The sequence below is a fragment of the Pectinatus frisingensis genome (assembly GCF_014076555.1).
GTDB classification, from domain to species: Bacteria; Bacillota; Negativicutes; order Selenomonadales; family Selenomonadaceae; genus Pectinatus; species Pectinatus frisingensis.
In genome coordinates, this window is the sequence record NZ_CP045424.1 from 1722672 (window position 1) to 1780342 (window position 57671).

The following is a 57671-nucleotide window of genomic DNA, read 5'->3' on the forward strand; positions in this document are numbered from 1 at the left end:
TCAATAATAGGTCTATCGGCAAAGTGCTTATAAGCTTCAGTGGTATAGACAGCGCGCTCCGCGCAAATATACGGTTTGGCATTAACAAGATCTCCTCTGAATTTATCCATACGTGCTGTAAGACAGCCAAAATACTTATTTATTTTCATATAAATCCTCCTAAAAAAATTATTTTATTTTATTATTTTATATTGATTTTTATTGTTATTTATTGCTATAATAACATTGAAAGTTAACCTTGTCAAACAATTTTGTCAATATAAAACAGAGGTAGTTATATGTTAGCAAATATATTTAATATACAAAAATTCAGTATTCACGATGGTCCTGGAATAAGGACGGTAGTATTCTTTAAGGGCTGCCCCTTGACCTGCCTTTGGTGCAGCAATCCGGAATCGCAGCAACAATACCGGCAGCTTCTTTGGGATAAAGACAAATGTTATCACTGCCGCACCTGCGAAATGCTCTGCCCGCAAAAAAACATTCACTTTGACGAAAATCTATCATTCAGCTATAAGTCCAAACTTTGTCAGACCTGTACCGCATGTGCTGATAATTGTCCTCATGGTGCATTATCAACGGTCGGACAGTTTAAATCCATAGATTCCATAATGGCAGAAGTATTACAAGATAAACCCTTTTATGAAGAATCCGGTGGTGGACTGACTCTTTCCGGTGGTGAAGTTTTAATGCAACCCGAAGCTGCGGCCGCTTTATTAAAATCTGCTAAAGAGAACAATCTGCACACTGCTTTAGAAACCACTGGTTACGCCAGCAAAACAGTATTTAAACAAACAATCATCAATGCAGATTTACTATTGTTTGACATAAAACATTATGACCGTCAAAAACACAAAAAATATACCGGTGTATATAACGATATCATATTATTAAATCTAGCCTATGCAATAACCCTGCAAAAAGAAATAATAATCCGTATTCCCGTCATACCAAGTGTAAATAATAAAATAGCTGATGCTGTTAAATTTTCTCATTTACTGGCTTCACTGGATATAAAAGATATTAATCTATTACCTTTTCACCAATTCGGCCAAAAAAAATATGAACAGTTAAATCGTCCCTACAGTTTTAAAAATACTAAGGAACTGTATAGTGAAAATCTTACACAGTATGCCAAAGTCTTTCAACAAAACGGATTCAACGTCACATTATAATAAATGAAAAGCCTGAGAGAAAATAAATCTCTCAGGCTTTTTATTCCCATACTTTCATTTTAAATCACAGATTGATATATCACCAAATGTTTCCTGCCAATCTGCATCAAAATCGTCAACTGCTTTTTGTATTGATGGCACAGCAAAAGCTGCCAGCAGGATATCCGGTGCCACTGTAGCTATTTGAGCACCGCATTTAAAAGCAGTATTAACTTGTGCAATATTCTTGAAACTAGCCGCCAGTATCTGTGTTTCATAACCGTAAACAGCAATCATTTCAGCAAAATCGGCAATTGTATCAGCTGCATCGATATCAAGATTTTCCATACGGTTAAAATAGGGTGCTATATAATCAGCCCCTGCCTCCATCGCCATAAGTCCTTGTGTTTTAGTATAAACAGCTGTCGCCGTAACACCAATATTTTCTTGCTTCAGTAGACGTATAGCCTTTAGTCCCTGTGGTGTAGCAGGTACCTTTATAAATACATTTTTATCAACATTTTCTAATATAGTATGGGCTTCCTTTATTATACCCTCACTATCCTGCGCTAAAATCTGCATATGCAGGGTTTTAGCACTGCCAATAATCTGGCGTATTTTTTTAAAATGATTAAAAAAATCAATTTTGCCTTCTTTTTTTATAATGCTGGGATTACTGGTTACACCGGCAATAGGTAATAAATCGTTACATTTTTCAATCATTCCAATATTGGCTGTGTCAATTAAATATTTCATCGAAACATTTCTCTCCTTTATATATAGATACTAACTTCATTATAACAGATTTTAAATCAATCCATACGTGAAATATTCCCACTTACATTACTTCAATATTATATTTTTCTAATTGTTTTAACAGCTGTATCGGCAATTTTTTTTCTGTTATTAATACATCAAAATCAGAAATAGCTGCATAAAGGAAATTACCACTTCTGTTAAATTTCTCGGTTTCTGCTAATACATAGGTTTTATCGGCTGCATCAACTGCCTTACGTTTAGTAAAACCATCTTCCGGTTTATAAATATATACAGCCTTTCGATGAATATCAATACCTACCGTTCCCATAAAAGCCATATCAAAATGAAGCTTATCTATAATATTTCCAGCCAAGGCTCCGATAAATCCATCGCCGCTTGAATCCAGTGTTCCCCCAATAAACGTCATGTCTATTGTCCTTGCAGTCTGCAAAATATTCATTATATCAATCATATTAGTAATAATGCTGATCTTCAATCCTTGTTGTATTATCAATTTTACTAATTCGATATTAATCGTAGAAATATCTAAAAATACAACATCACCGTTGTTTATAAGTTTGATTGCCTTTTCGGCAATTATTTTCTTTTCGGCAATATTTACTCTGCGCTGAGCGGCTTTTAATTGGTGAGTATTTTTTCGTTCTGTCACAGCACCACCATAAGCACGTTTTAATAGTCCTTTTTTCTCCAGAAAGGCTAAATCCTTACGGATACAGTCATCAGTCACCTTAAAGTAATCACTTAAATCCTTGACCAAAACCTTACCGCTGGCTTCCAATAGCGTTATAATTTTTTCCCGTCGTTCCTGTACAAACATTTTATCTTCCTTTGCGGCAAATAATTGCCATTATTATGTAAATATATTTAATATCATAATGCAATCTAAACAAGGATATTATATCATAATATCATCTGAATATTAAAAACTTTTGTAAAAAAACAGTAAAAAATTTAGGATAAGCTTAAATTATACTTATCCTAAATTTCATAACCGGTATTTTAATTTATTATGTTATTATATCCAGTTCCCTGAGCCGTAAAAAGTCAATGAAAGTCTTCGTCCGAGGATTTTTTCGCAAATAATATTGATGTTTTTTTTCTGCCGGATAAAAATTACGCAATGGCACTGCTTCCGCATAGCATTTATATACAGCTTTATTATCTGAACAAGGATCGTTTACCGTGACATTAGCTGCCGTAACAGCAGGTGCCTTATATCTCATTCTTAAAAAATTCATATAAAACTCGATTATCACTTCATCCTCTTTATCACAATAATAAACACCGCTTCTATACATATTTCCCCGTTCATCGCGACAATAGGGATTTATGACAGCAAATAATATATCCAGTAATGTCGATAAATCTATTTCCTTTGGATTATAAGAAATTTCAATTCCCATTGCAGCACCAGTCATATCTCCTGCCACTTTTTCATAAGACGGAGCAACAGCATCTGAGTTTATATATCCGGCAGTTGCCGACAGTACGCCCCTTATCCGTGAAAAAACCTCCTGAAGTTCATGAAAATTTCCGCCGGCAAAGTAAATTTTCTTAGCGTACATTCTTCCATCCCCAGTCTTTATTAATCAGTTATACAGCCTGACCTTAAAATTATCCAATAAATCGACTATTATTCATGGATATCAAATAATCCGGTATGACGACATGCTGCACGTTCAATATCGAACATTTTTATCAGCTCTGCTACAGCCTGAGTAGGTGATATTTTTCCCGACAATACAGCATTTCGAACTTCCGGTATACGGCCCGTTATTACCGGATCGTCAAAAAACAAATTGTGCAAATGTTCATCTATCATGCTATGCACCCAGTCAAGCAACTGATGTTCCCGTCGTTTTTGAAACGAGCCCTTTTTTTTTGTCATCTGAGTAAATATTTCTATCACTTGCCACAATTCTTTTAATCCCGTCTTTTTAAGTGCCGAACAAAGGTAAGCATGTGTTTGCCAACCGTCGGTAGCTGGGCGTATATATTCAATCATTCGCTCATATTCACCGCGTGATACCTTGGCTTTCAATAAATTATCTCCATCAGCCTTATTTATAACTACTGCATCAGCCAATTCCATTATGCCTTTTTTTATTCCCTGCAGCTCGTCACCGGCGCCGGTCAGCACCACCAGCATAAAAAAATCTACCATAGAACGTACTGTTGTTTCTGACTGTCCAACTCCCACTGTTTCGATGATGATTATATCATAACCTGCAGCTTCGCACATCAACATTGTTTCGCGGCTTTTTCGCGCCACCCCTCCCAATGTTCCTCCAGCCGGTGATGGCCTGATAAAAGCTTTTTCATTTCTTGATAACGTTCCCATACGTGTTTTATCACCTAAAATTGATCCTCTTGTAACTGAACTTGTCGGATCAACAGTAAGTACTGCCACTTTGTGCCCCATATTACACAGCATATTACCAAAAGCTTCTATCATAGTACTTTTACCGGCACCCGGCACTCCGGTTATGCCAATACGCAGCGCTTTTCCTGTGCGTGGCAAAAGTCTTTGCAGGACTTGCTGAGCCTTGGCAAAATGCTGTGGATTATTACTTTCGATAAGAGTAATTGCCCGTGAAAGAATAGTGCGGCTTCCCTCAGACACACCACTAACATAATCATCAACATTCAAAAGCATCTTCCGCTTCGTTTTTCTCTTTCCATTCAACAGCATCGGATTGAGATTCCCCACAGTAGTATCTTTTACTCCATTAATTCCATCCATCACACTGCAGGCAAAAGCCTCATTTTTTTCTTTTGGTGCCCAATCGGGTTTAAAACGTTTATATTCAGCCATAATTTATCCTTCGGCCATTTCTTCTTTGGCCTCATTAATCAAAAGTGTCAGCAGCTTTACACCTGCTTCCGGTATATTAGTTCCTGGAGCGAATATTGCAACTGCACCATGTTTATACAAAAAATCATAATCTTGTACTGGTATTACACCGCCTATGGCGACCATTATATCTTCCCGTCCAAGTTTCTTCAACTCTTCAACCAATTGTGGTAAAAGAGTATTATGACCGGCTGCCAGTGAACTGAAACCTACCATATGGACATCGTTATCAACAGCATCCTGGGCCGTTTCTGCCGGTGTCTGGAACAAAGGCCCGACATCGACATCCCATCCCATATCAGCAAATGACGATGCAATTACTTTTTGACCGCGATCATGTCCATCCTGTCCCATTTTTGCAACAAAAATACGCGGCCGGCGACCGGTCAGTTTTTCGAATGTATCAGCCATACCGCGGGCTTTATCGAGTTCAGTTTTATCCGTAAATTCAGATGAATATACCCCTGAAATAGTATGAATGACAGCATTAAAACGTCCCGATACTTTTTCGACAGCATCGGAAATTTCTCCCAAGGAAGCATGCGCCCTGGCTGCATTTACTGCAAGTTCCAGCAGATTACCATTATCGCGAGATTCAGCGGCCTTAGTAAGTGCTTCCAGACAACTTCTGACTTCATCAGCATTCCTTTCTGCCCGTAATTTTTTCAAACGTTCTATCTGAGAATTGCGGACGGCAGTGTTGTCTATAGCCAATATTTGCAATGGATCTTCCTTTTCCAAACGATACTTATTCAGTCCGACAATAGTTTCGTTTCCTGAATCGATCTGTGCCTGACGGCGAGCTGAAGCTTCTTCGATACGCATCTTCGGCAGACCTGTGGATATTGCCTTAGCCATGCCGCCCAATGCTTCAACCTCTTGAATATGTGCCCATGCCCGCCTTATTATTTCATTAGTCAGAGCTTCTACATAATAAGAACCGCCCCAAGGATCAATTATCTTGCATACACGTGTTTCATCCTGAATATAAAGCTGCGTGTTACGGGCAATACGAGCAGAAAAATCAGTTGGCAGTGCAATAGCTTCATCAAGAGCATTTGTATGCAATGATTGTGTATGCCCTAAAGCCGCCCCCATCGCTTCCATACAGGTACGGGCGATATTATTAAACGGATCTTGTGCCGTCAGCGACCAGCCTGAAGTCTGGCAATGCGTACGAAGTGCCATAGATTTATTATTCTCCGCGCCAAAAGATTTCACTATCTTAGCCCAAAGAACACGTGCCGCACGCATCTTTGCCACTTCCATAAAATAATTTTTCCCTATTGCCCAGAAGAACGATAAACGTTTGGCAAAAGCATCTATTGGTAACCCTGCTCCTACACCGGTACGAATATACTCAAGTCCGTCAGCCAATGTATAGCCAAGTTCTATATCCGCTGTTGCCCCAGCTTCCTGCATGTGATAACCGGAAATTGATATACTATTAAATTTAGGCATATATTTTGTCGTATATTCAAAAATATCACCTATTATACGCATTGACATTTCTGGTGGATATATATAAGTATTACGTACCATAAATTCTTTTAAAATATCATTTTGAATAGTACCGGCCATAACACTTTTATCTACTCCCTGTTCTTCACCGGACAATATATAAAATGCCATTATCGGCAATACAGCACCATTCATTGTCATTGATACAGACATCTGATCAAGCGGTATACCGCTAAACAAAATACGCATATCCAAGATAGAATCAATCGCAACACCGGCTTTACCAACATCACCTAATACACGTGGATTATCAGAATCGTACCCGCGATGTGTCGGTAAATCAAATGCTATTGACAAGCCTTTTTGTCCTGCAGCCAAATTACGGCGATAAAAAGCATTGGATTCTTCTGCCGTAGAAAATCCTGCATATTGACGTACCGTCCAAGGACGAAATACATACATCGTGGAATAAGGACCACGCAGGCAAGGCGGTATACCACTGGCAAAATCCAAATGGTTCATATGTTCATATTCATCAAAATTATAAATTGGTTTTATTGGAATATGTTCCATTGTCCGGCCGGTGATTTTATCATAATCCATACCGACTTCCTGTTCTATCCTTTTCATCCATTCCTGTTTTGAATGTGTCGGTGCATCGCCTAGGCCCATTTTGCTAAAATCAGGATTTATGAAAGCCATTAATCAATCATTCCTTTCTTTCTTTGCAAAAATTGCAAAATTTTATAGCAATTAGCCTTGACTGAAATGAAATCATCAACTCCGGCTTCGTGATAAACAGTTTCCAAATCTTTCGGAGCTGCTCCTGCCAGGTAAATTACTGCTTTCGGCAGAGCTTTTCTTAATTTTGGTGCCAATTCCGGTACAATATCCGGATAAGTCTTATCAGTTGAACAAATTACAACTGCATCCGCACCGGATTTTTGTGCAGCCTCAACAGATTCATCGATTGTCTTGAAGCCATTATTGCTTAATACTTCGAATCCTCCTACTTGCAAAAAGCTAGTGGAAAATTCTGCTCTGGCCTTATGCTGTGGTATAGGCCCCATATTAGCAAGAAATATTTTTGCATTATCATTTTTTTCTGCGACATATTTTTCAGTAATCATACGCAAAGCTTCATAATGTTCACTCCAGCGATGCGGCAGTATCGCTTCAACTGTGGATCTAACAGCACTGTTTTTCTGTTGCCGTGTATTTAATGTTTTGCGTATTTCTCCAATTGTTGCTCCGGTTTTTATCGCCTCAATCACCGTTTCCGTCAATTCATTCCAATCTGCTGTGGTAATTTTACTGATGCATTCCTGTTCAAATATTCCATCTATGTCACTTAAATAAGCTCCAATATCATTCATACGCTGTTTTTTCAGTTCATCGGCATCCTCACTGCGTTTATCGATCAGTTCTTCCGTCAAATTAGGATACATATTATTACCGACTATGCGATCTTTTCTATACTCAGAATTTTTAAATCTGGCCTGCAATATTTTGCCAATTTCTTCCTGAAGATAACCTACCTGTGCAGCCTTGAGGAATCCGCCTTTTTCTTCCACGGCCTGAAATTCATGCCAGATTTTTTCTTTTATTTCTTTCGTAAGACTTTCTACTGCCCACGACCCACCTGCCGGATCAATCGGCTTTAACATACCAAATTCTTCCTGCAAAATAATCTGCACGTTACGGGCAATACGACGGGAAAATTCGTCTCCCTTTCTTATTGGTTCATCAAACGGCGCATTTTCATATGAGTCAACCCCGCCAACCACTCCGGAAAAAATTTCAGTAGTATTTCTCAGCATATTTACATAAGGATCATAAACTGTCTTGAAAAACAATGCAGGGCGAGCATGAATATGCATTCTTTGATCAATTTCATCACCACCGAAAGCCTTTACTATTCTGGCCCAAATGGGACGAACTGCCCGGAGTTTTGCTATCTGCATAAAAAAGTTTGCTCCCATTGAAAAACCAAAGAACAACTGTCCCGAAGCTTGTTTTATAGTCAAACCACGTTCCAATAATGCCCGCAGATAAGAAACCGCCATAGACAATGTATATGCTATTTCCTGCACGTCATTAGCACCGCCGCGACTAAACACATCGCTGCGCACCATGATAGTTCTCAGCTGCGGTGTATTTTTCCCCGCCCATACAGCACATGCATACATTTCATCATATAACTCGTCTAATGAGGTATAGAGTTCTCCCGACTCAAGCAACTGTCCTAAAGGATTTGCTCCGATAAAACCTTTTAACATCTTTACCGGTCTGCCAGCTGCCTTAAGTGCCGCTGCCGTCATTGACAGCATTGGTAGCGATGAAGCTCCCGCATAAATATACAAACCATATTTTTTCAAATCAAGTCCGTCTAATAGCTGATACATATCATCAATCGTTGTGATACTACAGCCTTCATCCCCAACTTTTGCGGCATGCTGGGCATCTTGATTTAAAATAGTGGCGTTATCAAGATGTATATTATAAATAGTTGAACCTCGATCTACTTCATGTTTTAATAATTTATTATTCTCCCTAGGCAGACTCTCATCACAAGACTGAGCTATGCCCCATGGTTGATTTATATAACCATTTACCCGAGCTCCACGCATAAAATCGTCCATTCCCGGAAAAGATGCCTTTGGCAAAATATTTTCCGTCATAGCTCTCGTATACATTGGTTCAAAAGTTATACCCTCATATGTTTTTGTATACATTTTTTTATCAAAGGGTGCACCTTTCAGTAATGTAATACATGCTTGCTTCCATTCTTCATACGTAGGTGGAACAAACTCATCGAGTGGAACAGTAGGAAACTGTGTTTGCTGGTCAGATTTTTTCAATATGGCCTGCAAATCAAGATTACTGTCTTCAGACTGATTTTTTTCTTCCTCGTTCATTAGAAACCTCCCTCTTTACTGACAAACAAAAAATCTGCCCGCAAGAGGCGGACAGACAAAATATCTGTTTCAATAAAGTCTTTCTGGAAAATAAAAAACCGGCCTATAACAAAGCCGGAGAAAATTACCATGCAACTCATATTCACAGTATCAAATCTCCCTTCCTATCTCTCGCAGGTATAAGCATCGACTAAACGACGACACTAACGGTGATGTTAAAACAGGCAGTTCTCCTGGCTCAGAATCATTGTTTTTCAAGCCTTCCCAAAGACCAGCTTCAGTGACATATTTTGAAAAACTCTTCTATACAGTGGCGGGACCGCTTCGGCTTTATACCGAATTCCCTATTAAGTCATTCCTGACACCTGTTTCCAGCTATATTCTATTTTCATGTTAATATTAACTTTATTTATTCGATTTGTCAATCAAATTCTACTCGCAGTGAAAAGTATCTTCTACGTTCAATGAAGAAACAGCAAACCAGCAACAGCGGATGCGATCAAGATAAAATTGGCAGGTACTCTTTTGGTTGCGGCAAGTACGGCACTTATAACTACGATGGAAAATAAAAAAATATTGGGAATACTATTAAAAAATATATTTGCCAGCACAATGACACTAAAAGTAGAAACTACAAGCACCATTCCGTCGAGAACTCCCTGTGTGGCAGAATAAAATTTTATGCGGGTATAAAATTTTCTGACAATAAGAATACAAAATGGCGGTAATATCAATGCAACCGTCCCTAAAACAGCACCAATCATTCCGCCTGATAAATTGGCAAGACTGACGACCCACAGTCCATTTGGACCGGGAGCAATTTGCCCAATAGCAATAGCCTCGGCAAATTGTTGCTCATTTGCCCAGCCATTAATGAGAAAATCAGTATGAAGAGAAGGCAATGGACCAAAACCACCAGTCGAAAATAACACTGCTTTTAATATAGTAAAAAAAAATAAATTCCAATGTATCATTTAGGCAGCCTCGGTTTCTTCTTAATGATAAGAGTGTAAATAACAACTCCTGCCATACTTCCTATAAAATAAAGAAAAATAACGGAAAAGGCAAAACATTGATAAAGTATAACAGTTCCAATAATAATCAACAAAAAAGATAACAACGGTAGCGCTCCCTCTTTGCTGCCGCGACACAAAATAGGTTTTATATTACGCCAATTGGTGACTATAGACACACCAAAAATAGATGCGAATACCGATTTCAAGGCATCTTGAACAAATGCGTATCGGCTTACACTCAAATATACCGCAGATAAAACAAGTGTTATTGCCGTGCTGGGAATAATAAGCCCTAAAACTGATACAATGCTGCCGCGCCAACCGGCAAGTTTTCTGCCAATTAAAATAGTATAAGCCAAAATATTAATACCTGGAGTAATTTGGCCTATACCAACGATTGTAGTGTACTCATCTTCAGTTAACCATCGATATTTATAAATAAATTTGTCCTGTATTAAAAATTGTGTAACAGCACCCCCTCCGAATGAAGTAACACCTATACCGCACCAAATAAAAAAAAGTTTTCTCATGGAAAAAGTAAAATTATTAATATTTTTCATATAAACATCCTTTACAGTTATATCTCAAAAAATCTTTTATAATCTGCCAGACTAAATGATAAAATTTTTTTTCTATACCATTTCAAACAAAATGATAGAACTGCTGCAGGAACAGATTAATCTCATAAAGACACCTCAATGTGATCTTCTTACTTCTGCGAACTGGCAAAATACTTATCTATGAATAAAAATAATTGCGTGCAACAGCCATGATTTTAAATAATCTCCACTTCACCAGCAGACATATCCACCTCATTGCGCAGTATACCGGTTAATTATAATGCATAAACATATACGCGTAAAGATTTTATAAAGATTATTATCATCCCCATTGCTGCTATATACTAACTGATAAAACATGTATGATTATCAGTGTGACAAAAATCGAAACGTCAGCGCATATGCATATATTTTACTAAAAAATAACCAAATCTTAAACTAATGTATAGGAATGTATTGTATCATGGAAAAAGCTTAGCATTACCAGTATGGTTTTTTATTATTTTGTACATAATTAAGTATAAACAGGAATGGTTTATCTTTAGGAGGGATTTCATTAATGCTAATTAAAAAATCAAAAAAGTCCAATCTATTTACTCAATTTTTTCTGCTCAGTTCACTAATAGCTGCCGGAAGTGTATCAATCCAACCGCCTGTTTTAGCGGCACCCCGCAATATCACCCCTATTAAATATGTAGTTGTTATTTTTGATGAAAATGAATCATTTGATCACTACTTTGGAACATATCCTTTTGCTGAAAATACATCGAATGAACCATTATTTTTTGCATCACCGGATACTCCTGCAATTAATGGATTGACTCCGGCATTATTAACGCACAACCCCAATCAGGCAAATCCGAAACGCTTTAGCCGTTTACAAGCCCACACCCAAGATTTCGACCATGGTTATACCGCTGAACAAAAATCTTTCAACGGTGGTTTAATGGACAAATTCATTCAATATGATGGACACGGAAATGCTGATGTCATGAATTATTATGACGGCAATACTGTCACCGCTTTGTGGAATTTAGCACAACATTTTACAATGAATGACAACTATTTTGGTGCCAATTTAGGTCCGTCAACTCCGGGAGCTATCAATGTCATTTCTGGTAATAACCATGGCGCCACTGTTTATAGTGCCAATAAAGCCCAAAATGGTGTAGAAATCTCTCCCGACGACAAAAATTTTCCTCAAAAAGCAGTTACTAAAACTGGCACACTATATGGAGATATCGATCCATATTATGACTATGCCTCGAAAAAAGAAACGGTTTCCATGTCTGGTACCAATATCGGTGATTTATTAAATAAAAAAGATTTAACCTGGGGATGTTTTTTTGGCGGATACGATGATCCCACCGCTACACACAAAAATATTGCCGGTGAAAATATTGTTGATTATATTCCCCATCACGAACCATTCCAGTATTACGATCCTACTTCCAACTTGCAGCATGAACGCCCCACATCAGTCGCCATGATTGGACATACTGACCGTGCCAACCACCAGTATGATATGACTGATTTTTGGGCAGCAGCAAAATCAGGTAATCTGCCTAATTATTCATTTTTAAAAGCACCTGCATATCAAGACGGCCACCCTTCTTATTCAGATCCAATCGGTGAACAACGCTGGCTGGCAGAAACTATCAACAAATTGGAATCCCTGCCGACATGGAAAAACACCGCTATCTTTGTCACTTATGATGATTCCGATGGTTGGTATGACCATGTTATGCCGCCCATCATAAATCATTCCCAAGATCCAGATATTGATACTGTCAATGCAGGGACTAATCCCCCATTAAATAATTATCAGGGACGTTTAGGCTACGGGCCGCGTATGCCAATGTTATTAATCTCCCCATATGCTAAACACAACGCCGTCATCCACACTATCGCTGACCAATCTTCAGTTTTAAGATTTGTTGAAGATAATTGGAACCTAGGCCGTATTGGAAATGGTTCTTTTGACACATTTGCCAGCTCACTTGACGATATGTTTGATTTTTCACCTGATTATTATAACCCGCCAGTATACCTCGATCCTGACAGTGGTGAACCTGTGGCACAAAACCAGCCTTTTAAAAAAGGAAATCAAATATATATGACTTTACAAGACTTAACACAAAGTCTCAACACAGTTCCCCACCACGATAAAGATAATACCTGGTTCATCTACAATAATCACTTAATCAGCGTTTCCAACAAAGAAAATGAAATAAAAGTTGATGAACAATTAATTACTAAAGATTCCCCTATCATAAGTAAAGACAATATCCAGTGGCTGCCAATAACTGATTTGTCTAAAACCCTTGGTATCAAACCAATAGAATATAAACCTAATGAAATATTATTTAAACAAATATCTCCTGTCAAGTCTTCAAACACCGCAGTTATTAAAAATGAAACTATAATACCAACAACAGCCGCTCACAAATCAATAGTTTTGGAAGCAAATAATGAAAGATCTGCTTTATCAGTAGGTGAACCTTTCAATGTTCCCACTCCCGCTGACAATAATACTCTTATAAACCAAATTATCAACGGTGCACAAACCGGTAAAACTTACAGTTTAAAGATAGCGGCACCGGAGATGAAAAATACCACTGTTTATGTAAGTTTTATTAATGGAACTGTCGATACCAAAGGTACATTAACAGCAGGCAATACCGCCATACATTCAGATCCTGTTGCCATTTCTCTCGATAATAGTGGAGAAGCCAATCTTAATTATACTGTAGATACAGCTCCGACAAACTGGGATGCTTATGATAATGACAATATTATTATTACCAATTCACCCAGTAAGGCCGCTGCAACATATAAAAATGAAATAAGTGTTTTTAGTTGAACAAAAAAATATAATCAGCAACACGGTCATCGCTGATTATATTTCTCCTGATATTTTTTTTCAGTCATAGCATGTTTATTACGTTTATTTTATGGTGTTACTGTTTTAATCTCATAAAGAGGCTGCCGCACGTGACCATATTTGCTCATAAGTATGCAATATTTTTCTCTCTTTTCCCGCTCTTAGAATGGTGGGAAACCACATAGCTGAGATAGGTTGCACCTTTATGAAGTCAATGCCGTTCATGCGACAGCCTCTCTTTTTTAGTGTAATACTATTTCAAATCACAAATAGAAACATCACCGAATGTTTGTTTCCAATCAGCAGCAAAATCATCAACCGCTTTTTTTATCGATGGTACGGCAAACGCTGCCATTAAAACATCAGGTGCCACGGTGATTGTCTGCGCTCCACATTTAAGGGCAGTATTAACCTGAGCAATATTTTTAAAGCTTGCTGCCAAAATCTTTGTTTGATAACCATATGCCGCAATCATATCAGCAAAAACAGCAATAGTATCTGCTGCATCAATATCAAGATTTTCCATGCGATTAAAATATGGTGCTATGTAATCTGCACCCGCTTCCATTGCCATAAATCCCTGTGTCTTAGTATAAATAGCTGTTGCTGTCACGCCGACATTTTCTTTTTTCAGCAGTTTCATAGCTTTAAGTCCCTGTAGTGTAGTTGGTACTTTTATGAACACATTTTTATCAATATTTTCCAGTATAACATGTGCTTCCTTCAATATATTACTGCTGTCTTCAGCCAGTATTTGAACATGCAGTGTTTTATCGATACCAATGATTTGACGTATTTTATTCAGATGTGCAAAAAAATCAATTTTGCCTTCTTTCTTTATAATACTGGGATTGCTGGTAACACCAGCAATTGGCAGCAAATCATTGCATTTTTTAATCATTTCCAAATTAGCGGTATCAATCAAATATTTCATCGAAACAGACTCTCCTCTTATTGATAAATTTCCAGACAACATTGTAATGGATTCCTTTCTTCATTAAAGCAGTCCATACTCCTTAATTTACTTAATAACATTAACAATACCAGCATCTTCTATTATCTTATAAAAATCTTCCATTTGCTGCATTGTATAAAGCGGTGGATTGTCTGCAAAGCAATAGTCATAATCCATATGATCATACTTGGCCTTAGCAAGAGGATTATAATTTAGCAACTCATAACGCACACCAGGATACCATTCACTTATTTCTTTTGCTATTTTTCTCAGATTATCAGCATTTGCTGTGTGCATAGGTATAAGAGGCGTCCTGATAACGACATTGTCACGGTATAATGATTGCAGCACCATTTTTATATTTTCCCTTATAATTTTGTTTGATACACCAGTAAAATTTTTATGCTGTGTATCATTATATATCTTAAAATCAGCAAACAGTGTGTCAATAAATGGCAGTGCTGCTTTTATTGTTTTACTGTCAGTAAACAAGGAACTTTCTACTGCCGTATTGATCTTAATTTTTTTAAGCCGTTTCAGTATACTAATAGTAAATTTAGCCTGATAAAACGGCTCCCCACCTGAAAAAGTTACACCACCGCCATGTTTAAAAAACGGCATATCTCTCTTTAATATTTCTGTCAGTTCATCCGGCTCATACCATTTGCTGTCCATGCGCAATGCACCTGACGGACAAATATACTCATAATCACCGGTATTTTTTACCCTTGAACTATCTAATATAAGTTTATCATTTTCAATATGGACAGCACCGTCTTTTATTTGTGTACAGCAACCGCATAATATACAAGAATTGGCAAAATATACCAGCTTAGTCTGCGGTGCTATCCCCTCCGGATTCTGGCACCATACACAGTGCAGCGGACAACCCTTAAAAAATACGGTTGTCCTGATGCCTACCCCATCATGTGTTGAAAACCGCCTTATATCAAAAACCAATGCTTTATTTTTCATACTGCGCCATATTCTGTTCTGGCAATTATTTCATCCTGTAATTTCCCATCCAATTCTGTGAAATAAGCCGTATATCCTGCGACACGAACAGTCAAGCTGCGATATTTTTCCGGATTTCTTTTAGCTTCAAGCAGATCTTCACGATGCAACACATTAAACTGCACATGGGGAATCTTCAAATCAACAAATGTTCGCAAAAACATTGCAAATTTTTTTATTCCTTCTTGTGTCGCAAAAAACTCCGGCAGAAATTTCATATTCAATAAACCACCATTAGATGTAAGTACATTATCCAGTCTACTCACCGATTGCAAAACAGCCGTTGGTCCATTTTCGTCACGTCCATATACCGGTGACATACCGCCATCAGCTAAAGGCTGATATGCCAGCCGTCCATCCGGTGAAGCGCCAACATTTTCCCCCATCGGCACATGTGCCGACACAGTGTACATACCTGTATGGTATAAGCCGCCGCGGTAATTTTTATAATGCGTAAGTTTATCTTTAAAATAATGTGCCCATTTGACGGCTATATTATCCACCCATTCGACATCATTACCATATTTAGGTACTTTATTCTCTGCCATTGCTTTTATTATTTCAAAACCAACAAAATTATTCTGCAAAGCTTTGAGCATATCACTGCCATTTATGCGCTTTTCCGTATATATCAGCTGCCATACGGCTGCCAGACTGTCAGCCACATTGGCTGCCTGTATCATCTGTATACCTGACAAATTATATTTTGCACCGCCTGCTGTAACATCAATTCCTTTTTGGAGACAATTATCAATCACAGCGGACAAAAACGGTGATGGCAGTAAATCAATATGCCCTTGTTCTACCTTTTCACATGCTTTTATCATTTTTTCAGTAAAATAATCGATCTGTCCAGCAAATGCATGTTCCAGTGCTTCATATGAAGTATACGTATCAAGACCGCCCAAATCAGGTCCTATCTGCCTGCCTGTCAATAAGCACCTGCCGTGATTCATTGCCAGTTCCAGAGCTTTGTTCAGATTAAACATGGCCGCGTCGCTCCAGCCCAGATTATTCCCCTGAGTCGTCAATTCCACACAGCCCACGATAGCATAATCAAGCGCATCCTGTTTTTCTATTCCCAAATCATTTATCATTGTACCTATTACTGCTTCATCATTAAAAAACTGAGGCATTCCACTTCCTTTTGCTACTACCCTGACAGCATATTCCAGCAAGTTTTCCGATATTCCCTTGCTTAAACGGACTGATAAATTTGGCTGCGGCAGTCCAAGATCTTCCTGCGCTCTCAAAAATAAGTATGACAATTCATTTTCTGCCGCTTTTCCATTTTCATCGACTCCTCCGACAGCTATATTGAAACCAATAGGAAATCCTGCAAAATATTTAGCACTTTGCTCATTGCGCATATATACTATCTGATTGAATTTTAACCATAGACATTCTATTATTTCCAGCGCTTCATTATTGGTTATCACATTATTCTCAATATCTTTCTTGTAAAATGGATACATATATCTATCCATACGTCCAGGTGAAAATGAAGAAGCATTGGACTCCATCTGCAATATAACAAATAAAAACCATAATGACTGGACTGCTTCATAGAATGACTGAGGCTGCCGTTCAGCAACATTGCTGCAAACATTAGCTGCTTTCTCTAAAGCTGGATTGAAATCACCATTTATCTTTGCTGTTTGTTTTAAAAGGACACTGTATCGACGTATAAAATTCTGTGCACCGATCATAGTTAAAACAACAGCCTGATAAAAATCCTGCTGCTTTCGATTCATGCCTTTTTTGTCAAGCATTTTCTGTGCTTCTTTTTTTATACCATCAGGTCCTTTTTCCAACCAAAGTGTACAGTCAGGACAAATATGTCCCTGAGAATGATCAGTTTGATTTATCTTAGCCACTTTACTTATCGCCGAAAATTCGCTGCCAAATTTTTCTGCTAACACATCTTCAAGTGATTTACCATGCCAATATGGTTTAATCGTTTCACGATAGATTTTTATGTCTTCATCCCTGACATTAAACCTATCCTGAGGCCTTGTCGGCAATGTTTCCAGCTCTTTGTCCACCCATGACCCGCCGCTTTCCGGCGATACAACACCAAAGCGCACTCCTTTAGTCCTATTACCGACTATCAATTCTTCCGGTTCAACAGCTATTTCTATGTTCTCTAAAGCTGCTTTTAATGCCAACGCTCTTTTTATAATCACAGGCTTATCATCATTTTTTTTATAAATATCTGTTGTAATAAGAGCTTGCTCTATAGACATATAACGTTTTTGTGACAACATTTTATTTCTAAGTGTTTCTATCCTGTCTGACATTTTCAGTAATTTTAAATCCACGATCTGCTCCTCCTTTTCTATTATTTATTATTATTATATATTTATTATTTGCCTATTTCAATAATTAATAATAAACAATAATATTTTTTTTAATGCCTTTTATTATTTTAAACCATCATTATTTATTTTCTAAATGTTTTTCTACCTTTATAATTATAGCGGCTGCTTTCTTAACCGCATCGCTGATAGCTACACGCACTACCAGATGGTTTTTAAACCGTGCTTCATTTTTTATTGGCATATCCTTGGTCAATATTATAACATCTGCACATTTCACATCATTTTCTGTTATCGCATTCTCAATACCTATTGACCCCTGCGTTTCAACCTTTATTATATGATGTCTTTCTTCTGCAGCTTTTTTCAATGCTTCAGCTGCCATATACGTATGTGCCACACCCGATGGACATGCCGTCACTGCTAATATATTCATAATTTATTTTCTCTCCCCTTTAAGGCCGTATTATCAATCTTCAAACAAAATGTCCACATCAGTGTCATCAGTGTCCGTTTTTTTATTCACATAACTTTTCTTCAAAAAGTTTACCAGTATAGTTCCTATAATAGATCCAATCAAGACAGATATTATAAAGCCGCCTATGTTTTCAGTAACCGGCAGAGCAATAAATCCACCCCAGGCTACATGTGTCTGCACATTAAAAATATACGCCGCTGCGCAGCCAATAGAGGTTCCTATCATCAAGGATGGAATAACTCTAATAGGATCATTTGCTGCAAATGGAATTGCTCCCTCAGTAATACCAACAAGGCTCATAAAAAATGCACTTTTACCCGCATCTCTCTCTTCTTCCGAATACTTTTTAGGCATAATAAATGAAGCTATAGCCATAGCCATCGGTGGTATCATTATAGCTACAGCACAAGGACCGGCATAAGAAAATATTCCTGATCCCACAGTAGCAACCATCAAACTATATGCCACCTTATTTATCGGTCCACCCATATCAAAAGCAATCATAGCACCGACAATAAGTCCCAAAATAATCTTGTTGGCATCTGTCATTGATGTCAGGAATTGATTAGCGGCACTCATCGCTATTGCAACATATGTGCCTATCCCCCATAATAATATACCTGATGTAATTAATGTTCCCAATATAGGAATAATAATTATCGGACCCAATGACCGAACATAGGGATGAAGTGGTATTTTTTTTAAATAATAGCATACTACACCGGCAATTATCCCGGAGACCAATCCCCCCAGGAAACCAGCACCGATATTTGAAGCTACAAGTCCACTTATCAGTCCCGGGGCAATACCCGCTCTATCAGCTATTGATGCTGCAATATATGCAGACAATACCGGTACCATAAGCCCAATTCCTGTCACACCTATTTTCCATATGTCTGCGGCCAATCCTTTTTCCGGAACACCTGCCTGTCCATACATTATAAGTGCAACAGCCATCAATACTCCTCCTGCTACAACTACAGGTATCATATAGGATACACCATTCATCAAATGTTCCCTTAGATTTTTAAATATATTGATAAATTCATTCATTTATATCTCTCCATTACATATTTTCTATAATATCCACAAGTTCATGCGCATTTTGTATAGTCATTAATTTTTTTCTAAAATCTTCATGCATAAGATGCCGCGAAAGTGCTGCCAAAATCTTGAGATGTTCATCGTCACTATTTTCACTGGGAACAGCTATCATAAAAATATACTTTACATTTTCTTCTTCGGACCATTTTACCATTTCATTCAATCTCAAGAATGCTAATGACGATGTTTTGACTGCATCCGATTTACCATGCGGTATAGCTACACAAAACCCCATTGATGTAGGAAAATCTGCTTCTCTTTTCTTTACTGCTTCAATATATTTACAAATATCATTTAATCTTCCAACATTATTTATTTTTTGCGCTAAAGTACGAATGACTTCATCCTTTGTTTTCAAAGATTGGTCTAACATTATCATTTTATCTGTAATCAAATTATTCATTTATATCTCCATTATTTAAAATGTTTACGATTTTTTTCTTATCTATTTCGTTATGCAATATAGCAACTCTATTTTTATCAGATAATATTGAATAAAAATTTTTAAAAAATTGTACCGCATTACCAGTTTTTGCAAAAGACAAGCATAATAGCAATATTATATGCACATGATTTGAACGATGCTGAACAGGATTCTTTAGACGTATAAAAACAATTTTTGATTTATTTACAAAAGACGACTTTGCATGTGGAATTGCAATACCACAGCCAATATAAGTTGAACTTATATTTTCACGCTTTATAACATCTTGTGTAAAACCGTTTTTAGCAAAACCGTTTTTTTCCATAATACTGCCATACTTTATTATTATTTGTTCAAATGATAATATTTCTTCATCTACATAACAATATTTACAGTCAAAAACATTCAAAGGTACATTAAGTGTCATATTATCTTCCTTAATCGGTACTATCCTGTTTTCTTTTTTTACTCTCACTTTTCGCAAAACCTGATTAATATTTTCTTTATCTGTCTCAGTTAACAACACAGAAATATAAACAATATTTTCTCCCTGCAATATTTTTATGGTTGAAATTATAACATCTGCCTGTTCTCTGATTTTATCAGTCAAATCAGTGTATGGCAGCGTCATAACTATCTCCATATCAGGAAAATTTTGTTCTAGTCTATTAGTAATAAACTGTGATGTGCCTATACCACTGGCACATACAACAACTGCCTTATACTTAGGCTTATATTTAGATATGCCTGCTATCAGATGCATTGCTATATAGGCCGCTTCATTTTCATTAAGAGGCACTCCTACAATATTTTCAAAAACATCATTGCATGCCCATGCAGCGGCATAAATCGCAGGATACTCTCGTTTTATCTGCAGCAAAAGTGGATTAATAAGACTCAGTCCTTGTTTCATTCTTATAATCGTAGGACGTAAATGCTGAATAAGCTGCATAAAAAGCTGCTTATCACCAGCTAGTTCTGTTTGAAGTATTTTAGACGATATAGAAAGTATTGCCTTTGCAAGATTTATTTCTGATTCATCATAATTGGATAAGAATGAGTCTATTGTATTTTTATCATCATTGATCTGAATTTTCGAACCTAAAATGTGGACTGCTGCATAATCTATTTCTGAAACAGGAAAATTCAAGTTCATCTTACTGCCCAAAGCCATTATCATTCCACTGGCAGCTGCATATTCAGGTGTCATTTTTAATCTGGGAGAAAGCGAAAATTCCCTGACGAATTTATTTTCTCTGATACGTTTTACCGCTATTGCCAAATGAATAACCAGGTTTTGAAACGCCTGCTCTGTAAATAAAAAATTAAGCTGTTTTTCAATTTTCTGTACTATTTTTTGAATAAAAAGAATATCAATTCCTTTTAAAATAGCACATATTCTTTTATAATTAGCTATGTTTATACGATAATCAAGATCCAATTTACAAGATAGCTGCGGTTCCTGCCTGGTATTATAAAATAAATTAAGCTCATCCAATAGTTTTTTGAAACCCAAACGCAAATCTTTTTCCTCACCCTTGAGCCATATTCCTTGGTTCTGACGCCTGCACAATGTAATATTTCTGTTTGACAGCCATTTTTCGATCTGAACCAGATCCTGCATAATACAACTTTTGCTACAAAATAACTCATCAGCAAATAACTGTATAGTATAGGTATTCCGTTCTAGAAACAATACTTTTAATATATATTCCTGCCTTTGCCTCTGAACCAATGATGAACTGTTCTCTATTGGCAATTGATTATATGAGCTTAAATATTTCTCTTTTAAATTCTCATCAATATCTAAAAATACACCCTGATTATTGCTTACTAAATTAAATTCACTTTTTTCTTTTTGTATTTCTTTCAAATAATTTCTGACAGTACGTTGGTTTCTATTTATTATTTGAGCCAAATTATTTATTGATACCGGTCCAACATTTGAAAGCAGTATTTTAACAATACAAATTTTACCATCAAATTTTTTCATTTGTCCCACCTTAACTTATTGTTAATAACGTCAGCCCCCTTTAAACGTTGCGCAACTAACTTTATTTATTAACTAAACTATAACATTGAAAAATATGTCTTGTAAATATGTGAATAATCTAAAAATTTTCTCAGCAACAGAAAATATTACATTAATTCTTATATATTGCTCTTTCCGGTTGGTAAAATACACTAAATAAATGTTATTTCTCGTAACTAAAGCAAATTCTATGCTGATAAATCATTACTAGCTATAAAATAAATGATTTAGACAATGTTTATAAATTATTATTGTCAGGAATTATAACATAAACAATTTTTTGCAAAAAAAGAAGCCATCGCACTTTTAACATGCGACAGCCCCTTATTATTCAGTACAACAGTAAAATTATTTTACTTCTACAGTTGCGCCGGCACCTTCCAATTTTGCCTTAACAGCTTCGGCTTCATCTTTAGCTACCTTTTCTTTTACAGGAGCAGGAGCACCATCAACTAAAGCTTTAGCTTCTTTCAATCCAAGTCCGGTGATTTCACGAACAACTTTGATAACATTGATCTTGCTCGCACCAATAGAAACAAGAATTACATCAAATTCAGTTTTTTCTTCTGCAGCACCGGCAGCAGGAGCAGCAGCAGCCACGGCTACAGGAGCAGCAGCGCTAACACCGAATTTTTCTTCCATAGCTTTTACAAGTTCAGATAATTCAAGAACAGTCATTTCTTCAATGGCCTGCATTATTTCTTCTTTAGTCATTTTAATATTCCTCCAAAATTAAATATCGTTTTATTTTATAAATATATGGCTTATGCTGATTCCTTTTGTTTACGAATAGCTTCAAGCACATAAACAGCATTGCGAATTGTACCTTGAAGTACATTGACCATACCGGAAACAGGAGCCTGCATACTGCTGAGCATCTTTGCAATAAGCACTTCGCGAGATGGGAGAGCAGCCAATTCTTTCACACCTGCCGCATCGATGACTTTACCATCAACAACACCGGCCTTAACGGTCAAAGTTTCTAACTTAGCTAAATTATTTTCTTTGATAAAGGTTTCAATTACTTTTGCCGGAGCAATAGCATCTTCCGTCGAATAAGCTACTGCTGTTGTCCCTTCTAAATAAGAAACCAATTCATCATAACCAAGGTCCTGCATTGCAAACCGAAGCATTGTATTCTTTACAACACGATACGTAACACCATTTTCACGCATTTTAGCACGAAGTTTTGTATCCTGAGCAACGGTCAATCCTTTGTAACCAGTTAGAACTATCGCTTTTGCCTGAGAAAAGCTTTCTTTTAACTCTGCTACAATCGCCTGTTTTTCTGGACGTACTGCCATAAAAACACCTCCCCTCAAATAAAAATTATCTTTATAAAAACAAACAGCCCGCGATTTCTGCCGCAGGCTGTCTTTAAGATTCAATGGTCATCGACCATATATATCAAAAATCCATTTAACCTCGGCAGGCAATCACACATTATACCATTTATGGCACCTGCTGTCTTAAGTTTATAAGATTGTATTATTCAGCTTTAGAAATTTTTATAAGCGGATTAATATGAATACCAGGCCCCATTGTAGCACTTATAGTTACAGATTTCATATACTGTCCTTTTGCAGCTGCCGGTCTTACCTTCAGCAATGTATCAATCAATATCTGCAAATTTTCCAGTAATTTTGCACTGTCAAAAGAAGCTTTTCCAATAGGTACGTGAATATTACCCGCTTTATCAGTACGATATTCAATCTTACCAGCTTTTATTTCATTTATAGCCTTTGTAAGATCCATAGTAACAGTTCCCAATTTAGGATTTGGCATTAAACCACGTGGTCCAAGGATTTTCCCAAGACGCCCAACTACGCCCATCATATCAGGAGTAGCAACTGTTACGTCAAAATCGCACCAACCGCCCTGAATTTTCGTTACCAATTCATCAGAGCCGACAAAATCAGCACCTGCTGCTTCTGCCTCATTAACTTTATCCCCTTTTGCAAAAACGAGGACTTTTTTAGTCTTACCAGTGCCATGCGGTAAAACCAAGGCACCGCGAACCTGCTGATCAGCATATTTAGGATCAACTCCTAAATGTACAGAGGCTTCTACAGTTTCATCAAATTTAGCCGTTGCTGTTTTTTTGACTAATTCAACAGCTTCAGGAGCATCATAAAGCTTATCTTCAATAAGTTTCGCAGCATCCTGATATTTTTTTCCAACTTTAGACATATAAATTTCTCCCTTCGTGGTTATAACGGTCTTGCCTCCCACATATGAAATCAATCTACGATTTCAATACCCATGCTGCGCGCTGTACCTTCTACCATACGAGTAGCAGCTTCAACATCAGCAGCATTCAAATCCGGCATCTTGGTCTGTGCTATTTCTATAGCTTTAGCACGTGGCAGCTTAGCGACCTTCTTTTTATTAGGTTCTCCAGAAGCCTTGTCAATTCCAGCAGCCTTCTTAAGCAATACAGCAGCCGGCGGTGTTTTAGTAATGAAAGTAAATGAGCGATCTTCAAAAACACTGATTTCTACAGGAATTATAAGTCCTGCCTGACTTGCAGTACGTTCATTGAATTCTTTAACAAACGCCATGATATTAACACCAGCCTGACCCAATGCAGGTCCAACCGGAGGAGCAGGAGTAGCCTTACCTGCAGCTACTTGCAATTTTACCATTTTTACAACTTTTTTCGGCATATCTAACACCTCCTTAACCTAAATTTAAATCTTTTCTATCTGGTCAAAGCCGACTTCCACAGTCGTTTCCCTGCCAAACATATCAACAATAACCTTTACTTTTGATTTATTATAATCAATTTCAGTGACAGTTGCAGCAAAATTTTCAAACGCGCCGGAATTAATATGAACATTTTCACCAACTTCAACGTCAATATGAACCGGAGCCGCTGCCGCATCATTGCCAGTTCCCAATATCTTCTTCACTTCAGTATCAGTGAGTGGTATTGGTTTAGTGCCTGAACCAACAAATCCCGTCACACCAGGTGTATTTCTGACAACATACCATGAGCGATCGCTTACAATCATCTCTACCAGAACATAACCAGGAAAGACCTTATGACTTACTACTTTTTCCTTACCGTTTTTCTTTTCGATTTCGTCTTCCAACGGAACAACGATTTCAAAAATTTCGCTTTCCATTCCCATGGAATGTACCTTGCGTTCCAAGTTTGCCTTTACCTTATTTTCATAACCGGAATAAGTATGAATGACATACCATCTTTTTTCGTTTGCTGTATCAATGGACATTCATTACACCTCCCCGGCACTAGCGTAAAATTATTTCTAAGAGTCTGGCAAAAATAGTATCGCATATCCAGATGAGAGCACATACAAATATAACTGCGATGAATACAACGACCGTATAAGAAGACAATTCCTTACGAGTTGGCCAAACCACTTTTTTCATTTCAGTTTTGACACCGATCAAAAATTCTTTAAGGTTGAAACTGCCGCCCTTTTTATTTTCAGTTGCCATTTTCCCATCAGCCAATTCATTCACATCCTAAAAGGTAAATACGAAACAAAGCTCCCCATCATTTGATACTTATAACAAATCCATTCACTGATTTCAGAAGCTAAATAAACAAATTATATTATAGTTTATTTAGCTTCTCTATGCAGTGTATGTTTATGACAGAATTTGCAGTATTTATTCATTTCTAATCTGTCTGGATCGTTCTTTTTGTTTTTATTGGTCTGATAATTGCGTTGTTTGCAAACTGTGCAGGCCAAAGTAACTGCATTACGCATCCTTCATGCACTCCTTACCGAATATAGATTCATCTCAAACTTTTTAATCTCCCGGTCATCTGGCATACATTGCCGCATTCCCGATTAAACTTTACCATAACCAAGTGTTGACTGTCAATGAAAAAACTATTAAGAATTTCTCATTTACATAAATAAAACCCCCGTGATAAGGGGTTATACTTGATTGTGTTGGTGGCGGCGCACGGATTTGAACCGCGGACACTGCGGGTATGAACCGCATGCTCTAGCCAACTGAGCTACGCCGCCACAATTCTATGGAGCTGATGACCAGGATTGAACTGGTGACCTTATCCTTACCAAGGATACGCTCTGCCGACTGAGCTACATCAGCATATTGGTTGCGGGGAGAGGACTTGAACCTCTGACCTTCGGGTTATGAGCCCGACGAGCTACCGACTGCTCCACCCCGCGATGTAATTTTTGGAGCTGACGAGAGGACTTGAACCTCCAACCTGCTGATTACAAATCAGCTGCTCTGCCAATTGAGCTACATCAGCATATTATCAGTTCTAGTTTCGATCAGTCACTGATATCACATGTTATCACATCTCAAACAATTTGTAAAGCTTTTTTTATTATTCTAAAAAAACTTATGTGATATAAATGAATGGTCGGGATGACAGGATTCGAACCTGCGACCTCATCGTCCCGAACGATGCGCGCTACCAAACTGTGCTACATCCCGTTGAAAACAAGATATATTATACTGCCTTTTTATCATCTTTGCAAGCTTTATTTAAAAAAATATCATTTTTTAATAAAATCCGCATTTATGCACTTATTATCTTTGACTGCTGCTTGCACTGAACCAATACTATTTCTTTTAAAATTTAAATATGATACTATAAAAAGCAGCTTTATCAATTAATTATCCTTTTGCCTTCTTAATAGGTTATATAAATTATCAGATAGGAGTTCTGTTATGCTGGAATTAAAACATTTATCCTTTACTGTAAATGAAGGAAAAAACACCAAACATATCCTCAGCGATATAAATCTATCCATAAACGATAAGAAAACAGTTGTAATAACCGGTCCAAACGGTGGTGGTAAATCGACACTGGCTAAAATAATTATGGGTATAGAAAAACCATCTTCCGGAGAAATATTTTTTAACAATAAAAATATTACTGATTGGAGTATTACCCAACGTGCCAATTATGGTATCAGTTTTGCTTTTCAACAGCCTGTTCGTTTCAAGGGAATTGGTGTAAAAGAACTATTATCCTTGGCCGCTGGTAATGAATTATCCACCAAAGGAGCCTGTGAATACTTAGCAGAAGTCGGATTATGTGCCGCCGACTATGTAGGCCGTGATGTCGACACTTCACTTTCCGGAGGTGAAATCAAACGTATTGAAATTGCTACCATACTGGCACGAAAAAATACTCAACTGGCCATTTTTGACGAACCGGAAGCCGGTATCGATTTATGGAGTTTCCAAAAACTTATCCAGGTATTTGAAAAAATGCATGAAATGCACCATACAATCCTCATAATTTCTCATCAGGAAAGAATATTAAACATCGCCGACGAAATAATTCTCATCGCCAACGGACAGATACAGCAGGTCGGCAAAAAAGATGTCATTATCCCACAGCTTGTATCAATAGCCGGCAGCTGTAATATTTATAAAGGAGTTAAAGATCAATGAAACAGGAATTAAATCACAGCGAACAAAAATTGCTGAAAATTATTTCAGGATTAACTTCATTACCAAACGGTGCTTATAATATACGCTTTAACGGAACAGCGCTGGCCCGTTCTTCAAGCAAAAATATTATAATTACAAAAAAATCTGATGGCAAGGACGGCATTGACATTCATATTCGTCCCGATACAAAAAACGAAACGGTATATATCCCTGTGATTATGGATAAATCCGGCCATACAGAACTCGTTTATAATGATTTTTACATTGGTGAAAACTCCGCCGTAACTATCATAGCGGGCTGTGGTATCGACAATTGCGGTAATCAAGATTCCCAGCATGACGGTATACATACTTTTCATATTGGAAAAAATTCCCGTGTCAAATATTTAGAAAAACATTTTGGTGAAGGCAGCGGCTCCGGCGAACGAATCATGAATCCCACAACCATTGTTAATATTGCTGAAAATGGCTATATGGAAATGGAGACGACACAAATTCGTGGTATTAATTCCACAAAACGCATAACTAATGCCCGTGTTGCGGCCAAAGGAACATTCATCGTAAAAGAAAAACTACTCACTCATGCGGCACAATATGCAGAAACAGCCTTTCAGGTTGACCTCGATGGCTGCGATTCCAGTACCAATGTTATTTCACGTGCCGTCGCGCAAGATAAGTCACGCCAATTATTTACAGCAAAAATTTATGGAAATAACAAATGCCACGGTCATTCTGAATGTGATGCAATCATAATGAATAATGCACATATAACAGCTGTTCCTGTAATAAAGGCCAATGATCCCAATGCTACACTTGTTCATGAAGCTGCCATCGGTAAAATAGCCAATGAACAGCTAATCAAATTAATGTCGCTGGGACTCACCGAAAAAGAAGCTGAAAATCATATAATAACAGGTTTTTTAAAATAATTTATTTAATTTTTTTATTATCGGTTATTGTTTCATTTATATTAAACATCTTATCCGAAAAATATACGCTGTATAGATGTATATTATAATTATTTTTGTATTATTTCGCATATTATTATTTAATTTAAATTGTAATGTTGCAAAGATTAAATTATTTAGTTATAATGAAATTTATCGACCAAAAATCGACTATTCGTATAATTGAAAGTAGGAACATTATAATGGAAAAAGTGAACAATACCCACAAATCCGCTCTCACCCCCGAACAAATCGTTGAACGGACTTCTATCGCTGATGTATATCAGGCGGCTAAACAGTTAGATGGTATCACGCAGCATACCGATTTAGTCCACAGTGAATATTTCTCTGCTATTTCATCTAATGATGTATACATAAAACCAGAAAATCTGCAAAAAACCGGTTCTTTCAAAATACGCGGTGCTTATAACTGCATCAGTCAACTCTCTGACGAGGAAAAATTGCATGGCGTTATCGCCGCTTCTGCCGGTAATCATGCCCAGGGAGTAGCTTATGCTGCACAAAAACTAGGTATCAAGGCCGTCATTGTTATGCCGGCAACTACACCTATTTTAAAAGTAGAAGCCACTCGCGCTTATGGTGCTGAAGTAGTCCTGTACGGCGACAGTTATGATGATGCCTGTTCCAAAGCTTATGCATTAAAAAAACAACATGGCTATGTATTTATTCATCCTTTTGATAATTTAAAAGTACTGCTTGGACAAGGTACAACCGCACTAGAGATAATTGACAGCCTAAAAGATGTTGATGCCATCCTTGTTCCCATCGGTGGCGGTGGATTTGCCAGTGGTGTAGCCTTAGCCAGCAAACTTGTAAACCCTCATGTAAAAGTCATCGGTGTTGAACCGGAGGGTGCCGCCTGTATGAAAGCTTCCTTAGCCGCCGGAAAAGTTATTTCGCTTTCTTCTGTAGAAACAGTTGCTGAGGGAACCGCAGTAAAGACTCCCGGTAACCTTACTTTTGCTTTCATAAAAAAATATGTAGACGAAATCATAACCGTATCAGAATTTGAAATAATGTCCGCCTTACTTTCCCTTATTGAAAAACATAAACTCATTGCTGAGGGTGCCGGAGTGCTATCGCTGGCAGCATTACAAAAACTCCCATTTAAAAATAAAAAAATAGTTGCCATTGTCAGCGGCGGTAACATAGATATTTCTACTATCTCTGCACTTATTGATAAAGCACTGATTGCCCGTGGGCGGGTTTTCTGTTTTAGCGTTCAGTTACCTGATAAACCTGGTCAATTATTGGCCATCTCACAAATATTGGCCAGGCTTGATGCCAACGTCATTCACTTGGATCATAATCAGGCTAAAGTCACCGATAGTTTCCAAAAAGTTTTATTGGAAGTTACTGTTGAAACCCATAACAGTGCCCATATCACAAAAATTACCGATGAATTAAAAAAACACGGTTTTTTAATCACCAAAGTTTATTGATTCCTATATAGATAAAAAACAAGCAGCGGAATAAAATCCTATTCCGCTGCTTGTTTTTTATCTATATGTCCATGGCAAAGTACTTAAATGCAGTCTCTGCCCTTTAACCGATAATTTATAATCGGTTATTAGTTCAGCATTTCCCTGACGATATCATTTACAAGTTTACCGTCAGCTTTCCCTTTTACTTCAGGCATGAGTGCCTTCATGACTTTACCCATATCCTTCGGTGTTGATGCACCAGTTTTTTCAATGGCGCTTTTCACTAAAGTGCATATTTCGTCTTTTGAGAGTTGTTTTGGCAGGTACGGCATTATAACTGCTATTTCAGCTTCAGTTTTTTCAACTAAATCGGCTCTGCCGCCCTTTTCAAATTCTCTAAGTGAGTCTTGCCGCATCTTAAGCTCTTTGCTTATTATGCCAATGACTCCATTATCGTCAAGATCGACTTTTCCGTCTATCTCCGCTTGACGAATCGCCGAGCGCATTGAACGAATGACTGTCAGACGATCTGACTGCCTGGCTTTCATGGCTTCTTTCATATCTGCCACAAGCTTGTCCTTAATCGACATTTCTTAGACCTCCACGTAATTAAGCTTTATATCTGCGTTTACGGGCAGCTTCAGATTTCTTCTTGCGCTTTACGCTAGGCTTTTCATAATGTTCACGTTTTCTAACTTCAGCGAGGGTGCCTGCTTTCTGGCAAGTGCGTTTAAAACGACGAAGCGCACTGTCAATGGTTTCATTTTTTCCAACTTTAACTTCTGACATATATCTTCCCTCCCCTCCACACGCTATGGGAGTGTATTTGTTCGCTACACCAAACTATTATAACTGACAATTAATACGATTGTCAATCAAATATTAGCCTGGCGGCCATTGCATCGACCTGCCGCCAATAAGATGAAAATGGAGATGGGCTACAGTCTGCCCCCCTTCAACACCAGTATTTATCACAGTGCGAAACCCATTGTCAACTATCTTAAACTCTTTGGCCAATTCAGGAATCACGTCAACCATTATATGTGATATGGTCTCCTTGTCTTCTGGTGTAGTATCGGTAAGACTTTTTATATGTTTTTTTGGTACAATCAAAACATGTACAGGTGCCTGTGGTTCCAAATCTTTAAATGCCAGCGCAACATCATCCTCATATACTATACTGGCTGGTATCTCTTTAGAAACTATTTTACAAAAAACACAATCCGACATAATAGCACCCCCATTCGAGGAAGATTCCTAATATTAGTTAATTCGGTTTTTGTTTTATATTCCCTGCAATATTGCTAAAATAAATTCTCTCCCCACAGACCATCTCTATACAATTTGGTCAACTTCACCCGACGGATTTCCCCCCGCCGTGCAACTTTATCAGTATATACTTTTATATAATTTCCCGTATGTCCATCAGCAATCCCATCAGACATCGTCTGTTCAAATAACACTGCCATAACAGTACCAATAAAATTCTGACAAAATTGCCGTGCCTTTTCATTGCTCAACTGTTGCAATCTATGAACCCGTGACTTTTTTTCTGCTTCGTCCACTTGATCCGGCATAACAGCTGCCGGAGTCCCTTTGCGTCTGGAATAAGGGAAAGCATGAATACGACAAATCGGCAGTGTTTTTATAAATTCCAGACTTTCGGCAAATTGTCTGGCTGTTTCACCAGGAAATCCAGCTATTATATCAGTTGATATGGCAATATCCGGTATTTTCCCAACTATTTTTTGCAATAAAGCCGCAAATTCAGCTGTAGTATAATGCCGGTTCATTGCTTTTAATACATTATCATGTCCTGACTGCAGCGGTAAATGCAAATGATGGGCAAAATGTTCATTTTTTACCAATAAATCTAGTAACTCATCTGAGACTTCTATTGATTCCAATGAACCAAGCCTGAGACGCTTTAAACCGTCAATGTTTAGTACGGCAGCTACAGCGTCTGCCAATGTTTTTCCACTATTCGTATCACGCCCATAGGCACCAAGATGAATGCCGCCTAAAACAATTTCATGAAAACCATTTTTTACCAGTTTATAAGACTCCTGTACAATACTGTCAATAGTCCGTGAACGCAATGGCCCTCTGGCATAAGGTATTATACAATAAGAACAGAAATTAGTGCAGCCATCTTGAATTTTTAAAAAAGCTCTGGTCCGCGACTGCATGCCAAACATTGGAATGTCTTCAAATTCATGTTCCTGCATAACATTTCTCACATCACCGACAAATTCTTTTCCCTCGGCCGCATATTCTACCACATCAACAATATGCTTTCGTTCATTAGTGCCGATTACAGCATTTACTCCTTCAATATCTTTTATTTCTTCAGGCGCCAGCTGTGCATAACAACCGGTTACTGCAATTATCGCTGTACTATTAAGATGTACGGCCCGGCGAATCAGCTGACGTGATTTTCGCTCTCCTAAATGTGTCACCGAACAAGTATTTATTATATAAAAATCAGCTTTTTCCGTAAAATCAACTATTTCATAACCTCTTTGCCTAAATAAACCTGCCATCGTTTCTGTTTCAAATTGATTGACTTTGCAGCCAAGTGTAGTAAGTGCAACTTTTGGCATAAAATCCCCTTCATTCACAATTTAGTACCATTAATTATTTTTGCTGTGCCTGATTGCCCAAATCACCTTTCTCATACTGAACTATTGTCACTGCAGCTAACGCCGCTGTTTCGGTGCGCAAAATTCTATTACCCAATGAAATACTGTTTATCCCCCGTATTTTACATTGTGCCGCCTCATCCAAAGTGAAACCACCCTCCGGGCCAATAAACAACATATAATTCATCCCATCATGATTTTTTAAATATTCATTAAGAGACATGTGTTTTTCATTTTCATAACAAATACAGGCATTATAGCCTTCAGCCATATCCAGACACGTTGATAAATCAGTTATTGCTGCAATCTGCGGTACTGATCCCCTGCCACATTGCTTAGATGCCTCCTCAGCAATTTTTTGCCATTTTTGCTGTCGTTTTTCTCTTTTTTCTAAATCATATCTCACTACACAATTGCAGCTCATCACCGGTACAATTTTATTCACGCCAAGTTCAGCCGCCTTTTGTACGATATAATCCATTTTGTCACCTTTTGGCAAGCATTGCACCAATACGATCTCAATATCTGACTCGTTTTTCTGATCACTTAATTTATGTAGCAGATGCAAAAATACCCTTTGCACTTCACACTTTATTATCTCAGTTTCGGCAATTATCCCTTTTTTATCAGCCACTACTATGCGTTGTCCCGGTTTTACCCGCATAGCATACAGCAAATGTCTGGCATCGTCACCTTCAATGATCATATACTCTGTTAATGTCCCATCAATAAATAACCGCCGCATTACTCAGCCGCCTTAAATCTTATTATCAACGCCACCCAGCCAGCTTTTTTCTGCATATCGGTAATATAGAGGCCATGCTCTAACGCCGCTGTTTCAACGTCCTGCAAACGATCCTCAATTATTCCGCTGGCCAGCAAAATACCATTTGTCGCTAATTTTTTCGGCAGTTCATCAAACAATCGAATAATTATGTCAGCAATTATATTGGCGCAGATAAAATCCGCCTTACCCAAAAATCTTTTTAATAAGTCACTTTGGAAACACTTAATAGTATCAACCTGATTATTAGCGATATTGTCTTTTGCTGTTTTTACCGCCACAGTGTCATAGTCTCCTGCCTGCACAGATTTTACTCCCAGCTTGGCAGCGGTAATTGCCAATATACCTGAACCTGTTCCCACATCAAACAAATTCATTTGCGGTGATAAATATTGTTCCATAAAATTAACACACATTGATGTCGTTGGATGCATTCCTGTGCCAAAAGCACAGCCGGGATCAAGTTCTACAATAATTTCTCCACTTTGTGGTAAATAATTCTCCCACGATGGTTTTACAACAATTCTCTGCCCAATTTTAACAGGATGAAAATATTTCTTCCAATTATTAGCCCAATCTTCATCTTTAATATTACCAACCATTATTTCAGCCGGTGCAGTATTAAGCGTCAATGACAATTTTTTTAAACGTTCATGCAGCTCACCCAACCGTCCATCCAGCTCAGTATCACGTAGCAACCATGCATTTACAGTGACTACTTCAGTATCTTTTTGTAATGGTATATCTGTATAATCCCATAAATCAGAATTTATATATTCATTTATAATGGCCGGATCATCCATGGATACACCATTTGCTCCCAAATCAGTAAAAATTTCAGCTATTACATCCATAGCTTCATGTGAAGTGCGTACAGAAATCTGTGCCCAATCCATAAAATCTCTCCCCAATAATATTGAATTCACAGCAAACTCATTATAGCTGATTTTATCAGACTTGTCATTTTCCCCGACACTTGCTCTTACAAACAAAAGATTCCGAGGCATCTCGGAATCTTTTGTCAGTTATTCTATTTCATACATATTTTTACTCTCATCGATAATTTTATCACGCGTCTGCTTTGCTGTGGAAAAATAATCATACAATGCCTCCCGATCCTTATTATTGACCGCAGCAATGACATCATCGATTATCATCTGCAATGTCTGCAGATCATTAATTATCGGTATAGGATTTGATATGCATATATCAGCCCACATATCTGCATTGGATGATGCTATCCGCGTCGTATCCTTAAATCCTCCTCCGGCTAATTTAATACATTCCTCAAGATCATTATAATTGCGATTTAACAAATTTACCAAGGCAGCTGCCGTTATATGCGGAACATGGCTTATCAAGGACGCACAACGATCATGTTTGACTAAATCAAGCTCAGTTACATGAGCACCTGTCAGTACGATCAATGTGCGTATTTTTTCGACAGCTTCCGCCGGAGTGAACATTTTTGGATCTTTTATTATCACATAGCTTTTATTCTTAAACAAATCTTTGCTTGCAGCTGTTATACCGCTTTGTTCCCTGCCGGCCATAGGATGTGCCGGTACATAATAAATCCCTTCCGGCAATATTCTCTGCAAGCTGGCAGCTATATACTGTTTTGTACTGCCGGCATCGGTTATTATCGTTCCTTTTTTCAAACAAGGAAGTATCTGCTGCACTATTGGCACCATCTGCAATACCGGTGTGCTTAAATACACTACATCTGCATCTTTCACTGCTGCGGTATTATCTATATATCCTTTATCAACGGCACCCATCATTTCAGCCTTTTTACAAGATTTTTCAGTACGCGTTGTTCCTGTTATATAAATTTTATCATGCAGCTTATCCTTAAGCGCTAATCCAAAAGATCCACCAATCAGCCCGACACCCAAAATAGCTAATTTCAATTTGGTCATCGTCATTTTTTTCCCATCATTGCTGCAATTTTCCTCACTTCTACCATCGTGGATTCAAAATTCTGCGGCGTCAAAGACTGATCCCCGTCACTCAGAGCACTTTCGGGATGTGGATGCACTTCAATAATGAGACCATCAGCACCCGCCGCAATTGCAGCTCTTGCCATCGGACGTACCATCTGCCATCTTCCCGTACCATGGCTTGGATCAACAATAACCGGCAGATGTGACAACTCTTTGACTGCGGCCACTGCCCCCAGATCCAGCGTATTTCTAGTAAAAGTTTCATATGTTCTAATGCCGCGTTCACATAGTATTATATTATAATTGCCCTCATTTGCAATGTACTCGGCAGCATTAAGCCATTCACTTATTGTAGCTGCCAATCCACGTTTTAAAAGTACCGGTTTATGTGTCTTCCCAACTTCTTTTAATAATTGAAAATTTTGCATGTTGCGGGCACCTATTTGTAAAACATCTGCATAATTACTGATCATTTCTATATCATTTTGATTAACTACTTCTGTGACTACCCTTAAACCAAATTTTTCCCCGGCATCTTTCAGCATTGCTAATCCTTCTTCTGCCAAGCCCTGAAAATCGTATGGAGAAGTACGCGGTTTAAAAGCACCACCGCGCAAAAAATTAGCTCCGCCTTTTTTTACACATTCGGCAGCTTCCATAAGCTGTTCCCGGCTTTCTACTGCACAAGGCCCTGCCATGATAGCTAAATGTGGTCCTCCGACCTTTACTCCGCCAACATCAACAATCGTGTCTTCATGGCGAAACTCCCTGCTGACCAATTTATATTTTTCAGTAATCCGAATAGCTTTTTCCACTCCTTTAAACGCATTCATCTGCAGACCCGAAATAATCTTCTTATCACCGATAACACCGACTATAGTTCGCACAGCCCCTTTTGATAAGTGAAATGACAGACCTTCTGCTTTAATTTTTTCCTCTACTTTTGCCAAGTCTTCTTGCGTCGCCTCAGGACTCATTACAATAATCATTCTTACTCCTCCTAAATCATCCAGTTATTATTTCGCGATGAATGCAAACAAAAAAACCCGTCCCTCAAAAGGGACGAGCAATTTACCCGTGGTACCACCCTACTTGCCTTTAGCAAGCCACTTTTTCAGATACTAACATATCCTAGCCCAAGATAACGGAGGCAATCCGGCACAGCCTACTATCAATTCAGCCTGCTGCTCACAAGTGTATTTCCATTGCCGCACTTACTGCGTTGCACCAATCCACAGCTCTCTGTAAAATGTCGGCCAATGTACTTTTCCTGTTCACTGCATTTCATCTTGTATAGGAATATACCAGTATTTTATATTTTTGTCAAGCCGCTTTTCCCTAAATTTGTTATTTTGTAAACTTTGCTGTGTTTGTCAATTCATCAAATTGAATTTTTTCAATCAAAAAGCGGACAGATTATATATCCGCCCGCTTCAGCAACATATCAATATTCTTAACACAAATTAATGGCTTGGTTCTATCAGCCCGTAATTTCCATCTTTACGGCGATATACAACATTTACTTCATCGGACTTGGCGTCACGAAATACAAAAAATTCATGGTTTATAAGATTCATTTGCATGATAGCTTCTTGAACATCCATTGGCTTAACTGCAAAACGTTTTGTTTTTACTACAGGATATTCCTCACTATTATCAGCGTCATTAGGGCTGGACGGGATAGCTTCCATTTTAAAATTACCGGTACGAAAACGACGTGCCAATTTAGTCTTATGTTTACGTATTTGACGTTCCAGCTTTTCTATAACCAAATCTATCGACGTATACATGTCCATGGTTGATTCTTCACCACGTAACAATATACCTTCCACCGGCACAGTTACTTCTACAATATGGCGTCCTTTTGTCACCGTCAGCAATACGGTAATTTCACCCACAGTATCAAAATACTTAGTCACCCTGCCAACCTTTTTTTCCACGTAATCGTGTAAAGCTGGAGTAATTTCAATGTTTTTTCCTCTAATAGTGAATGTTGCCATAATATCTTCAACACCTTTCTAAGTAGTTCGTGGATCTGTATCTATACTATATCAATTCGTCATATAAAATAAAACCCCTTTTAAATTTAATCTTTTTACTTTATTTATTATATTTCAAAGTTACCGACAGATTGACGCCCCTCAAAAAACACCATATAATGTTATATATATTTGAATTTTTATATTAATTGCCAGCATATACAATACACGCATTGCTGACTGACAACTATACACCCCACATTTATAAAGAGGTGCTAAATGCTGCCAAATTTTCATGCAAAGCTTCCCAATAAGCTAAAAATAAAAAATTTATTATTACAAGCCAGATATTTTATTATTATTCGAAAGAAAATATTTTTAATTTTCGTATTATTATTATTTTGCAGTACTATTTTAATTATTCATTTTATCGGTATATCTTTTTCCAATAACTCGACGAAGCATCCTGCTCCGTCACTAAAAAAATCTTTATCAAACCTTGAGTATTCCACCGTTCCCATCCATCAATCAAGCACACTGCACAATCCTTTTACACCCGAACACGCTGTTAATGAATCCGTCTCAACAAACGATACTGAAACAAACAATATTATAGAATCTGCCGAACAAAAAAATCTGCCCGCTGTCAATATAAAACCTCAACCGGACAACTCTTTGCAATTGACAGGTATTATCATTTCAGATAATCATAAAGCTATAATCAAAACCCAAAACACTTACTATACTGTATCGGCAGGTGATAATTTTATCTCATATTTTGTTTTAGCCATTGATGACGACAGTGTTCAACTAAGAAATGAAACTGGAGAAATATCAGTCTATTATTTAGACAGTTTCAGTATAAAGGATGGAAACAGTTATGCACCTTAAGTACATGATAATCACAGCATTTTTACTTTGGTTACTGCCCTGCCCCTCCTTTGCGATGTCTCTACGTGTATCTGACGCTGACATAAGATATATATTCACTGCATTGGCTGCAGATGGTAATATAAATATCATTCTAAATGATGATGTGTCCGGTATTGTCTCTGCTAACCTTACCGATATTACCGCACTTGATGCCATAAAATTAATTGCTAAAAGCAATGGTTTTTCCGTTGAGCAGACCAACAATACCCTTTTTATCGGTAAAAATCATGTACTTAACAATACCCTTGGCAGCTTACACATATTTAAATTACAACATATATCACCTGTCTTTTTAACCAATACCCTAAAAATATTCAGCCATACTGCCAATAACTCCTCAACTGACAACAATAAACCTGATAAAACAACAAATTTCGGACCAGCCATTATCCCGACCAATAATACTTGGATTGATTCAGACAATAATACTGTAATTTTTTATGGAACAGATAGTGACGCAGCCGAAATTGCCGCATTTATCAAACGTCTTGATGTACCAGTAAAGCAAGTTATGTTGGAAGCTAAAGTCATTGCCATACAAAAAGATGCCTCAAAAAAACTCGGCATTGAATGGAATTGGTCGCAACTACCACAAACTCCTGACATTGAAACATCATATACTGCCATCAAACACAGCGTTATAAATCCTGACGGGAGCCGTTCGACAGTTACCGAAGACATCCCTTCAACTAAAACAACCCGCCATTATAACAGCAGCATCCCCGGTATAATTCAATTTGGCAAAGGTCCGGAAAACATTCCTTTTGAATTTTATTACGGAGCAACCATAAATGCTTTAATCACTGATGGCAAAGCCAATATTTTAGCAAAACCTAATATAATGACATTAAACAATCACGAAGCCGTCATTGCAATTGGCGGCAGTATCCCTATTCCTAAAGTCAGTGTGACTGATTCCACTACTACGACATCCTATGAATATCATGATACCGGTATAATTTTACGTTATACCCCATTTATAAATGATAACGGCGATATTACCGCCGCAGTCCATACGGAAGTCAGCAGTCCTTTATATGTTGAAGACTTAAAGGCCTATCGTTTTCAAAAACGTTCAGCAGATACTACAGTGCGTCTTAAAGATGGTGAAACAATGATCATCGGTGGTCTTATCGGTAGCGAAGAAACAAAAAGCATCAGTAAAATTCCTTTTTTAGGTGATTTACCCATTTTAGGAAATTTTTTCCGTAGTACTAAAAACAGCAAATCAGAAAGTGAAATCATAATTTTTCTAACGGCCCATATACAAAAAAATCAATAAAATAACATATTATAAAATTTAGCGGTTGCATTACTGCAATAATCCGAATGTGCCATATTTACACAAATTCACCTTGCTTTTGAACTACATATAGAATAATATAATCTTAATAAAAGTAATGCCAATTGATATTATATAATATTACTAATAACTCAACATAACTAAAGGAGGACTACTCAATGAATATCATTGTCGACTTACCCGCATTGAAGATTCTTCTGATAGCGATAATATTTTTATCCATATTGATTGAAATAAAAACTGGCGGAACTGGTATTGGTGCTCTATTAGGCATGATAGCTGCAGCAATTTTCTGGGGCAGCAGCTACATAAACGGATTAGTCAATATTTATCATATTGCCCTGTTTCTCGGCGGTATTTTATTTATTGTCATTGAGGCTGTAACCCCTGTAACCGGTGTCTTTGCTGCATTAGGCATTGTAATGATGCTCTATAGTGTTATATTGGCCTTGGGTGGTAACTTAAATGCTATTTATATGCTGTTAGGCGCATTGGTTATCGCTGTGGCCGTTTTTGCACTGATAGTGAAATATCTTCCCGCAAGTCAATTATGGCAAAAAATGATATTAAAGGACATGTCAACTAAAGAACGCGGTTACATCAGCAGCATTGATCATTCATCATTGCTGAATAAGACCGGTATTGTATTGACAAAATTACGCCCTTCAGGCACAATTATAGTTGCCGGTACTCCTATAGATGCCGTATCGGAAGGTGCTTACATCGATGAAGGTCAAACTGTCCGTGTTATAAAAATAGAAGGCAGCCGTATTATCGTAAGAAAAATATAACCATATAAATTTTTATCAGGAGGTCACCACATATGGAGTTGTTACTTGGTTCTGGATTCTTATTAGTTATTGCCGTTGTTGTCATTATGGCATTTTTATACTTTGTGCCATTAGGATTGTGGATTTCAGCTCTCGCTGCCAACGTTCCTGTTGGTATTTTTACTTTGGTCGGCATGCGCATGCGGCGTGTAGTACCACAGAAAATAATTTTACCGCTTATCAAGGCTAACAAAGCCGGCCTTACAATTAATTCCAACCAACTGGAAGCGCATTATCTGGCCGGTGGAAATGTTGATAAAGTAATTGACGCCCTTATTGCTGCCCATCGTGCTCAAATTCCACTTCCTTTTGAACGTTCAGCGGCAATTGACCTTGCCGGCCGTGATGTTTTAGAAGCTGTACAAATGAGTGTCAACCCTAAAGTGATAGAGACACCAATCGTATCAGCAGTGGCCAAAAATGGTATCGAATTAAAAATAAAAGCACGCGTGACGGTGCGGGCAAACATTGACCGGCTGGTAGGTGGTGCTGGAGAACCAACAATCATTGCCCGTGTTGGTGAAGGAATAGTGACTACTGTTGGCTCTTCTGAAAACCACTCCGATGTTTTATCTAACCCTGACGATATTTCTAAAACGGTCCTGGGTAAGGGACTTGATGCCGGAACTGCTTTCGAAATATTATCTATTGATATTGCTGATGTGGACGTAGGAAGAAATATAGGCGCACAATTACAAACCGACCAAGCTGAAGCAGATAAACGTATCGCCCAGGCTAAAGCAGAAGAAAGAAGAGCAATGGCCGTAGCCAAGGAACAAGAAATGAAAGCTTATACCCAGGAAATGCAGGCTCGCGTCGTCGAAGCCCAATCAGATGTTCCTCACGCACTCGCCACGGCCCTGCGTGAAGGCAAACTTGGTGTGATGGACTATTACAACCTGAACAACATCAATGCCGATACCAAAATGCGTGAAACTATCAGTAAAAGCAGCGATGAGGAACTTCCAACAACTCCCCCACCGGTGAAATGACATGGATATTTTTATAATATTGGCCGTTATAGTTATATTTTTTTTATTATCTGATGTCGGCAGGAAAAATACCAAACCAGCCAAATATCCTTTTCCACCAATAAAAAAACCATTGCCTCCGCCGGAAAAAACAGCGAAACGATCATTAGATTACATGATGCATAAGCCCCAAAAGAAGACTGCCGCTGAAACTGCTGTCGGGCATCCTCCCCTAAAAAGGGAACCATCCTTGCCAGAACTAAAATCAACGCCCGTAAATATTGCCTTTCCTAAAGCACCTTCGACATCATCCCAACAAAATTCTTCACCTATTTTTACGGCAGGTAATATACCAAGACCGGTCACTACAAGTCAATACAATATTGACATCAGTAAAACTACACTGACAAAGGCTATCATTTACGCAGAAATTCTAAAAGCACCAAAATCATTAGAATATATGCAACGGTATGGAATACGGCGTTTTCCCAAGAAATAATTTTCAAAACTTTAGTCAAAATTATTATCCTATGACAATGATTTCATTTTACACAAAGATTTAACATATATTATAAGCAGCAAACATCATAACTATTTTGATTAATCAAGGGTGACACAAACATTATGATTATACTACCTACAGCTAAACTGCGTCCGGGAATGACAACCTGCCAAAATATTTTTGATAACAGCGGCCTTTTCCTTCTGCGTCGCGGTACAAAATTAACAGATTTTTACATTACAAAGTTAAAGCTGCTCGGTGTTAAAGAAATAGCTGTCGCATCAACAGATACCCATAACAATTTTTCAATGCCTAATGAAGCCGTATCTGAATCAACACGTGCCGCTGCAATAAAAAGTTTGACGACAGCATTCTCAGATCTTGACAAAAGAGGCATCTTTATTATTGAGAATCTGCATCGCTCTGTTGTCGCAATAATCCAAGATGTAATCCATAATAAACATGTCCTCGTCCAAATGAATGATATTCGAACCTATGATAACTATACCTTGGTCCATTCCATTGATGTATCAATATTAGCTGCTATTATAGGCTCTCTCCATTCATTATCATATGAAATGTTACACGACCTTACTTTAGGTGCTATGCTTCATGACTTAGGAAAGACGGCTATTCCCATTGAAATACTAAACAAAACTTCACCATTATCCAACGATGAGTTTTCTATTATCAGAAAGCATCCAATTTTTTCTGTACATAAACTGCATGATGCTGGCTGTTTTAATAGTAATATAATTGACATTGCGGAACAGCATCATGAAAAAATCGATGGCAGTGGTTACCCCAGGGGACTTCCGGATAAACGAATTAATTTTCTTGCTAAAATTGTTGCTATTGCTGATGTATATGATGCCCTAACCAGCCTGCGGCCTTATAAAAAAGCTTACAAACCGCATATTGCCTTTGATATCATGATGCATCATTCACCAGGACAATTTGATATCAACATATTAAGGACTTTTTTTGATAATGTTGCTATTTATCCCAATGGTACTATTATTAAAACAAATCTCGGTTCGGCGATTGTAAAATCTTCTTCATTTGGTAAAACTCTTTTTCCGATTATATATATATTCACTGATAAATACAATCGCTTACATAAGCCTATATTAACGGATTTATCTTTAAATCCTGTTTGTTTTATTGAAAATGTATATGATGATTATGAAGCCATCAATCTCATTAATGCAATCCAATTTGATCCATCTTCTCTTTTAGAAGACAGTGCTAATAATACTTAACTTAAAAGGGCAATAAAAAATCTGTATGACGGTATTACTGCTGTCATACAGATTTTTTATTGCCCTTAGACTATTTTTTCACCATTATATTTTTCACCGGCAGCACCGGGCAATATACCATAGCCCTCAGTCCAAGCTGTTTTATATTTAACTGCCTGTGCATGAATACTTTTAGCAGACTCCACACTCATAGATTTAACGACTTTGGCCGGTACACCAAGTACTAATGAATGCGGTGGAACAATAGTATTCTTAGTAACCAAAGCACCAGCACCAACGATAGATCCCTCACCGATTACCGCTCCATCCAATACAGTAGCATGCATCCCTATTAAACAATTATTTTCCACTGTGCATGCATGCAGGACAGCACTATGCCCTATAGTTACAAAATCACCAACTATACAGGGAAGATCATCAGCCACATGCAGTACTGCATTATCCTGTACATTGGTATACCTGCCAATTTTTACCGGAGCTATATCACCACGAACTGTAGCATTAAACCAAACACTGCTGTATTCGTCCATCTCTACCATTCCTATAACACAGCCTTCATTAAAAACATATGCCTTACTGTCAACAGCCGGTGTCTTACCATCAAAGTCTCTTATCAAAATAACTCCCTCTTTCTCAAATTGGTCTTTCTTATAATCTTATCATATATTCAAAGTCTATCCTATCCCCATCTTCATTCAATATATTTTTCTCTTAACATAGCAATTTCTCCGGCATACCCGTCATGATCATTAGGTGTTTCCAAAATAAAAGGCAAATGTCGAAGTTTTGGATGATTGATTACTCCGGTTAATGCTTTAAGTCCGATATTGCCCGCACCAATCTTTTCATGGCGATCTTTATGTGATCCCATGCTATTTTTACTGTCATTTAAATGTATCGCCTTAAGACGATGCAAACCAATAATGTTATCAAACTGCTGAACAACACCATCAAGATCATTGACAATATCGTATCCACCGTCAAAAACATGACAGGTGTCCAAGCATACCCCAATTTTATCTTGTAATAGTACTTTATCAATGATAGCACGTATCTCTTCAAAGCTGCGACCGATTTCTGTTCCCTTGCCAGCCATTGTTTCCAGCAGCACCGTCGTTCTCTGTTCCGGTAATAATATTACATTAAGGCACTCAGCAATTTGCCTTATACCTATTTGTACTCCTTGCCCAACATGACTGCCCGGGTGAAAATTATAATAATTATCCGGTACATATTCCATACGCTTCAAATCATCAGCCATAGTTTCTTTAGCAAATTGCCTTATATTCTCCCTACCCGAACAGGCATTAAGTGTATACGGAGCATGTGCCACTAATTTAATAATATTGTTTTCCCGACAAAATGCGTTAAATTTTGTAATATCCTCTTCATCTATTTTTTTTGCTCGGCCGCCGCGTGGATTGCGAGTAAAAAAAGCAAATACATTTGCATCGAGACTAACGGCCTCTTTGCCCATCGCCAAAAAACCGCCTGCTGCTGATATATGATTTCCTATATTTAACAATCACTTTACCTCTTTAAATTTCTATTTATAAATATTATATAGCAAAAATAAAAATGCAACAATAAAAATGCAACAATATATTAATATACTATGTAATATTTAGTATACATATATGCTAAATATTTATTTTTTTAAATAACAGCAGTGTTTAACAAACAAACTAAAATGTTTTATTATAATAAACGAATACTTAAAGAATTGTTCTTAAATTTGGAGGAATACATTATGGATTTTGATACACAAATTTCGCAATTAGCTGAAAGTTTAAAAAAAATACAATAAAATGCCGGCGTGATCTGCATCGCCACCCAGAATCGGGTTGGACAGAATTCCGCACAGCCTGTATTGTTATCAAACAGCTACTATCATTTGGTTATGATGTAAAATTTGGTGAAGATGTTTTAGTCAACGAAGAATGCATGGGAATACCCAATGATAACATCTTAAAAGAAAATATGCAGCGTGCCGTATCACAAGGTGCCGATCCTCATCTGGTAGAAAATTTGCGTAATTATTACCAGTGTTATTTTAATACCGCGGAATAAAAGACAGATCAACTGCCAATGGAAACAGGACCAATGATACTTCAATTGTTTGGTATATATGCTAAAAGTGATATGGACGCATACACCGCTTATCTTGGTGATGACCAAAGCAAAGCTTATGATATGACAATAAAATACAAAAATGCCAGTCCCGCACAAGCAGGTTCTTGGGATATTTACGCCAGCTATCGCTATTTGGGACAATTTGCTACAATTTCACCAACTTATCATATCAGTGGACGTGACACCAAAGGTTTAGAAATCGGTGCTGATTATGTTCCAGACAAAAATATATTAACAATGCTGGAATATTACAAAGGAAAAAGATTATCCGCTGATTATGGTCATAATCCTGCTGATTATAATGGAATATACTCCCGTATTGAATTCTTTTTTTAATTTATAACTTCTAAAACAAAAATTTTATAAAACTATCATCTATAAAAATTTCCCCTATGCTGAATATTAAAATTCTAATCAGGGGAAATTTTATGTTCAATAAATTTTTATGGTAATCATCAGATAAAATGAACTATATTATGATTATGCAAAATAATAGTTGCACAAAAGTAAAATGATTAGTAAGCTTTTATATATAAATATAATCCGATAAGGGAGACAATATATGTTTAAAATAGGTGTAATAAGCGCATCAACAGAATCAGCTCAACATATGATAGAATTAGCTGAAAGCATTTTAAAAAAAGATTCTTATAAATATATACCGTATATATATAATAGTTTTACTGCATTAAAAAATATTATGATACAACATTCCAATCAAGTCGACGGCTTGCTTTTTACTGGACCAAATCCCTACTATTTTGCAAAAAAATATATCAATAATGAACAACTCACTACTGTTTGCAGTGTAATTTCAGGATATGAAATATATAAATATATACTTGAGTATTTATATAAAAACATGAATAACTCATTAAGGATATCCATGGATTGTCCCATTCAGGAGATTGAAATCTTTAAAGAATCCTTAAACATGTTAAAAATTCCCCATAAAGATTTCTTCTTGCAACAGTATAATATTCCCTGTATCTTTGATGATGTAATAAAAAAGCACCGTCAATTATGGCAATCCCATAAAATTGATATCATATTTACTACATTACACGCTGTCCAGATGGAGCTTGAAAAATTAAATATTCCCTGCAAACGCATAGAAGTAGGCATAAATTCCTGGCGCCAGGCAATACAATTACTAGATGAAAAACTCACTGGGCTTCATTTTCGTAACAGCCAGTTAGGTATTATCTGCATAAAAATTAAAAATTATGATGAATTCATCGGACACTATGGTAACTATTACAAATTACAAAAATTGGAACTGTTATTGAAAAATAATATATTATCACTATGCCAAACAGTCAATGGGTATCTCATCGAAAAAAATGATGGTTATTATGAAATTTTTTCATCAAGAGGTTCCATAGAAAACCATTCTACAGAAATTAGTTCTTTTATTACTGAAATCCAATTAAACTGCCATGTTGATATTCTATGCGGCATTGGTCTTGCCCCAACAGTTTTCGGCGCGCAGGTAAACGCCCATAAAGCACTTGCCAATGGGCATGAAAACACTCAAAATTCCATTTATATTATTGACGGTGAAAAATAACTGAACATTTCGGCACAAAAAATGAACTACATTACGAAGCAGGTACTAATAAACCTCTGCTTACGGCAAAATTAAAAACAGCTGGCGTAAGTATTCAAACCTATAATCGCATTATCTTTATACTGCAAAAAATGTCATTAGTTAGTTTCTCTGCAACTCAGCTTGCCCAATATCTCAATGTAACAATCCGCAATGTACAAAGGATACTATCTGGTCTAAAAGAAGCTGATCTTGTTGTTGAAATTGGACAGGAAACACTTGGTAAGCGTGGTCGACCTACCAAAATATATCGTTTATCGGATAATCGATAAAATTACACTTATTTACTATGATTCAATATATTTTCATAAAATTCATATGGTATTTTCAAGTTATTATTACAACCTGTGCCCAGATCAACTCCGATGCGGTTTTGTCCATGAAAATCACTGCCGCCTGTCGGTAAAAGTTTATATTTATCAATCATTGCCGCAGCAAACATTCTGTCTTCTTCCGTATAATTGGTATAATATTTTTCCATACCATCCAAACCTTCACTGTGAAGCTGGGCAATGGCCTTTTCCTGTTCAATACGTGTCAGACCTTTAAGACCGATGTTTTTATGAAAATGTGCCAATGACAACACACCTCCGGCCTGATGAATTCCCCGCGCTAATTCCGCAATTTCAACATTTTTGTTAAGGCCCAATTCCTCCACCGCCGGATTTATATAAGTATCCCATATCTTTTGTATTCGATCCGCTGCATGTACGGAAACCAAATAACGCATTATTCCATAATTTTCCAGCTTTGTCCCATTTATAAATGGACTAACTTTTTCAACACTTATATCAATACCCTTATCCTTTATTTTAGCAATAATTTTATCCATGTCTTTTTCTTTATTGCTGCGAATTTTTTTATATATTTTCTTAAACGCCGGGCTATCTGCATCAAATCCTAAGGCAACAACATGCAGTTTACGATTTTTATAATCAACGGAAACTTCCATACCGTTAATAAATTCCACATTAGTTTTGGCTGCGGCAGCAGCGGCTTCAGCCAATCCATCAATGGTATCATGATCAGTCAGGGTAACTGCCGCTAGTCCCTGCTGTTTTGCTAATTTTATAACTTCTTCCGGTGTATACGTTCCGTCCGACATTGTCGAATGAACATGTAAATCAATCAATTTCATTTTATCCCATCCCTTGCTGCTGATATATTTATTGTAAATCAATCCTTTGACAAACACAACAGCATGAACATAGCGGTCACCTGTTGTCAATAAATGATTGCTGCGCCGCAAAAAAATTGTACACCGCCTGCGCCGCCGGCTTAGTCATACCATTTACAGCTGCCATTTCATCCACTGTTGCCGCTTTTATTTTATCCAGACGGCCAAAGTGCTCCCAAAGTACTTTGCGCCTTTTCGGTCCAATTCCATCGATATGATCCAGTATTGATACCATATTGCGCCTGCTGCGCAGTTTTCTGTGATATGTAATGGCAAACCGATGAGCTTCGTCACGAATGCGCTGTACCAGATAAAGAGCTTCCCCATGCCGTGGTAGAATAACAGGTTCACTTTCACCCTCAATGAAAATGTATTCAAAACGTTTAGCCAATCCAACTACGGGAACACTCAAATGACCTGCCCCTCTTATTATTTCCAAGGCTGAGCTAAGCTGTCCCTTGCCGCCGTCAATTATTATCAGATCAGGCATTTCTGTTTCAGTTAATTTTTCATAACGCCGTTTGGTCACTTCGCGCATCGACATAAAATCATCGGGTTTTCCTTCTGTAGAATTTATTTTAAAGCGCCGATAATCTGACTTTTTGGGCTCACCATCCTCAAATACGACCATCGAGGCTACCGTTTCCGATCCCTGAATATGAGATATATCAAAACATTCCATACGTCGTGGCAGTTGCGGCAGTTTCAAATATTTACCAAGTTCTTCTACGGCCCCTGTAGTTTTGGCCTTTTCTCTCATTATCCGTTCTTGTTCATCCCTGAGAAATTTATCAGCATTTTCCTCAGCCATATTTACAATATCCTTTTTCACGCCACGCTGCGGTACAATTATTTCAACTTTATTACCTTGTGCCTTTGTAAGCCATTTTTCAATCAATATGCTTTCATCTATTTTTATTGGTAATAACACTTCTCTAGGTAATGAAGATGCCTGATTATAATACTGCTGCAAAAAAGCTGTGAGTATTGCCTCATCAGTCTCATCCTCACTATTCTTCAAGATAAAATGGCTTCGTCCTATCATCTTGCCGTTTCTTATATAAAACACCTGAATACAGGCACCATATACCGAGCGGGCCATTCCCACAGCATCTTGGTCACCGCCATCAAGCATTATTTTTTGTTTTTCTGTTGTCTTGCGCACTGCTGCCAATTGATCACGCAATGAAGCAGCCAATTCAAACTGAAGATTTGCTGCCGCTTTTCCCATTCGTTGCTGTAAATTTTTTTCCAGCACAGCACTTTTTCCATCCAAAAACAATACAACTGACTTTACCATCTCACCATAGGAATTTTTACCAATTTTCCCTACGCACGGTGCTAAACAACGTTTTATGTGATATTCAAGACATGGCCTGTCAACATTCATATTTTTGCAGGTTCGAAGCGGAAAAGACTTGCGCAGCAATTTCAGGCTTTCTTTGACTGCACCTACATTCGTGTAGGGTCCAAAATAACGTGAACCATCTTTTTTTACGCGTCTCGTTATTATCACCCTCGGAAAGTCTTCATTCAAAGTGACCTTCAGATACGGATAAGTTTTATCATCACGCAAACTTATGTTATAATGCGGATGATGTTTTTTTATCAAATTGCATTCTAAAATCAATGCTTCTATTTCTGAATCTGTTATTATCGTCTCAAAATCAGCAATTCTCTTAACCATTGCTATAACCTTGGCCGAATGATTCTTATTGCTTTGAAAATACTGCCGCACACGATTCTTCAATACCACAGCTTTACCGACATAAATTATTCGTTTATTGACATCTTTCATTATATAAACGCCAGGATTAATCGGTAATTGTTGCAATTTTTGTTTAATTAATTCATTCATTCTCATCAACCATATTCTTTATCTATTATTTACGAATGTAAATTCATATCAATGATGTGCAGATAATCAGAAATATAAAATGCCATCATCAAATTAAATCGTACCACAGCATTATCCAAATCACAATCAAGCAAATGACGAATCTTTGTAATACGGTAATTTATCGTATTGCGATGTGTAAAAGTAATCTTGGCTGTTGTCTGCAAACTGCTGTTATTAAAAAGATATATTCGCAAAGTATTGTATAATTGTGCTTTATGCTTTTCATCATATTCTATTACGACCGACAAAAGAGTGTCATGTATCTTTTTTAACATATTATTATTATTGGTGGCAAACAATACTCTGTACACACCAAGATCATCAAAAAACAAAGTATTAACATTATATAACGACGCAACGCAAATTGCTGCCACAGCCTCATTAAATGCTTCATTAAAAGAACTATTCTCCTTGTGTTTGGAACTAACTCCACAAGGAATTTCACTCTTATGCAACAATCTATATTGAAAATTATCACATTCAGCTATAATTTTCTGCAGATTATCTTTATCAGATTCACTAACAATCATAATCAATAAATTTTTCTGCCAAAATGCAACATATTTTTTTTGAATTTGATTTAATAATTTTTTATTGTGCAGTAATATCTCTACATGTATTTTTTCAGAAATAATTGCCGGATAATTAAAAACCATTATATGAAACGAACGATTATCCATCAAATTATTTATTTTACTGTTTTTTATTTCCGCCATAAATTTTTCCGGCTTAAAAATTGCCTGCCTTACCATCTCTGTAATTTCATTATCGGTCTGCGCAGCTAAAAACAATCTATCAAGATAATCCTGCATAATATCGGATAAATGAATTCGCCAAGGCATTGTTAACAAAGGAAAATTTTTCTTTTCACACAAAGAGATAACATCACCATCAATATCTTCTACTTGAATATATTTACCAATATTAATAATTATTCCTGATGCCTTTCGTGCAATCAGCTTTCTTATAAAATCCATAATCCAGACTTTACCGTTACTGCATAATCCTGTTGTTATTATCAGTTCATTACCACGCAGAAAATTGGAGGTTGCTATATCTTCCACATATTGCACCCAGACTATCTCATTATCCAGCCCACTTTTACCGGCGAGTAAAGTTAATTGATAAATTTTGATTGTCTCGTTAAATATCTTTTTCATTTGGATAGACATCCTACCAGCTCTCCTTCATACAAATTCCCAGTCAGGCACAATAAAGTTATCAATAATTTTACTTTTATTTATGATACAGTAATTCTATTTGTGCGTAAAGTACAAACTTTTTTAAAAAGATTAGTTTCATATTCCGTTGTGACAATATCTCCACTGCGATACTATAAAGAAGTATTTAAAATAAAACTGTACGGCAACGAAGCCATATATCTTCATTGATAATTGGGTTTTGCCTACAGTTTTTTAATTTATGCAAAGGAGATAAGTATAATGTTAAAAGATGACCTGCCTAAAATAGTCACATCACATCTGCCGGGGCCAAAATCAGCTTCAGTCATAAATCGAAGGAACGAGGCTATTCCCAGTGCTATCCGTTGTGGTTATCCCGTGGTTATCAAGCGCGGTGCCGGAGCAATAATCGAAGATCTTGATGGTAACCGTTTCTTAGATTTTATTGGTGGAGTGGGCGTTTTAAATATAGGATTCAGTCACCCGGAAGTAATAGCAGCTGTAAAAAAACAAGCCGAAAATTATTTTCATGGAATGTTTAACGTCATCACACATGAAGGCTACGTGAAATTAGCTGAAACGATCAATTCACTTGCTCCAGTCAAAGGTAATAAAAAACGTACATTTTTTGCCAACAGCGGTGCTGAAGCCGATGAAAACGCAGTAAAGATAGCCAAAGCCTTTACCAAACGTCCCAATATCATAGTATTTTCCGGAGCCTTTCATGGACGTACTTTACTTACAATGTCCATGACTGCAAAAAAATCCTATGCCAGGGGAATGGGTCCATTTCCGGATGGTGTATATCGCGCCGAATTTCCTTATCTTTATCGTCGGCCAGACGGTATGCCAAAAGAAAAAGCCATTGACTATTATGTCGAAAAACTTTATGAAACTTTTCGCAACTGCTCCGATCCTGAATATGTAGCAGCAATAGTTGTCGAACCATTACAAGGTGAAGGAGGTTTTATTCCTGCTCCAATAGAATGGGTGCAAGCCATACGAAAAATTTGTGATAAATATAGTATTCTTCTTGTTGCCGATGAAGTACAATGCGGTTTCTGCCGTACCGGTCGTATTTTCGCGACTGAATACTGGTGTGAGGCCGGTGTACAGCCAGACATTATTACAATGGCAAAATCAATAGCAGCCGGTATTCCACTCAGTGGCATTGTTGCCCGTGATGAAATTATGCAGGCTGTCCCAGCTGGAATCATCGGTGGAACATATTGCGGCAATCCTTTAGCCTGCGCGGCGGCTTTAAAAGTCATTGAAATAATGCAGCGGGACAATCTGGCCCAACGTTCCATCGAAATAGGGAAAAAAGTCATAACTCGTTATGCCGAATGGTTGAAAAAATATGATGCTATCGGTGACATTCGTGGTTTAGGCGGTATGATCGGTATAGAATTCGTTAAAAGCAAATACAGTAAGGAGCCAGCCGGAGAATTGGTCAATGAATTGATTGCCGAAGCAGTACAGCATGGATTATTGCTGGAAAGTGCCGGCATCTATAATAATGTCATACGTTTTCTGGCTCCTCTGGTAATAACTGATGAACAACTCGATACTGGTCTGGATATATTTGAAGCAGCCATTGAAAAATGTGTAGGCCGTAGAAATATCTAATACTATTTTATGTTTTAACTATATTATTATTGCAAAAAAACTGTCACCATAAAAATATGTTGGCAGTTTTTTTATCACAAAACCAGATAAAATCCCAAAATCACTGATTAATTACTTCAAATACCCTTACATTTTTAAATTTCTAAATAATCTTTTTTAACAGTTCCTGCCATCCATGTTGTACTGAAGCACTTCCTTGAGCAAAGTTTTCTTTGCCACCCCCCTGTCCGTTAAGCATATCATTGATTTGCCGCAATACTTTTCGGCAATCACCAGCAGCCTCATTTCCAAGCGAGAGAATATAATTGATACGGCCATTAAAAGCATATGCTATCAACGCCTGTGCCTTTGGTATTTTCGCCAAATGCTTAGCCAATTCTTTAGCATAATTAGCCGTTAATGTATCTGATAATACAGTCAAACAAATATTTCCTCTTGCATCTGTATGTGATGCCGCCAGCAAATCACGGACTTGATATTCCATAAGCATTTCACCTTGTTCGTGAGAATTTTTTTTAAGCTGTCGATTTTCTTCACTAAGTCTGGCAACTCCGGCGGCAATTTCCTCATCTTTGACTGAAAGTGTCCGAGCTGCTTTTGCCAATGCTTCCAAGCGTTGAGTAATCGTCTGCAGTGCCAGCCGTCCGCACAGAAAATAAATACGCATTCCTTCTTTATGCTTTTCCGTATGAAATATTTTAACCAGTCCCACCATCCCAGTTGCCGGCGGATGCGTACCACAACAAGTACACGTATCACTTCCCTCAATGCTTACAATACGCAACATACCGGTAATTTTTTCATTAAATTTCCGTAAATTAAGTTTTGCAGCTTCCATATGTGACATCCATTTTACTCTAATGATCTTATTCTCCTGAATTTGCTTATTAGCCAACTCTTCTGCCCGATGAATTTCTTTCAGTGATACTGCTTTGTCAAGATCAATAGTAACTATTTCAGAATTCATATGGAAACCTACATTATCACACCCAAACAATTTCCAAAATGCATATGATAATAAATGTTCACCACAGTGTTGCTGCATATGATCAAAACGAATCTGCCAATCCAATACTGCGTTGACACGAGTTCCGACAGATAATTCCTTATTGATTTCATGTAAAATGATACCATCCTTTATACAAACATGCGTAACGGGAATTTTCTCATCAGCTTCTGTCTCCAGCCAGCCAACATCACTAAGCTGCCCGCCTCCTTCTGGGAAAAACACAGTCTGGTCAAGCACAATACCAAACCCTGATTTCATCGGTACGCAGTTTTCTACCACTGCTCCGCACTCTTTTTCCATAACATTATCTTCAAATAATTTCTTAGTCATAGTTTCCTGCCTTTCACAGCATCCTTTTAAACAGCCACCTATTATCCGACATTACATCTTAAATTATCGCAACTAATATTTTAAATTTTCGATGATTTTTTTCAAGATATTATAAATATTTACTTACATTTATGGTAAACTTTCACGAAAAAATTATACAACTTTGAAAAACACATAGCAATCATCTCTTTTTACCTATAAATATCAGTTAACTGAAAAATCCATATTGAAAATACCTTTCAACAAAAATAAAACCGCCGCACGAACAACATTCACTTTATAAAGATGCAAATCTACCATTGCTATGCCTCTCCATTCTTTTAAGAATAGACACCAAGGGAACGATATACTGCATATTATCAATGAAAATGATTACGTACGACAGTCTCATTTATATTTTATAAATTTATTTAATATTTTTAGTCACAGCAGCATCTGTCGATAACACCATATAACTTTCAGGTAACCCATATTTTTCCAGTATTTTCTTTAAGGTACCATCATTGCGCATTTTTTCCAATTCGGTATTTACTGCATCCAACAGATCCTTATCAGCAAATCTCACCGCCGCACCAATTTTCCCCGAAGCTTCCGGTTCATAGGGACTTAATATACGCAGATCAAGTGAGGAATTTTGTTTTAAGGTATAGGCTGCGACAATTCCATCAGTAACGCAGGCATCTATCTTGCCCGTATTAACCGCCATCATCAGTTCTGACTGACTATTGAATACCTTAACATCTTTTACTATTCCATCATTTTTCCATTTATCAGCAAGTTCCAGAAAAGTCATTCCCTTCTGTCCACCAATAACCTTATCTTTTAAATCACTTTTGCTCTTTATATCAGATTCTTTTTTTACAACAACAGCTTCAGCTTCCGTATACCAGATATTAGTAAACAATGCTTTTTGTAACCGTTCAGGTTTTATATACATTGCATCTGTAACCATATCCACAGATCCGTTATCAAGAGAAATAAGCAAATTTTCAAAAGGTATCTGCTTCATTTCAACTTTTTTGACACCAAGCCGCCTTGCTATTTCTTTTATTATATCTGAATCCACACCGGAAAATTCGTTGGTTTTGGCATCAATATACGCAAACGGTGCATCATTGGAAGAACCCACAACTAATACACCACTTTTGCGTATCTTATCAAGTGTATTACCATCTGCAGTGTTTTGTGCCGAAGATGAATCCGTGGATTTTTCCGTATTATTAGATCCACATCCGGCAAAAATGAATAATGCCGCCAAAATACTCAGTCCCAAAGCAATAACTTTTTTGTGATAAATTTTCATAAAAACCAACCTTTCATTTTATTCTTCATCTAACGACTAGATGAAGAAAGTTTATATTCAATGAATTTTACACAATGTGACAATGGTACACTCAAAATCAAATAGGCAATTGCCAGATAACTATACGCTTCAATCGTATAAAAAGTTTGTGATGCATATGTTTGTGTCCGCAGCAACAATTCGTTTACTGCCACATATGCCAATAAAGATGTATCCTTGATCATCATTACTAAATAATTTCCCAAAGATGGAATTATACTGCGCAGAGCCTGGGGCATCACGATGCGAAATAATGCTTCATATTTACCAAACCCCAGCACTAAAGCCGCTTCCATCTGGCCTTTATCTACCGCTATTATTCCTGCCCTGACAACTTCTGACATATAACAGCCGTAATTAATTGCCAAACCTGCTATTCCTGCAGTCAAAGGTGCTATCTGCATATCAGTTTTATACCCCAGCATTCCAGCTAACAGGTTTATAATAAGCGGAACAACATAATATATATACACAAGTTGCACCAAAAGAGGAGTTCCTCTTATTATTTCTAAAAAAACATACAAAAATATTTTTATTGGTTTCCATCCGAATAATCTTCCTACAGCGATAAATACACCCACTATGGTAGCTAAAATAAATCCGAAAAATGTAGCTTCTAAAACAATTCCTACACCATCAATAAGAGAGGGCACTAAATATTGCCCAACTGTCGCAAAATGTAACTGAGATAGTAAATTATCCATGTTTACATTCCCCCCAGTACTCTGTTAAGAAACCGCTGAGTACGTTCTTCCTTAGGATGATTAAATATATCGGCAGGACACCCTTCTTCTACGATATAACCTTTATCCATGAATACGACTCGATCAGAAACGTCACGGGCAAACCCCATTTCATGCGTTACTACAACCATAGACATTCCATCTTTTTTCAAGTCTCTCATTACATTTAAAACTTCACCGACAAGTTCAGGATCAAGAGCAGAAGTAGGCTCATCAAATAAGAGTAGCTTAGGTTGCATGGCAAGTGCTCTGGCAATGGCGACTCGCTGTTGCTGCCCACCGGAAAGCTGCATCGGATAGGCATTTGCCTTATTATCCAATCCCACTTTTTTTAAAAGACTGTGTGCTAAAATTTCCGCATCTTTTTTTTTCATTTTTTTCACATGTATCGGTGCATACATAATATTTTTCAATACTGTAAACATAGGAAACAAATTAAACTTCTGAAATACCATTCCCACTTCCCGGCGCATTCGCTTACTGTCAAGATCTTCATCAAGAATACTGCCATTATAGTAAATCTTCCCACTTGTGGGCACTTCCAACAAATTCAGGCAGCGTAGAAAAGTGCTTTTCCCCGAACCGGAAGGACCTATTATACAAACCACTTCACCATCATCGATTCTTATGGTTATATTTTTCAGAACTTCCGTATCTCCATAATTCTTTTTTAAATCGAATATATTCAGCATAACAGACGCCCCTTTATTACAGAAAATACTCCCAATATAAATTTCTCAAACTAAATACAACAATTGATATCGTGCTGACTGCATAAAGTATAAAAATAAAAGCCGCCCAATCTCCTCACGGAAATTGAGCGACTCTGCTCGATAAAACTATATGCTCTTAGGAATTACGTTCATTCTACCATGTACCTTTTAATCCAGTCAATGTACCCAAGCACAATTTTTTTATGCTCCATTGTTATCAGAGCACAATTTTATTTATTACATATACGAATTTTCCAACTGCAAATACCATCTGTTATAATCATACTGTATTAAACACGCAGGCTTTTGCCATTCGTGGTATTATTATAAGTAATATAATATTTCTCATGAAATAAAGGATTATTATATTTTAGCCTAGAATATAATATAGTTATGTATAAATCGTCTATTATTTTGTTTAATCGACTGCATAACATATAATTAAACCAATGGAGGAATATATTTTGCATAGAAATGATCTTTGCTGGTGCGGCAGCGGTCTAAAATATAAACGCTGCCATCTTGAATTTGATGAAAAAATCGATGGTATGAAACTTGATTTTAAAAGGGGACAGGTAAGGCCACCACATGAAATAATAAAAACTGAAAAAGATATTGCGGGTATAATTGAAAGTGGTAAGGTAAATAATGCCGCACTTGACTTAATTGCAGAAAATATAAAAGAAGGTATGGATACTCTCACACTCAATGACATAGCTGATAAATTCATTGTTGACAATGGCGGCATACCAGCTTGCCTGAATTATGCCGGATACCCCAAAAGCATCTGCATATCAATAAACAATGTTGTTTGTCATGGCATTCCTTCCGAAAAAACCATTCTAAAAAGTGGTGATATCGTCAATGTAGACATCACAACCATATTAAATGGATATTTTGCCGATGCTTCACGCATGTTTATGATTGGTGACGTTAGTGATGAGGCAAAAAAATTGGTCGAAGTTACCAGACAGTGCATGGAACTGGGTATAAA

Annotated in this window: 58 protein-coding genes, 5 tRNA genes, 1 riboswitch and 2 other annotated features (2 of these 66 cut by a window edge); of the genes, 17 read left to right on the forward strand and 46 right to left on the reverse strand. The window is 37.3% G+C overall.

Annotated elements, in window-relative coordinates; genetic code table 11:
• Positions 1-149, reverse strand: partial view of a glycyl radical protein gene (locus tag F8M42_RS08070; protein WP_182185837.1) — the 5' end (the start) only. It extends 2260 nt beyond the left edge of the window; only the first 149 of its 2409 coding nucleotides appear in the window; the start codon lies at positions 147-149; its stop codon lies beyond the left edge, outside the window.
• Positions 150-278: 129 nt separating this feature from the next.
• Between F8M42_RS08070 and F8M42_RS08075 the strand changes: the two genes are divergently transcribed.
• The gene (locus F8M42_RS08075; protein ID WP_182185839.1) at positions 279-1175 is read left to right on the forward strand and encodes a glycyl-radical enzyme activating protein; all 897 of its coding nucleotides are present in this window, start codon (positions 279-281) and stop codon (positions 1173-1175) included.
• A 54-nt stretch (positions 1176-1229) separates the two neighbouring features.
• Here F8M42_RS08075 and F8M42_RS08080 read toward each other — a convergent pair whose 3' ends face one another.
• The 8 genes from F8M42_RS08080 to F8M42_RS08115 form a co-directional block, all read right to left on the reverse strand.
• The gene (locus F8M42_RS08080) at positions 1230-1910 is read right to left on the reverse strand and encodes a fructose-6-phosphate aldolase (RefSeq protein ID WP_182185841.1); all 681 of its coding nucleotides are present in this window, start codon (positions 1908-1910) and stop codon (positions 1230-1232) included.
• Positions 1911-1992: 82 nt separating this feature from the next.
• Positions 1993-2751, reverse strand: coding sequence for a DeoR/GlpR family DNA-binding transcription regulator (locus F8M42_RS08085; RefSeq protein WP_182185842.1), 759 nt, complete (start codon positions 2749-2751; stop codon positions 1993-1995).
• A gap of 190 nt (positions 2752-2941) precedes the next feature.
• A complete protein-coding gene (locus F8M42_RS08090; protein WP_182185844.1) occupies positions 2942-3499 on the reverse strand; it encodes a peptide-methionine (S)-S-oxide reductase in 558 nt (185 codons plus the stop codon).
• A gap of 68 nt (positions 3500-3567) precedes the next feature.
• Positions 3568-4749: a methylmalonyl Co-A mutase-associated GTPase MeaB gene (gene meaB, locus F8M42_RS08095; RefSeq protein ID WP_182185846.1), complete on the reverse strand. Its 1182-nt coding sequence runs from the start codon at positions 4747-4749 to the stop codon at positions 3568-3570.
• Between the two features lie 3 nt (positions 4750-4752).
• Complete coding sequence (gene scpA, locus F8M42_RS08100; protein WP_182185847.1) at positions 4753-6951, reverse strand: methylmalonyl-CoA mutase; 2199 nt, start codon at positions 6949-6951, stop codon at positions 4753-4755.
• Positions 6951-9167, reverse strand: coding sequence for a methylmalonyl-CoA mutase family protein (locus F8M42_RS08105; protein WP_182185849.1), 2217 nt, complete (start codon positions 9165-9167; stop codon positions 6951-6953). Before F8M42_RS08105 ends, scpA begins: the two co-directional genes overlap by 1 nt.
• A gap of 206 nt (positions 9168-9373) precedes the next feature.
• A riboswitch (cobalamin riboswitch) is annotated at positions 9374-9551 on the reverse strand.
• Between the two features lie 77 nt (positions 9552-9628).
• Positions 9629-10141 carry a chromate transporter gene (locus tag F8M42_RS08110; RefSeq protein ID WP_229711307.1) on the reverse strand — a complete coding sequence of 171 codons (513 nt, stop codon included), beginning with the start codon at positions 10139-10141 and terminating at the stop codon, positions 9629-9631.
• On the reverse strand, positions 10138-10743 hold the full coding sequence (locus tag F8M42_RS08115) for a chromate transporter (RefSeq protein ID WP_182185851.1): 606 nt from the start codon (positions 10741-10743) through the stop codon (positions 10138-10140). Before F8M42_RS08115 ends, F8M42_RS08110 begins: the two co-directional genes overlap by 4 nt.
• Before the next feature lie 559 nt (positions 10744-11302).
• Here F8M42_RS08115 and F8M42_RS08120 point away from each other — a divergent pair.
• Positions 11303-13606 carry a phospholipase C gene (locus tag F8M42_RS08120; protein WP_182185853.1) on the forward strand — a complete coding sequence of 768 codons (2304 nt, stop codon included), beginning with the start codon at positions 11303-11305 and terminating at the stop codon, positions 13604-13606.
• 274 nt (positions 13607-13880) lie between these two features.
• Here the strand turns inward: F8M42_RS08120 and F8M42_RS08125 are convergent, their stop codons facing one another.
• From F8M42_RS08125 to F8M42_RS08215, 19 genes are all read right to left on the reverse strand, one after another.
• The gene (locus F8M42_RS08125; protein ID WP_182185854.1) at positions 13881-14561 is read right to left on the reverse strand and encodes a fructose-6-phosphate aldolase; all 681 of its coding nucleotides are present in this window, start codon (positions 14559-14561) and stop codon (positions 13881-13883) included.
• A gap of 87 nt (positions 14562-14648) precedes the next feature.
• Complete coding sequence (locus F8M42_RS08130; protein ID WP_182185856.1) at positions 14649-15557, reverse strand: glycyl-radical enzyme activating protein; 909 nt, start codon at positions 15555-15557, stop codon at positions 14649-14651.
• Positions 15554-17917, reverse strand: coding sequence for a glycyl radical protein (locus F8M42_RS08135; RefSeq protein WP_229711308.1), 2364 nt, complete (start codon positions 17915-17917; stop codon positions 15554-15556). Before F8M42_RS08135 ends, F8M42_RS08130 begins: the two co-directional genes overlap by 4 nt.
• 118 nt (positions 17918-18035) lie before the next feature.
• Complete coding sequence (locus tag F8M42_RS08140) at positions 18036-18350, reverse strand: PTS fructose-like transporter subunit IIB (RefSeq protein WP_182185858.1); 315 nt, start codon at positions 18348-18350, stop codon at positions 18036-18038.
• 33 nt (positions 18351-18383) lie between these two features.
• Positions 18384-19445 (reverse strand): PTS fructose transporter subunit EIIC, encoded by a 1062-nt coding sequence (locus F8M42_RS08145; RefSeq protein WP_182185859.1) that lies wholly within the window; start codon positions 19443-19445, stop codon positions 18384-18386.
• Positions 19446-19458: 13 nt separating this feature from the next.
• On the reverse strand, positions 19459-19899 hold the full coding sequence (locus F8M42_RS08150; RefSeq protein WP_182185861.1) for a fructose PTS transporter subunit IIA: 441 nt from the start codon (positions 19897-19899) through the stop codon (positions 19459-19461).
• A complete protein-coding gene (locus F8M42_RS08155) occupies positions 19892-21913 on the reverse strand; it encodes a BglG family transcription antiterminator (RefSeq protein WP_182185863.1) in 2022 nt (673 codons plus the stop codon). Before F8M42_RS08155 ends, F8M42_RS08150 begins: the two co-directional genes overlap by 8 nt.
• 387 nt (positions 21914-22300) lie before the next feature.
• Positions 22301-22666 carry a 50S ribosomal protein L7/L12 gene (gene rplL / locus F8M42_RS08160; RefSeq protein ID WP_182185865.1) on the reverse strand — a complete coding sequence of 122 codons (366 nt, stop codon included), beginning with the start codon at positions 22664-22666 and terminating at the stop codon, positions 22301-22303.
• Positions 22667-22716: 50 nt separating this feature from the next.
• Entirely contained in the window at positions 22717-23256 is a 540-nt protein-coding gene (rplJ, locus tag F8M42_RS08165; RefSeq protein WP_182185867.1) for a 50S ribosomal protein L10, read from the reverse strand.
• A gap of 29 nt (positions 23257-23285) precedes the next feature.
• Positions 23286-23444: a sequence feature (ribosomal protein L10 leader region), on the reverse strand.
• On the reverse strand, positions 23441-24142 hold the full coding sequence (gene rplA / locus F8M42_RS08170) for a 50S ribosomal protein L1 (RefSeq protein ID WP_182185869.1): 702 nt from the start codon (positions 24140-24142) through the stop codon (positions 23441-23443). Its footprint overlaps the feature before it by 4 nt.
• Positions 24143-24192: 50 nt before the next feature.
• On the reverse strand, positions 24193-24618 hold the full coding sequence (gene rplK, locus F8M42_RS08175) for a 50S ribosomal protein L11 (protein ID WP_182185871.1): 426 nt from the start codon (positions 24616-24618) through the stop codon (positions 24193-24195).
• A gap of 24 nt (positions 24619-24642) precedes the next feature.
• Positions 24643-25188 (reverse strand): transcription termination/antitermination protein NusG, encoded by a 546-nt coding sequence (nusG, locus tag F8M42_RS08180; RefSeq protein WP_182185873.1) that lies wholly within the window; start codon positions 25186-25188, stop codon positions 24643-24645.
• 19 nt (positions 25189-25207) lie between these two features.
• Positions 25208-25417, reverse strand: a complete 210-nt coding sequence (gene secE, locus F8M42_RS08185) for a preprotein translocase subunit SecE (protein ID WP_182188688.1) — start codon at positions 25415-25417, stop codon at positions 25208-25210.
• A gap of 125 nt (positions 25418-25542) precedes the next feature.
• Entirely contained in the window at positions 25543-25692 is a 150-nt protein-coding gene (gene rpmG / locus F8M42_RS08190) for a 50S ribosomal protein L33 (RefSeq protein WP_182185874.1), read from the reverse strand.
• 190 nt (positions 25693-25882) lie between these two features.
• A tRNA-Met gene (locus F8M42_RS08195) sits at positions 25883-25959 on the reverse strand.
• A gap of 9 nt (positions 25960-25968) precedes the next feature.
• Positions 25969-26044, reverse strand: a tRNA-Thr gene (locus F8M42_RS08200).
• A 4-nt stretch (positions 26045-26048) separates the two neighbouring features.
• Positions 26049-26124, reverse strand: a tRNA-Met gene (locus F8M42_RS08205).
• 10 nt (positions 26125-26134) lie between these two features.
• A tRNA-Thr gene (locus F8M42_RS08210) sits at positions 26135-26210 on the reverse strand.
• Positions 26211-26321: 111 nt separating this feature from the next.
• Positions 26322-26398, reverse strand: a tRNA-Pro gene (locus F8M42_RS08215).
• 237 nt (positions 26399-26635) lie between these two features.
• Here F8M42_RS08215 and F8M42_RS08220 point away from each other — a divergent pair.
• From F8M42_RS08220 to ilvA, 3 genes are all read left to right on the forward strand, one after another.
• Entirely contained in the window at positions 26636-27367 is a 732-nt protein-coding gene (locus F8M42_RS08220; RefSeq protein WP_182185876.1) for an ABC transporter ATP-binding protein, read from the forward strand.
• A complete protein-coding gene (locus F8M42_RS08225; protein ID WP_182185878.1) occupies positions 27364-28296 on the forward strand; it encodes a SufB/SufD family protein in 933 nt (310 codons plus the stop codon). Before F8M42_RS08220 ends, F8M42_RS08225 begins: the two co-directional genes overlap by 4 nt.
• Positions 28297-28517: 221 nt before the next feature.
• Positions 28518-29777: a threonine ammonia-lyase gene (gene ilvA / locus F8M42_RS08230; protein ID WP_182185880.1), complete on the forward strand. Its 1260-nt coding sequence runs from the start codon at positions 28518-28520 to the stop codon at positions 29775-29777.
• 128 nt (positions 29778-29905) lie between these two features.
• On the opposite strand, the gene F8M42_RS08235 is transcribed toward ilvA, so the two are convergent.
• The 9 genes from F8M42_RS08235 to hpf all read right to left on the reverse strand — a co-directional run bounded on the left by F8M42_RS08235 (position 29906) and on the right by hpf (position 37131).
• Positions 29906-30349, reverse strand: coding sequence for a GatB/YqeY domain-containing protein (locus F8M42_RS08235; protein WP_182185882.1), 444 nt, complete (start codon positions 30347-30349; stop codon positions 29906-29908).
• 19 nt (positions 30350-30368) lie between these two features.
• Positions 30369-30548 carry a 30S ribosomal protein S21 gene (gene rpsU, locus F8M42_RS08240; RefSeq protein ID WP_182185884.1) on the reverse strand — a complete coding sequence of 60 codons (180 nt, stop codon included), beginning with the start codon at positions 30546-30548 and terminating at the stop codon, positions 30369-30371.
• A 93-nt stretch (positions 30549-30641) separates the two neighbouring features.
• Positions 30642-30989, reverse strand: a complete 348-nt coding sequence (locus F8M42_RS08245) for a histidine triad nucleotide-binding protein (RefSeq protein WP_182185885.1) — start codon at positions 30987-30989, stop codon at positions 30642-30644.
• Between the two features lie 74 nt (positions 30990-31063).
• On the reverse strand, positions 31064-32362 hold the full coding sequence (mtaB, locus tag F8M42_RS08250) for a tRNA (N(6)-L-threonylcarbamoyladenosine(37)-C(2))-methylthiotransferase MtaB (protein WP_182185887.1): 1299 nt from the start codon (positions 32360-32362) through the stop codon (positions 31064-31066).
• Positions 32363-32396: 34 nt separating this feature from the next.
• Positions 32397-33146 (reverse strand): 16S rRNA (uracil(1498)-N(3))-methyltransferase, encoded by a 750-nt coding sequence (locus F8M42_RS08255; RefSeq protein ID WP_182185889.1) that lies wholly within the window; start codon positions 33144-33146, stop codon positions 32397-32399.
• Complete coding sequence (prmA, locus tag F8M42_RS08260; RefSeq protein WP_182185891.1) at positions 33146-34081, reverse strand: 50S ribosomal protein L11 methyltransferase; 936 nt, start codon at positions 34079-34081, stop codon at positions 33146-33148. The genes F8M42_RS08255 and prmA overlap by 1 nt, the downstream gene beginning before the upstream one ends.
• A 129-nt stretch (positions 34082-34210) precedes the next feature.
• Positions 34211-35107 carry a prephenate dehydrogenase gene (locus tag F8M42_RS08265; protein WP_182185892.1) on the reverse strand — a complete coding sequence of 299 codons (897 nt, stop codon included), beginning with the start codon at positions 35105-35107 and terminating at the stop codon, positions 34211-34213.
• 2 nt (positions 35108-35109) lie between these two features.
• Complete coding sequence (gene aroF, locus F8M42_RS08270) at positions 35110-36120, reverse strand: 3-deoxy-7-phosphoheptulonate synthase (protein WP_182185894.1); 1011 nt, start codon at positions 36118-36120, stop codon at positions 35110-35112.
• 66 nt (positions 36121-36186) lie between these two features.
• Positions 36187-36418, reverse strand: a binding site (T-box leader).
• Positions 36419-36594: 176 nt separating this feature from the next.
• Positions 36595-37131: a ribosome hibernation-promoting factor, HPF/YfiA family gene (gene hpf, locus F8M42_RS08275; protein ID WP_182185896.1), complete on the reverse strand. Its 537-nt coding sequence runs from the start codon at positions 37129-37131 to the stop codon at positions 36595-36597.
• A gap of 258 nt (positions 37132-37389) precedes the next feature.
• Between hpf and F8M42_RS08280 the strand changes: the two genes are divergently transcribed.
• The 6 genes from F8M42_RS08280 to F8M42_RS08305 all read left to right on the forward strand — a co-directional run bounded on the left by F8M42_RS08280 (position 37390) and on the right by F8M42_RS08305 (position 42911).
• A complete protein-coding gene (locus F8M42_RS08280) occupies positions 37390-38001 on the forward strand; it encodes a hypothetical protein (RefSeq protein ID WP_182185898.1) in 612 nt (203 codons plus the stop codon).
• Positions 37991-39325 (forward strand): pilus assembly protein PilQ, encoded by a 1335-nt coding sequence (locus F8M42_RS08285; RefSeq protein ID WP_229711309.1) that lies wholly within the window; start codon positions 37991-37993, stop codon positions 39323-39325. The genes F8M42_RS08280 and F8M42_RS08285 overlap by 11 nt, the downstream gene beginning before the upstream one ends.
• 179 nt (positions 39326-39504) lie before the next feature.
• Positions 39505-40137: an NfeD family protein gene (locus F8M42_RS08290; protein WP_182185900.1), complete on the forward strand. Its 633-nt coding sequence runs from the start codon at positions 39505-39507 to the stop codon at positions 40135-40137.
• Between the two features lie 32 nt (positions 40138-40169).
• A complete protein-coding gene (gene floA / locus F8M42_RS08295; protein WP_182185902.1) occupies positions 40170-41168 on the forward strand; it encodes a flotillin-like protein FloA in 999 nt (332 codons plus the stop codon).
• A 1-nt stretch (position 41169) separates the two neighbouring features.
• Positions 41170-41646, forward strand: a complete 477-nt coding sequence (locus tag F8M42_RS08300; RefSeq protein ID WP_182185904.1) for a hypothetical protein — start codon at positions 41170-41172, stop codon at positions 41644-41646.
• 125 nt (positions 41647-41771) lie between these two features.
• Positions 41772-42911 (forward strand): HD-GYP domain-containing protein, encoded by a 1140-nt coding sequence (locus F8M42_RS08305; protein ID WP_182185905.1) that lies wholly within the window; start codon positions 41772-41774, stop codon positions 42909-42911.
• 65 nt (positions 42912-42976) lie between these two features.
• Here the strand turns inward: F8M42_RS08305 and F8M42_RS08310 are convergent, their stop codons facing one another.
• Both F8M42_RS08310 and F8M42_RS08315 read right to left on the reverse strand, forming a co-directional pair.
• Positions 42977-43528, reverse strand: a complete 552-nt coding sequence (locus F8M42_RS08310) for a gamma carbonic anhydrase family protein (protein WP_229711310.1) — start codon at positions 43526-43528, stop codon at positions 42977-42979.
• Between the two features lie 74 nt (positions 43529-43602).
• Positions 43603-44388, reverse strand: coding sequence for a deoxyribonuclease IV (locus tag F8M42_RS08315; RefSeq protein WP_229711543.1), 786 nt, complete (start codon positions 44386-44388; stop codon positions 43603-43605).
• A 467-nt stretch (positions 44389-44855) separates the two neighbouring features.
• Here F8M42_RS08315 and F8M42_RS13745 point away from each other — a divergent pair, with 467 nt between their 5' ends.
• From F8M42_RS13745 to F8M42_RS08330, 4 genes are all read left to right on the forward strand, one after another.
• Positions 44856-44981, forward strand: coding sequence for a hypothetical protein (locus tag F8M42_RS13745; protein WP_268233939.1), 126 nt, complete (start codon positions 44856-44858; stop codon positions 44979-44981).
• A gap of 33 nt (positions 44982-45014) precedes the next feature.
• Positions 45015-45380: a putative porin gene (locus tag F8M42_RS08320; protein ID WP_182185909.1), complete on the forward strand. Its 366-nt coding sequence runs from the start codon at positions 45015-45017 to the stop codon at positions 45378-45380.
• 226 nt (positions 45381-45606) lie between these two features.
• Complete coding sequence (locus tag F8M42_RS08325; RefSeq protein ID WP_182185910.1) at positions 45607-46614, forward strand: hypothetical protein; 1008 nt, start codon at positions 45607-45609, stop codon at positions 46612-46614.
• A gap of 131 nt (positions 46615-46745) precedes the next feature.
• Complete coding sequence (locus tag F8M42_RS08330) at positions 46746-46925, forward strand: helix-turn-helix domain-containing protein (protein ID WP_182185912.1); 180 nt, start codon at positions 46746-46748, stop codon at positions 46923-46925.
• Between the two features lie 8 nt (positions 46926-46933).
• Here F8M42_RS08330 and F8M42_RS08335 read toward each other — a convergent pair whose 3' ends face one another.
• Genes F8M42_RS08335 through F8M42_RS08345 form a run of 3 tightly spaced genes read right to left on the reverse strand, consistent with a single transcriptional unit; the run spans position 46934 to position 50890 of the window.
• Positions 46934-47902: a PHP domain-containing protein gene (locus F8M42_RS08335; RefSeq protein ID WP_229711311.1), complete on the reverse strand. Its 969-nt coding sequence runs from the start codon at positions 47900-47902 to the stop codon at positions 46934-46936.
• Entirely contained in the window at positions 47868-49688 is a 1821-nt protein-coding gene (gene uvrC, locus F8M42_RS08340; protein WP_182185914.1) for an excinuclease ABC subunit UvrC, read from the reverse strand. Before uvrC ends, F8M42_RS08335 begins: the two co-directional genes overlap by 35 nt.
• Positions 49689-49717: 29 nt before the next feature.
• Positions 49718-50890 carry a PucR family transcriptional regulator gene (locus tag F8M42_RS08345; protein ID WP_182185916.1) on the reverse strand — a complete coding sequence of 391 codons (1173 nt, stop codon included), beginning with the start codon at positions 50888-50890 and terminating at the stop codon, positions 49718-49720.
• Positions 50891-51172: 282 nt separating this feature from the next.
• Between F8M42_RS08345 and F8M42_RS08350 the strand changes: the two genes are divergently transcribed.
• Positions 51173-52540, forward strand: coding sequence for an aspartate aminotransferase family protein (locus F8M42_RS08350; protein WP_182185917.1), 1368 nt, complete (start codon positions 51173-51175; stop codon positions 52538-52540).
• Positions 52541-52682: 142 nt separating this feature from the next.
• Here F8M42_RS08350 and F8M42_RS08355 read toward each other — a convergent pair whose 3' ends face one another.
• The 4 genes from F8M42_RS08355 to F8M42_RS08370 all read right to left on the reverse strand — a co-directional run bounded on the left by F8M42_RS08355 (position 52683) and on the right by F8M42_RS08370 (position 56656).
• On the reverse strand, positions 52683-53879 hold the full coding sequence (locus F8M42_RS08355) for an alanyl-tRNA editing protein (protein WP_182185919.1): 1197 nt from the start codon (positions 53877-53879) through the stop codon (positions 52683-52685).
• A gap of 406 nt (positions 53880-54285) precedes the next feature.
• Positions 54286-55182, reverse strand: coding sequence for a substrate-binding periplasmic protein (locus tag F8M42_RS08360; protein WP_182185921.1), 897 nt, complete (start codon positions 55180-55182; stop codon positions 54286-54288).
• A gap of 29 nt (positions 55183-55211) precedes the next feature.
• Positions 55212-55925 carry an amino acid ABC transporter permease gene (locus F8M42_RS08365; protein WP_182185923.1) on the reverse strand — a complete coding sequence of 238 codons (714 nt, stop codon included), beginning with the start codon at positions 55923-55925 and terminating at the stop codon, positions 55212-55214.
• 2 nt (positions 55926-55927) lie between these two features.
• Positions 55928-56656, reverse strand: coding sequence for an amino acid ABC transporter ATP-binding protein (locus F8M42_RS08370; RefSeq protein WP_182185924.1), 729 nt, complete (start codon positions 56654-56656; stop codon positions 55928-55930).
• A gap of 485 nt (positions 56657-57141) precedes the next feature.
• On the opposite strand from F8M42_RS08370, the gene F8M42_RS08375 reads away from it, so the two are divergent.
• Positions 57142-57671, forward strand: partial view of a methionyl aminopeptidase gene (locus tag F8M42_RS08375; RefSeq protein WP_229711312.1) — the 5' portion only. It continues 343 nt past the right edge of the window; only the first 530 of its 873 coding nucleotides appear in the window; its start codon is at positions 57142-57144; its stop codon lies off the right edge, out of view.

Bases quoted from the DNA above. Each gene is read 5' to 3' on its own strand.
- F8M42_RS08075 (WP_182185839.1), top strand. From the start codon at position 279: ATGTTAGCAAATATATTTAATATACAAAAATTCAGTATTCACGATGGT.
- F8M42_RS08080 (WP_182185841.1), bottom strand. From the start codon at position 1,910: ATGAAATATTTAATTGACACAGCCAATATTGGAATGATTGAAAAATGT.
- F8M42_RS08085 (WP_182185842.1), bottom strand. From the start codon at position 2,751: ATGTTTGTACAGGAACGACGGGAAAAAATTATAACGCTATTGGAAGCC.
- F8M42_RS08090 (WP_182185844.1), bottom strand. From the start codon at position 3,499: ATGTACGCTAAGAAAATTTACTTTGCCGGCGGAAATTTTCATGAACTT.
- meaB (WP_182185846.1), bottom strand. From the start codon at position 4,749: ATGGCTGAATATAAACGTTTTAAACCCGATTGGGCACCAAAAGAAAAA.
- scpA (WP_182185847.1), bottom strand. From the start codon at position 6,951: ATGGCTTTCATAAATCCTGATTTTAGCAAAATGGGCCTAGGCGATGCA.
- F8M42_RS08105 (WP_182185849.1), bottom strand. From the start codon at position 9,167: ATGAACGAGGAAGAAAAAAATCAGTCTGAAGACAGTAATCTTGATTTG.
- F8M42_RS08110 (WP_229711307.1), bottom strand. From the start codon at position 10,141: ATGATACATTGGAATTTATTTTTTTTTACTATATTAAAAGCAGTGTTA.
- F8M42_RS08115 (WP_182185851.1), bottom strand. From the start codon at position 10,743: ATGAAAAATATTAATAATTTTACTTTTTCCATGAGAAAACTTTTTTTT.
- F8M42_RS08120 (WP_182185853.1), top strand. From the start codon at position 11,303: ATGCTAATTAAAAAATCAAAAAAGTCCAATCTATTTACTCAATTTTTT.
- F8M42_RS08125 (WP_182185854.1), bottom strand. From the start codon at position 14,561: ATGAAATATTTGATTGATACCGCTAATTTGGAAATGATTAAAAAATGC.
- F8M42_RS08130 (WP_182185856.1), bottom strand. From the start codon at position 15,557: ATGAAAAATAAAGCATTGGTTTTTGATATAAGGCGGTTTTCAACACAT.
- F8M42_RS08140 (WP_182185858.1), bottom strand. From the start codon at position 18,350: ATGAATATATTAGCAGTGACGGCATGTCCATCGGGTGTGGCACATACG.
- F8M42_RS08145 (WP_182185859.1), bottom strand. From the start codon at position 19,445: ATGAATGAATTTATCAATATATTTAAAAATCTAAGGGAACATTTGATG.
- F8M42_RS08150 (WP_182185861.1), bottom strand. From the start codon at position 19,899: ATGAATAATTTGATTACAGATAAAATGATAATGTTAGACCAATCTTTG.
- F8M42_RS08155 (WP_182185863.1), bottom strand. From the start codon at position 21,913: ATGAAAAAATTTGATGGTAAAATTTGTATTGTTAAAATACTGCTTTCA.
- rplL (WP_182185865.1), bottom strand. From the start codon at position 22,666: ATGACTAAAGAAGAAATAATGCAGGCCATTGAAGAAATGACTGTTCTT.
- rplJ (WP_182185867.1), bottom strand. From the start codon at position 23,256: ATGGCAGTACGTCCAGAAAAACAGGCGATTGTAGCAGAGTTAAAAGAA.
- rplA (WP_182185869.1), bottom strand. From the start codon at position 24,142: ATGTCTAAAGTTGGAAAAAAATATCAGGATGCTGCGAAACTTATTGAA.
- rplK (WP_182185871.1), bottom strand. From the start codon at position 24,618: ATGCCGAAAAAAGTTGTAAAAATGGTAAAATTGCAAGTAGCTGCAGGT.
- nusG (WP_182185873.1), bottom strand. From the start codon at position 25,188: ATGTCCATTGATACAGCAAACGAAAAAAGATGGTATGTCATTCATACT.
- secE (WP_182188688.1), bottom strand. From the start codon at position 25,417: ATGGCAACTGAAAATAAAAAGGGCGGCAGTTTCAACCTTAAAGAATTT.
- rpmG (WP_182185874.1), bottom strand. From the start codon at position 25,692: ATGCGTAATGCAGTTACTTTGGCCTGCACAGTTTGCAAACAACGCAAT.
- F8M42_RS08220 (WP_182185876.1), top strand. From the start codon at position 26,636: ATGCTGGAATTAAAACATTTATCCTTTACTGTAAATGAAGGAAAAAAC.
- F8M42_RS08225 (WP_182185878.1), top strand. From the start codon at position 27,364: ATGAAACAGGAATTAAATCACAGCGAACAAAAATTGCTGAAAATTATT.
- ilvA (WP_182185880.1), top strand. From the start codon at position 28,518: ATGGAAAAAGTGAACAATACCCACAAATCCGCTCTCACCCCCGAACAA.
- F8M42_RS08235 (WP_182185882.1), bottom strand. From the start codon at position 30,349: ATGTCGATTAAGGACAAGCTTGTGGCAGATATGAAAGAAGCCATGAAA.
- rpsU (WP_182185884.1), bottom strand. From the start codon at position 30,548: ATGTCAGAAGTTAAAGTTGGAAAAAATGAAACCATTGACAGTGCGCTT.
- F8M42_RS08245 (WP_182185885.1), bottom strand. From the start codon at position 30,989: ATGTCGGATTGTGTTTTTTGTAAAATAGTTTCTAAAGAGATACCAGCC.
- mtaB (WP_182185887.1), bottom strand. From the start codon at position 32,362: ATGCCAAAAGTTGCACTTACTACACTTGGCTGCAAAGTCAATCAATTT.
- F8M42_RS08255 (WP_182185889.1), bottom strand. From the start codon at position 33,146: ATGCGGCGGTTATTTATTGATGGGACATTAACAGAGTATATGATCATT.
- prmA (WP_182185891.1), bottom strand. From the start codon at position 34,081: ATGGATTGGGCACAGATTTCTGTACGCACTTCACATGAAGCTATGGAT.
- F8M42_RS08265 (WP_182185892.1), bottom strand. From the start codon at position 35,107: ATGACCAAATTGAAATTAGCTATTTTGGGTGTCGGGCTGATTGGTGGA.
- aroF (WP_182185894.1), bottom strand. From the start codon at position 36,120: ATGATTATTGTAATGAGTCCTGAGGCGACGCAAGAAGACTTGGCAAAA.
- hpf (WP_182185896.1), bottom strand. From the start codon at position 37,131: ATGGCAACATTCACTATTAGAGGAAAAAACATTGAAATTACTCCAGCT.
- F8M42_RS08280 (WP_182185898.1), top strand. From the start codon at position 37,390: ATGCTGCCAAATTTTCATGCAAAGCTTCCCAATAAGCTAAAAATAAAA.
- F8M42_RS08285 (WP_229711309.1), top strand. From the start codon at position 37,991: ATGCACCTTAAGTACATGATAATCACAGCATTTTTACTTTGGTTACTG.
- F8M42_RS08290 (WP_182185900.1), top strand. From the start codon at position 39,505: ATGAATATCATTGTCGACTTACCCGCATTGAAGATTCTTCTGATAGCG.
- floA (WP_182185902.1), top strand. From the start codon at position 40,170: ATGGAGTTGTTACTTGGTTCTGGATTCTTATTAGTTATTGCCGTTGTT.
- F8M42_RS08300 (WP_182185904.1), top strand. From the start codon at position 41,170: ATGGATATTTTTATAATATTGGCCGTTATAGTTATATTTTTTTTATTA.
- F8M42_RS08305 (WP_182185905.1), top strand. From the start codon at position 41,772: ATGATTATACTACCTACAGCTAAACTGCGTCCGGGAATGACAACCTGC.
- F8M42_RS08315 (WP_229711543.1), bottom strand. From the start codon at position 44,388: ATGGGCAAAGAGGCCGTTAGTCTCGATGCAAATGTATTTGCTTTTTTT.
- F8M42_RS13745 (WP_268233939.1), top strand. From the start codon at position 44,856: ATGGGAATACCCAATGATAACATCTTAAAAGAAAATATGCAGCGTGCC.
- F8M42_RS08320 (WP_182185909.1), top strand. From the start codon at position 45,015: ATGATACTTCAATTGTTTGGTATATATGCTAAAAGTGATATGGACGCA.
- F8M42_RS08325 (WP_182185910.1), top strand. From the start codon at position 45,607: ATGTTTAAAATAGGTGTAATAAGCGCATCAACAGAATCAGCTCAACAT.
- F8M42_RS08330 (WP_182185912.1), top strand. From the start codon at position 46,746: ATGTCATTAGTTAGTTTCTCTGCAACTCAGCTTGCCCAATATCTCAAT.
- uvrC (WP_182185914.1), bottom strand. From the start codon at position 49,688: ATGAATGAATTAATTAAACAAAAATTGCAACAATTACCGATTAATCCT.
- F8M42_RS08345 (WP_182185916.1), bottom strand. From the start codon at position 50,890: ATGAAAAAGATATTTAACGAGACAATCAAAATTTATCAATTAACTTTA.
- F8M42_RS08350 (WP_182185917.1), top strand. From the start codon at position 51,173: ATGTTAAAAGATGACCTGCCTAAAATAGTCACATCACATCTGCCGGGG.
- F8M42_RS08355 (WP_182185919.1), bottom strand. From the start codon at position 53,879: ATGACTAAGAAATTATTTGAAGATAATGTTATGGAAAAAGAGTGCGGA.
- F8M42_RS08360 (WP_182185921.1), bottom strand. From the start codon at position 55,182: ATGAAAATTTATCACAAAAAAGTTATTGCTTTGGGACTGAGTATTTTG.
- F8M42_RS08365 (WP_182185923.1), bottom strand. From the start codon at position 55,925: ATGGATAATTTACTATCTCAGTTACATTTTGCGACAGTTGGGCAATAT.
- F8M42_RS08370 (WP_182185924.1), bottom strand. From the start codon at position 56,656: ATGCTGAATATATTCGATTTAAAAAAGAATTATGGAGATACGGAAGTT.